The organism is Ramlibacter sp. WS9, assembly GCF_003797765.1.
In the GTDB taxonomy this organism is placed as follows: Bacteria; Pseudomonadota; Gammaproteobacteria; order Burkholderiales; family Burkholderiaceae_C; genus Ramlibacter.
The window spans coordinates 1-44,505 of sequence record NZ_RKMB01000037.1 but is presented as its reverse complement, the minus strand read 5'-3'; the positions used below and the strand labels follow the sequence as shown (position 1 = coordinate 44,505).

48 protein-coding genes are annotated in these 44,505 nt (G+C 65.1%); 8 read left to right on the top strand and 40 right to left on the bottom strand.

What is annotated here, in order from left to right; all coding sequences use genetic code 11:
- Positions 1-6 precede the first annotated feature (6 nt).
- Both EEB15_RS30130 and corA read left to right on the top strand, forming a co-directional pair.
- A complete protein-coding gene (locus tag EEB15_RS30130; protein WP_233259683.1) occupies positions 7-1,185 on the top strand; it encodes a patatin-like phospholipase family protein in 1,179 nt (392 codons plus the stop codon).
- Positions 1,186-1,342: 157 nt separating this feature from the next.
- Positions 1,343-2,332, top strand: a complete 990-nt coding sequence (gene corA, locus EEB15_RS30125) for a magnesium/cobalt transporter CorA (RefSeq protein ID WP_141513670.1) — start codon at positions 1,343-1,345, stop codon at positions 2,330-2,332.
- A gap of 43 nt (positions 2,333-2,375) precedes the next feature.
- Here the strand turns inward: corA and EEB15_RS30120 are convergent, their stop codons facing one another.
- Positions 2,376-3,416, bottom strand: a complete 1,041-nt coding sequence (locus tag EEB15_RS30120) for a DMT family transporter (RefSeq protein WP_141513669.1) — start codon at positions 3,414-3,416, stop codon at positions 2,376-2,378.
- Between the two features lie 129 nt (positions 3,417-3,545).
- On the opposite strand from EEB15_RS30120, the gene EEB15_RS30115 reads away from it, so the two are divergent.
- The gene (locus EEB15_RS30115; RefSeq protein WP_141513668.1) at positions 3,546-4,226 is read left to right on the top strand and encodes a hypothetical protein; all 681 of its coding nucleotides are present in this window, start codon (positions 3,546-3,548) and stop codon (positions 4,224-4,226) included.
- Positions 4,227-4,238: 12 nt separating this feature from the next.
- Here the strand turns inward: EEB15_RS30115 and EEB15_RS30110 are convergent, their stop codons facing one another.
- The 9 genes from EEB15_RS30110 to EEB15_RS30070 form a co-directional block, all read right to left on the bottom strand.
- Positions 4,239-4,937, bottom strand: a complete 699-nt coding sequence (locus EEB15_RS30110) for a 5'-methylthioadenosine/adenosylhomocysteine nucleosidase (RefSeq protein ID WP_141513667.1) — start codon at positions 4,935-4,937, stop codon at positions 4,239-4,241.
- On the bottom strand, positions 4,934-6,535 hold the full coding sequence (locus tag EEB15_RS30105) for an ABC transporter substrate-binding protein (RefSeq protein WP_141513666.1): 1,602 nt from the start codon (positions 6,533-6,535) through the stop codon (positions 4,934-4,936). The genes EEB15_RS30110 and EEB15_RS30105 overlap by 4 nt, the downstream gene beginning before the upstream one ends.
- A gap of 85 nt (positions 6,536-6,620) precedes the next feature.
- The gene (locus EEB15_RS30100) at positions 6,621-7,616 is read right to left on the bottom strand and encodes a dipeptide ABC transporter ATP-binding protein (RefSeq protein WP_141513665.1); all 996 of its coding nucleotides are present in this window, start codon (positions 7,614-7,616) and stop codon (positions 6,621-6,623) included.
- A gap of 106 nt (positions 7,617-7,722) precedes the next feature.
- Entirely contained in the window at positions 7,723-8,748 is a 1,026-nt protein-coding gene (locus EEB15_RS30095) for an ABC transporter ATP-binding protein (RefSeq protein ID WP_141513664.1), read from the bottom strand.
- 3 nt (positions 8,749-8,751) lie between these two features.
- Positions 8,752-9,708 carry an ABC transporter permease subunit gene (locus EEB15_RS30090; protein ID WP_141513663.1) on the bottom strand — a complete coding sequence of 319 codons (957 nt, stop codon included), beginning with the start codon at positions 9,706-9,708 and terminating at the stop codon, positions 8,752-8,754.
- Positions 9,705-10,709 carry an ABC transporter permease subunit gene (locus EEB15_RS30085; RefSeq protein ID WP_141513662.1) on the bottom strand — a complete coding sequence of 335 codons (1,005 nt, stop codon included), beginning with the start codon at positions 10,707-10,709 and terminating at the stop codon, positions 9,705-9,707. The genes EEB15_RS30090 and EEB15_RS30085 overlap by 4 nt, the downstream gene beginning before the upstream one ends.
- 50 nt (positions 10,710-10,759) lie before the next feature.
- Complete coding sequence (locus EEB15_RS30080; protein WP_141513679.1) at positions 10,760-12,436, bottom strand: long-chain-fatty-acid--CoA ligase; 1,677 nt, start codon at positions 12,434-12,436, stop codon at positions 10,760-10,762.
- Between the two features lie 174 nt (positions 12,437-12,610).
- The gene (gene pntB / locus EEB15_RS30075) at positions 12,611-14,023 is read right to left on the bottom strand and encodes a Re/Si-specific NAD(P)(+) transhydrogenase subunit beta (RefSeq protein ID WP_141513678.1); all 1,413 of its coding nucleotides are present in this window, start codon (positions 14,021-14,023) and stop codon (positions 12,611-12,613) included.
- 15 nt (positions 14,024-14,038) lie between these two features.
- Complete coding sequence (locus EEB15_RS30070) at positions 14,039-15,718, bottom strand: Re/Si-specific NAD(P)(+) transhydrogenase subunit alpha (protein ID WP_141513661.1); 1,680 nt, start codon at positions 15,716-15,718, stop codon at positions 14,039-14,041.
- 275 nt (positions 15,719-15,993) lie between these two features.
- Here EEB15_RS30070 and EEB15_RS30065 point away from each other — a divergent pair, with 275 nt between their 5' ends.
- Positions 15,994-16,419, top strand: a complete 426-nt coding sequence (locus tag EEB15_RS30065; protein WP_141513660.1) for a hypothetical protein — start codon at positions 15,994-15,996, stop codon at positions 16,417-16,419.
- A 47-nt stretch (positions 16,420-16,466) separates the two neighbouring features.
- A complete protein-coding gene (locus EEB15_RS30060; protein ID WP_141513659.1) occupies positions 16,467-16,856 on the top strand; it encodes a hypothetical protein in 390 nt (129 codons plus the stop codon).
- 6 nt (positions 16,857-16,862) lie between these two features.
- On the opposite strand, the gene EEB15_RS30055 is transcribed toward EEB15_RS30060, so the two are convergent.
- From EEB15_RS30055 to EEB15_RS29920, 28 genes are all read right to left on the bottom strand, one after another.
- Positions 16,863-17,666: a sigma-70 family RNA polymerase sigma factor gene (locus EEB15_RS30055; RefSeq protein ID WP_233259680.1), complete on the bottom strand. Its 804-nt coding sequence runs from the start codon at positions 17,664-17,666 to the stop codon at positions 16,863-16,865.
- Between the two features lie 3 nt (positions 17,667-17,669).
- Positions 17,670-18,584 (bottom strand): flagellar type III secretion system pore protein FliP, encoded by a 915-nt coding sequence (fliP, locus tag EEB15_RS30050; protein ID WP_233259679.1) that lies wholly within the window; start codon positions 18,582-18,584, stop codon positions 17,670-17,672.
- Positions 18,581-19,024, bottom strand: coding sequence for a flagellar biosynthetic protein FliO (locus tag EEB15_RS30045; RefSeq protein ID WP_141513658.1), 444 nt, complete (start codon positions 19,022-19,024; stop codon positions 18,581-18,583). The genes fliP and EEB15_RS30045 overlap by 4 nt, the downstream gene beginning before the upstream one ends.
- 8 nt (positions 19,025-19,032) lie before the next feature.
- A complete protein-coding gene (locus EEB15_RS30040) occupies positions 19,033-19,404 on the bottom strand; it encodes a FliM/FliN family flagellar motor switch protein (RefSeq protein WP_141513657.1) in 372 nt (123 codons plus the stop codon).
- An 8-nt stretch (positions 19,405-19,412) separates the two neighbouring features.
- Positions 19,413-20,288, bottom strand: a complete 876-nt coding sequence (locus tag EEB15_RS30035; RefSeq protein WP_141513656.1) for a FliM/FliN family flagellar motor C-terminal domain-containing protein — start codon at positions 20,286-20,288, stop codon at positions 19,413-19,415.
- An 8-nt stretch (positions 20,289-20,296) separates the two neighbouring features.
- Positions 20,297-21,487 (bottom strand): flagellar hook protein FlgE, encoded by a 1,191-nt coding sequence (locus EEB15_RS30030; RefSeq protein ID WP_141513655.1) that lies wholly within the window; start codon positions 21,485-21,487, stop codon positions 20,297-20,299.
- A 46-nt stretch (positions 21,488-21,533) separates the two neighbouring features.
- Complete coding sequence (locus tag EEB15_RS30025; RefSeq protein WP_141513654.1) at positions 21,534-21,935, bottom strand: flagellar hook capping FlgD N-terminal domain-containing protein; 402 nt, start codon at positions 21,933-21,935, stop codon at positions 21,534-21,536.
- Complete coding sequence (locus EEB15_RS30020) at positions 21,932-22,336, bottom strand: hypothetical protein (RefSeq protein ID WP_141513653.1); 405 nt, start codon at positions 22,334-22,336, stop codon at positions 21,932-21,934. Before EEB15_RS30020 ends, EEB15_RS30025 begins: the two co-directional genes overlap by 4 nt.
- A gap of 872 nt (positions 22,337-23,208) precedes the next feature.
- Positions 23,209-23,685 (bottom strand): hypothetical protein, encoded by a 477-nt coding sequence (locus EEB15_RS30015; protein ID WP_141513652.1) that lies wholly within the window; start codon positions 23,683-23,685, stop codon positions 23,209-23,211.
- Positions 23,685-25,058 carry a FliI/YscN family ATPase gene (locus EEB15_RS30010; protein WP_233259678.1) on the bottom strand — a complete coding sequence of 458 codons (1,374 nt, stop codon included), beginning with the start codon at positions 25,056-25,058 and terminating at the stop codon, positions 23,685-23,687. Before EEB15_RS30010 ends, EEB15_RS30015 begins: the two co-directional genes overlap by 1 nt.
- Positions 25,055-25,897: a FliH/SctL family protein gene (locus EEB15_RS30005; RefSeq protein WP_141513651.1), complete on the bottom strand. Its 843-nt coding sequence runs from the start codon at positions 25,895-25,897 to the stop codon at positions 25,055-25,057. Before EEB15_RS30005 ends, EEB15_RS30010 begins: the two co-directional genes overlap by 4 nt.
- On the bottom strand, positions 25,894-26,472 hold the full coding sequence (locus EEB15_RS30000) for a hypothetical protein (RefSeq protein WP_141513650.1): 579 nt from the start codon (positions 26,470-26,472) through the stop codon (positions 25,894-25,896). The genes EEB15_RS30005 and EEB15_RS30000 overlap by 4 nt, the downstream gene beginning before the upstream one ends.
- The gene (fliF, locus tag EEB15_RS29995; RefSeq protein WP_141513649.1) at positions 26,469-27,929 is read right to left on the bottom strand and encodes a flagellar basal-body MS-ring/collar protein FliF; all 1,461 of its coding nucleotides are present in this window, start codon (positions 27,927-27,929) and stop codon (positions 26,469-26,471) included. The genes EEB15_RS30000 and fliF overlap by 4 nt, the downstream gene beginning before the upstream one ends.
- Before the next feature lie 10 nt (positions 27,930-27,939).
- Complete coding sequence (gene fliE, locus EEB15_RS29990; RefSeq protein WP_141513648.1) at positions 27,940-28,263, bottom strand: flagellar hook-basal body complex protein FliE; 324 nt, start codon at positions 28,261-28,263, stop codon at positions 27,940-27,942.
- Positions 28,260-28,700 carry a flagellar basal body rod protein FlgC gene (gene flgC, locus EEB15_RS29985; RefSeq protein WP_141513647.1) on the bottom strand — a complete coding sequence of 147 codons (441 nt, stop codon included), beginning with the start codon at positions 28,698-28,700 and terminating at the stop codon, positions 28,260-28,262. The genes fliE and flgC overlap by 4 nt, the downstream gene beginning before the upstream one ends.
- Before the next feature lie 32 nt (positions 28,701-28,732).
- Positions 28,733-29,116, bottom strand: coding sequence for a flagellar basal body protein (locus EEB15_RS29980; protein WP_141513646.1), 384 nt, complete (start codon positions 29,114-29,116; stop codon positions 28,733-28,735).
- A gap of 39 nt (positions 29,117-29,155) precedes the next feature.
- Positions 29,156-30,304 carry a flagellar basal body P-ring protein FlgI gene (locus tag EEB15_RS29975; RefSeq protein WP_141513645.1) on the bottom strand — a complete coding sequence of 383 codons (1,149 nt, stop codon included), beginning with the start codon at positions 30,302-30,304 and terminating at the stop codon, positions 29,156-29,158.
- A complete protein-coding gene (locus EEB15_RS29970; protein ID WP_233259677.1) occupies positions 30,304-30,906 on the bottom strand; it encodes a flagellar basal body L-ring protein FlgH in 603 nt (200 codons plus the stop codon). The genes EEB15_RS29975 and EEB15_RS29970 overlap by 1 nt, the downstream gene beginning before the upstream one ends.
- Entirely contained in the window at positions 30,903-31,904 is a 1,002-nt protein-coding gene (gene flgA, locus EEB15_RS29965) for a flagellar basal body P-ring formation chaperone FlgA (RefSeq protein WP_158290276.1), read from the bottom strand. The genes EEB15_RS29970 and flgA overlap by 4 nt, the downstream gene beginning before the upstream one ends.
- Before the next feature lie 8 nt (positions 31,905-31,912).
- On the bottom strand, positions 31,913-32,710 hold the full coding sequence (gene flgG / locus EEB15_RS29960; RefSeq protein ID WP_141513643.1) for a flagellar basal-body rod protein FlgG: 798 nt from the start codon (positions 32,708-32,710) through the stop codon (positions 31,913-31,915).
- 30 nt (positions 32,711-32,740) lie between these two features.
- Positions 32,741-33,493, bottom strand: a complete 753-nt coding sequence (locus tag EEB15_RS29955; protein WP_141513642.1) for a flagellar hook-basal body protein — start codon at positions 33,491-33,493, stop codon at positions 32,741-32,743.
- A gap of 33 nt (positions 33,494-33,526) precedes the next feature.
- Positions 33,527-35,590: a flagellar biosynthesis protein FlhA gene (gene flhA, locus EEB15_RS29950; protein ID WP_141513641.1), complete on the bottom strand. Its 2,064-nt coding sequence runs from the start codon at positions 35,588-35,590 to the stop codon at positions 33,527-33,529.
- Positions 35,587-36,678 carry a flagellar biosynthesis protein FlhB gene (locus tag EEB15_RS29945; protein WP_141513640.1) on the bottom strand — a complete coding sequence of 364 codons (1,092 nt, stop codon included), beginning with the start codon at positions 36,676-36,678 and terminating at the stop codon, positions 35,587-35,589. The genes flhA and EEB15_RS29945 overlap by 4 nt, the downstream gene beginning before the upstream one ends.
- Positions 36,678-37,508: a flagellar biosynthetic protein FliR gene (gene fliR, locus EEB15_RS29940; protein WP_141513639.1), complete on the bottom strand. Its 831-nt coding sequence runs from the start codon at positions 37,506-37,508 to the stop codon at positions 36,678-36,680. Before fliR ends, EEB15_RS29945 begins: the two co-directional genes overlap by 1 nt.
- Positions 37,509-37,520: 12 nt before the next feature.
- On the bottom strand, positions 37,521-37,787 hold the full coding sequence (locus EEB15_RS29935) for a flagellar biosynthetic protein FliQ (protein WP_141513638.1): 267 nt from the start codon (positions 37,785-37,787) through the stop codon (positions 37,521-37,523).
- A gap of 376 nt (positions 37,788-38,163) precedes the next feature.
- Positions 38,164-39,303 (bottom strand): tetratricopeptide repeat protein, encoded by a 1,140-nt coding sequence (locus EEB15_RS29930; RefSeq protein ID WP_141513637.1) that lies wholly within the window; start codon positions 39,301-39,303, stop codon positions 38,164-38,166.
- A 72-nt stretch (positions 39,304-39,375) separates the two neighbouring features.
- Positions 39,376-39,834, bottom strand: a complete 459-nt coding sequence (locus EEB15_RS29925) for a DUF2846 domain-containing protein (protein WP_141513636.1) — start codon at positions 39,832-39,834, stop codon at positions 39,376-39,378.
- A complete protein-coding gene (locus EEB15_RS29920; RefSeq protein ID WP_141513635.1) occupies positions 39,834-40,244 on the bottom strand; it encodes a hypothetical protein in 411 nt (136 codons plus the stop codon). Before EEB15_RS29920 ends, EEB15_RS29925 begins: the two co-directional genes overlap by 1 nt.
- A gap of 119 nt (positions 40,245-40,363) precedes the next feature.
- On the opposite strand from EEB15_RS29920, the gene EEB15_RS29915 reads away from it, so the two are divergent.
- The 3 genes from EEB15_RS29915 (at position 40,364) to EEB15_RS29905 (ending at position 42,676) form a co-directional block, all read left to right on the top strand.
- A complete protein-coding gene (locus EEB15_RS29915; RefSeq protein ID WP_199236667.1) occupies positions 40,364-40,579 on the top strand; it encodes a hypothetical protein in 216 nt (71 codons plus the stop codon).
- 761 nt (positions 40,580-41,340) lie between these two features.
- Positions 41,341-41,553, top strand: a complete 213-nt coding sequence (locus tag EEB15_RS29910; protein ID WP_141513634.1) for a DDE-type integrase/transposase/recombinase — start codon at positions 41,341-41,343, stop codon at positions 41,551-41,553.
- Between the two features lie 532 nt (positions 41,554-42,085).
- Positions 42,086-42,676: a DUF4291 domain-containing protein gene (locus EEB15_RS29905; RefSeq protein ID WP_233259676.1), complete on the top strand. Its 591-nt coding sequence runs from the start codon at positions 42,086-42,088 to the stop codon at positions 42,674-42,676.
- Here EEB15_RS29905 and EEB15_RS29900 read toward each other — a convergent pair.
- Both EEB15_RS29900 and EEB15_RS34340 read right to left on the bottom strand, forming a co-directional pair.
- Positions 42,669-43,157, bottom strand: a complete 489-nt coding sequence (locus tag EEB15_RS29900; protein WP_141513633.1) for a hypothetical protein — start codon at positions 43,155-43,157, stop codon at positions 42,669-42,671. The genes EEB15_RS29905 and EEB15_RS29900 overlap by 8 nt on opposite strands.
- The coding region (locus EEB15_RS34340; protein ID WP_233259675.1) for a hypothetical protein at positions 43,157-44,505 on the bottom strand (1,349 nt) is incomplete at its 5' end. The genes EEB15_RS29900 and EEB15_RS34340, both read right to left, overlap by 1 nt.

Here is a 44,505-nt window from a genome sequence, read left to right as displayed (position 1 = left end):
CGCCCCATCCACGCACTGGTGCTGATGGGCGGCGGCGCGCGCACGGCCTACCAGGTGGGCGTCCTGCAGGCTTTGGGAGCCATGCTCGAACTGCGCGCCGAACGCGGCACCGCCTTCCCGTTCCAGGTGCTGGTGGGCACTTCGGCCGGCGCCCTGAACGTGGCCTACCTGGCGAGCACCGCCACGTCCGGGCTGCAGGCCTTCACCCAGCTCGGCAAGTTCTGGGGCAGGCTGCGCTCGGCGGATGTCTACGAACTCGACGTCTCGCCCTGGGTGCGCTTCAATCGCCTGGTGGCGGCAATGAGCCTGTGGCGCAATGCGCGCAGCTCGGGCGCGATCCTCAACAACATGCGGCTGGTCGACACGCTGCATCACGCGGTCTCGCTGCAAGGCATCGAGGACGCATTGCAAGGCAAGGCGCTGGACGTGGTGGCGGTCACGGCCTCCAGCTACACCAGCGGCGTGCACTGGACTTTCTGCCATACGGCGCGCGATTCGCGCCATGAGCCCTGGGTGCGGCCCGGGCGGCGCTCGGAATTCCAGCCGCTGACCATCGAGCACCTGATGGCCTCCAGCGCCATCCCCTTCCTGTTTCCCTCGACACCGTTGTGGGTGGACGGGCGGCGCGAATATTTCGGCGACGGTTCGATGCGCCAGGTGTCCCCACTCTCGCCTGCGATGCACCTGGGTGCGCACCACATCCTGGTGGTCGGCGTGGGGCAGCCGCAGCGCTCGGGCCTCATCGGCTCGGGCGAGAGCGCGGCGCGCGGGCCCACCCTCGGCGGCATCGCCGGCCACGCGATGGCCAGCGTCTTTCACGACACGCTGCAGGCCGACGTGGAACAGGCGCAACGCGTGACCAAGACCCTGCAGCAACTGCCGCGCGAAGTCGCCGCGGTGCTGCCCTATCGAAGCGTGGAGGTGCTGTCGATCCAGCCCACACAGTCGCTCGATGCCCTGGCCCAGGCCCATGCCCACGAGCTGCCCGGCTCGGTGCGCCGCGCGCTCGGGGGACTGGGCGCGCTCAAGGGCGGCGGTGGCGCCCTCGCGAGCTACCTGCTGTTCGAGCCTGGGTTCGTGCAGGCGCTCATCGCACTCGGCGAGCAGGACGCGTACGCGCGCAAGGAAGAATTGCTGGCATTCTTCGAGCATGCCCCTGTGAGGAAGCCCCTGGTCGCGGCATAATCGCGCGGTCACCACTGCCGGAGAGCACTCCTTGGAAACCTACCCCAGCCGGTAGCTTTCGAAACGAATGGGCGCCTGATTCCAATCGTTCGAAAGCTGCTTGCATCACCGCAATCTCCATTTCCGACAATTGGAATCGAAACCAGTTCGCAAGGCCATGCTCAACATCTTCACGCTCGCCAACGGCCGCCTCTTCCAGGAAGAGATCGAGTCGCTGGAGGAGCTCTCCAAATTCCAGCCGATCTGGGTCGATCTCGAATCGCCCACCGTCGAAGAAAAGCGCTGGGTCAAGCAGTACTTCGGCCTCTCCATCCCGGAAGACGCGATGGACGAGGACATCGAGGAATCCGCGCGCTTCTACGAAGAAGACAACGGCGAGCTGCACATCCGCAGCGACTTCTTGATTGCCGACGACGAGGAGCCGCGCACGGTTCGCGTGGCCTTCATCCTGAACCTGGTCAACGACGCGCTCAAGAGCAAGGGCGTGCTGTTCTCCATCCACGACGAGGACGTGCCGGTTTTTCGCCTGCTGCGCCTGCGCGCGCGGCGCGCGCCGGGGCTGATCGAGGACGCGAAAGAAGTTCTGCTCAAGCTCTTCGATGCGGACGCCGAATACTCCGCCGACACGCTGGAAGGCATCTACGACGAGCTCGAGAAGGTCAGCAAGCAGGTCCTGTCCGGCGAAGTGACCGACACGTTGGCCGGCGAGGTGCTGGGCCAGATCGCGCGGCAGGAAGACTTGAACGGCCGCATCCGCCGCAACGTGATGGACACGCGGCGCGCGGTGAGCTTCATGATGCGCAGCCGCATGCTCAACGCGGGCCAGTTCGAAGAGGCGCGGCAGATCCTGCGCGACATCGAATCGCTGGACAACCACACGGCGTTCCTGTTCGACAAGATCAACTTCCTGATGGACGCCACGGTCGGCTTCATCAACATCAACCAGAACAAGATCATCAAGATCTTCTCGGTGGCCAGCGTCGCGCTGCTGCCGCCGACGCTGATCGCCAGTATCTACGGCATGAACTTCAAAAGCTGGTTCCCGGAGCTGGAGTGGGCTTATGGCTACCCCTATGCGCTGGCACTGATGGTGGCCAGCGCGCTGGTGCCCATGTGGTACTTCCGCAAGCGCGGCTGGCTCAGGTAACGACTCACCCGAAGCGGCCCCATCGCATGGGCTGCGCGTTCGCCTAGTGGATGTGCGTGTGATGGGCGTCGGGCACATGCGCGTGGCTGTGGCGCGTGGGTTGATGCCGGTGCAAATGGCTGTGAGACCCGTTCGGCGCGACCTCATGCTCGTGCTCGTGGTGCCCGTCTTCGTGGGTGTGGGCATGCTCATGCTCCAGGGCCTCGTGGACGTGCTCGTGCTGATGGCGCTCCAGGACATGAACCAGCACGCCGGCCAGCATCAGCGCTCCGCCCAACGCCATCAAGCCGCTCGCGGAACGATCTCCCAGTCCGAACGCGACCAGGGCGCCCACAAAGGGAGCGAAGGCGAAGACGGACCCGGTGCGGGCGGCACCAAATGCCCGTTGGGCGAGAAGGTAGAAGCGCAGGCTCAGCCCGTATCCGGTAGCGCCTACGGCGAGCAGGCCCAGGCCGACGGTGACGCGAGGCATCGGCTCTCCAAGCAGCCATGCCGCGATGGCCGTGGCCGTTGCCCCCAGCGCCGCCTTGGCCATGACCACCTGGCCGGGATCGCGCTCGGCCAACGCCCGCGACAGTGTGTTGTCCGCGCCCCAGGCGGCCGTCGCGACGAGTACCGCGGCGAGGCCCGCCAATTGGATCCCGCCGAAACGGCCCTGGTCGAACACCAGCGTGGCCCCGCCCGCCATCAGCAACGCCATTGCGAACATCACTCTCCGGTCCATCGATTCCCGGTAGAGAAGCCTGGCCAACAGTGCGGTGAACACGGCTTCCAACGTGAGCATCAATGATGCGCTGGCGCCGCTCGTGCGCTGCAGGCCCCACGCCAGGGCGACGGGACCGGCCACGGCGCCCAGGGCCGCGACGGCAAGGAGGCGTGGCGTGTCCGCGGCCGCGAGCCGTGCCTCGCGTTCCGGCGACTTGCGGGACAGCGCGCCCACGAGTGCGGCGCCGGCGTAGAGCAGTGCCGCGGTCGTGAAAGGCCCCAGCCCCTTTCCGACCAGCTGGACGATGGGCGTGCTGATGCCGAACAGCGCGGCGGCCAGCAGCGCCAGTGCGCCTCCTTGCAAAGCAGGCGCGTTCATGAGTCCGCGCGCCGGCCTGGCGCTGACGTGATCGCGATGGGGATGCGTATCATGCGATTTCTGCTGTTGAGCATGGATATGTTGCCCGTCCTGGGTGAAATTAGAGTCGATTTGAGCCGAGGAGGGGTGATGAGGAATTGGGAAGTTTTGCGCCACGCGGCCCTGCTGCTGGGCTGGGGTTGCGCAGCGGGCGTGGCGCTTGCCGCGGGCGGCCACCATGGCGTCGACGACGCGGCGATCCTGGAGCCCGGAACGTGCGAACTGGAAACCTGGTTCACCCGTGCGGGAGCGGGCGAGCGCCTGCTGCACGCGGGAGCGGGCTGCCGTGTGGGACCGGTCGAACTCGGCGTGGCTGCTGAGCGCGCGCGCGATCCTTCGGGCCACGCCACCGGCTACGGTTTGCAGGTGAAATGGGCGACCGAGGTCGCGCCCGGCCTGAGCGCGGGCGTTTCTGTGTCATCCGGCTGGCAGGCACATGTGCGGCCCCGCTACCAGGGCACGACCGTGTCCGGCCTGCTGACATGGGCCGTGCGCGACGACGTGGCGCTTCATGCGAATGTGGGGCGCGACCTTGTGCACGGCGCACCGGACTTGAATCGCTCGGGCGTGGCCGTGGAATGGACGCCGAAGACGGGCTGGTCGCTGATGGCGGAGCGCTACGTCGAATCGGCTACGCAATTTGTCCGCGCCGGTGCGCGCTGGACCGCAACCGAGAACTTCACCGTGGACTTGAGCCGGGCGCACAGCCTGCGCGGGCCGGGGCCATCGAACTGGACGCTGGGCGCGACCTGGCTGATCGACCGGCGCTGATCGGCTGCGTGACTAGGCCCCACGCAGCAGCGCATCGACGATGGCGGCCGAGTGGCGGCTCGCCACTTCCTGGATGAAGGTTATGAAGTCGCCATGTGCCTCGTCGTCGGCGCGATCGGAGATCGTGCGCACCGCGGCGAACGGCACGCCGTAATCGTGGCAAACCTGCGCGAAAGCAGCACCTTCCATTTCCACCGCGAGCGCGTCGGGCAATGCGGCTTGCAGCGCGCGGCTCTCGTATGTGGTGGAGACGAAGCGGTCGCCGCTCACCATGAGTCCGCGGTGCAACGTCGAGCCGGGCAGCGCCGCGCGAGCCGCTTGCGCCAACTCGTCGGTCAATGCCGGATCGGCGGCGAAACGTTCAACGCCATACAAGGGAATCTCGTACTTCGGAAAGATCGGGGAAGCATCCATGTCGTGCTGCATAAAGCTGTCGGCCACCACCACATCGCCGGCTTTCACGTGCGGGGCAAGCCCGCCGGCAACGCCGGTGAACACGATGCGGTCGACCTTGAACCTTTCGATCAATACCGTCGCCGTCGTCGCGGCCGCCACCTTGCCGATGCGCGACAGCACCGCGACAACGTCGTGCCCATGCAAATGGCCGGCCCAGAAATCCCGGCCGGCCACTCGTTGCTTTCGTTCATCGGGCATCAGCGCCAGCACGGAGGACAACTCCTCCTGCATGGCGCTGACGATGGCAGTTTTCACTCTTTAATATCCACGCCGTAGAAGTTGTGGCGGCCGAACGGCGAGAGCTTGAAGTCGATCACTTCCTTGCGCACCGGCTTCAGCTGCACGGCGTGGGCGATGGTGAACCAGGGCTCCTGCTGCTTGAAGATCACCTGCGCCTGCTTGTACAGCTTGTCGCGCTCGGTCGACTTGACTTCGGTCTTGGCCTTCTGGATCAACTCCTCGAAGGGCTGGTGGCAGAACTTCGCGACGTTCGAGCCATTGGTGCGCGCGGCTTCGCAGCCGAGCAACACGGCCAGGAAGTTGTCCGGGTCGCCGTTGTCGCCGGTCCAGCCCAGCATGCCCATCTGGTGCTCACCGGCCTGCATGCGCTTGCGGTACTCGCCCCATTCGAAACTCTTGATCTCGGCCTTGACGCCGACTTTGGCCAGGTCGGCCTGCATCAGTTCGGCAATGCGCTTGGCGTTCGGGTTATAGGGGCGCTGCACCGGCATGGCCCACAGGTCGGTCTCGAAGCCGTTCGGGTGACCGGCAGCGGCTAGCAACTTCTTGGCGGCTTCGGGATCGTAGACGTCGTCCTTGGTCGACGTGTCATAGGCCGACATCGAAGGCGGCAGCGGGTTCTTCGCGGCAATGCCGGTGCCCAGGAAAACGCCATCAAGAATGGCCTTCTTGTTGATCGCCATGCTGATGGCCTTGCGCACGCGCACATCGTCGAACGGCTTCTTGGTCACGTTGTATGCGAGATAGCCGACGTTCAGGCCGGGCTGCTCGAGGATCTGCACCTTGGCGTCCTTGCGGATCGCGTCCAGGTCAGCCGGGTTCGGGTACGGCATGACGTGGCACTCGCCCTTTTGCAACTTGGCCCAGCGCACCGAGGCGTCCGGCGTGATCGCGTAGACCAGGTCGTCGATCTTCGCCTTGCCACCCCAGTAGGTCGGGGAGGCCTTGTAGCGGATGACGGCGTCCTTCTGATACTGGACCAGGAAGAACGGGCCGGTGCCGACGGGCTCCTGGTCGATCTTCTCGGGCGTGCCGGCCTTGAGCAGGGCGTCGGCATATTCCTTGGACTGCACGGCCGCAAACGGCATCGCCAGGTTCGACAGAAACGGTGCGTCGGGCTTTTCCAGGGTAACGCGCACCGTGTAGTCATCCACCTTCTCGACCGACTTGAGCTGCTTCGCCAGTCCCGTGTCGTTGAAGTAGGAGTGGTTGGAGCTGGTCACCTTGAAGAAGGGATTGGCTTCCTTCCACTGACGCTCGAACATGAAAACCATGTCGTCGGCGTTGAAGTCGCGCGTGGGCTTCCAGGCGCGGTGGTTGTGCCACTTGACGCCCTTGCGCAACGTGAAGGTATAGACCTTGCCGTCGGCGGAGATGTCCCACTTTTCGGCCAAGCCCGGAACGACCTTGGTGCCGCCGCGCTCGAACTCGACGACGCGGTTATAGATCGGCTCGGCGGCGTCGAACGACGTGCCCGTGGTGTTGACGCCAGGGTAGAAGTTTTCCGGGCTGCCTTCAGAGCAATACACCAGGGTCTTGGCGTTCGCGCCCGCGGCGGCGGCCAGGGCCAGCGCGGCGATCGCGAAATGTTGGCGAGAGGGGACCAGTTTCATACGCACTCCTTGTGGGATGAGAGATTCGGCTTTTAGCCAGGGAGAGATGCATTATTCGGAAATCGCGGTTGAGGCGAAACCCGGTTTACCCGGGTTTTTCGGCAGGAAAACCCGACGATAAAAAGTCTTCAGAGAAGTGGCAGGCGACGATGCGGCTTTCGATCTGACGGGGCAGCGGCCGCTCGGCACGGCAGCGCTCCACCGCATACGGACAGCGGCTGGAGAACACACAGCCGCTCGGTGGACTGAGCGGCGAAGGCAGTTCACCCTTGAGCACGATCTTCTGCACGTTGCGCGCACCCACGCCCGGTGTCGACGCCAGCAAGGCCTGCGTGTACGGATGAGAAGGCCGCTCGAAGATGTCGGCCTTGGGCCCCTGCTCCATCACGTGGCCGAGGTACATCACCAGCACTTCATGCGCGATGTGCCGCACCACCGCAAGGTCGTGCGAGATGAAAAGGTAGGCGAGCTTGAATTCCTGCTGCAGGTCGGCCAGTAGGTTGAGCACCTGCGCCTGGATGGAAACGTCCAGCGCGGACACCGGCTCGTCGGCCACGAGCAATTTCGGGTTGAGCATCAGCGCGCGCGCGATGGCGATGCGCTGGCGCTGGCCGCCCGAGAACATGTGCGGATAGCGGCTCGCATACTCGGGCCGCAGGCCGACTTGCGCGAGCATGGCGCGCGCTCGCTCGCCGCGTTCGGCCGCGTTCATCGTGGTGTTGATGGCCAGCGGGTCTTCCAGCACCGCGCTGATCTTCTTGCGCGGATTGAGCGAGCCGTACGGGTTCTGGAACACCAGCTGGACCGCTTGCCGCAGGCGGCGCTTGTCGGCCGACGGCGTGTTCACCGCGTCGGCGCCGTCCAGCATCAGCGTGCCCTCGGTCGGCTTCTCGATCAGCGAGACCATCCGCGCCAACGTCGATTTGCCGCAGCCCGATTCGCCGACCACGGCGAGCGTCTTGCCCGCCTCGATGGCGAACGACACGCCGCCGACGGCTTGCAGGTGCGCCGGCTCCTTGAAAAGGCCGCGGCGGATCTTGTAGACCTGGCGGAGGTTCTTGGCTTCGACGACGACGGTCATGGTTGCATTCCTCCCTCTCCCTTTGGGAGAGGGTCGGGGTGAGGGCACGCGCACAATGCCCTCACCCTAGCCCTCTCCCAGAGGGAGAGGGGACAAGTCACGCGGCTCATGAGGTCACCTCGATCTGGACCGGGCCGTCACCTTCGATCGCCGCCTGCCGCTGCGCATCGCCCAGCGGATAGTGGCAGCGCACTTGGCCGTCCTGCCAAGGCCGCAGTTCAGGCCGCACGGCCATGGAGTGCTGCGTCGCATAGGCGCAGCGCGGCGCGAACAGGCAGCCGGTGGGCCGATCGAACACGCCGGGCACCACGCCGGGAATCGTTGCCAGACGATGCCCCGCCGGCCCGCGCTCCGGCAGCGCCGAGAGCAAAGCCTCCGTGTACGGGTGCTGCGGATCCGAGAACAGCTGCGACACGGCCCGCTGCTCCATCACCTGGCCGGCATACATGACGGCCACACGCTTGGCCATCTCGCTCACCACGCCCATGTTGTGCGTGATCAGCACCAGCGCCATGCCGCGCTCCTTCTGCAGATTGCGCAGCAGGTCGAGGATCTGCGCCTGGATCGTCACGTCCAGCGCGGTGGTCGGCTCGTCCGCGATGAGCAGGCGCGGATTGCAGGAGATCGCCATCGCGATCATCACGCGCTGGTTCATGCCGCCCGACATCTGGTGCGGGTAGTCGTTCAGGCGCGTGTGCGCGGCCGGGATGCCGACCTGCTCGAGCAGCTCGATGGCGCGGCGCTCCGCGCTCTTCTTGTCCAGCGGCGAATGCAGGCGCAGCGCCTCGATCAACTGCCAGCCGATGGTGAAGCAGGGGTTCAGGCTGGTGGTGGGCTCCTGGAAGATCATCGCCATGTCCTTGCCGACCAGCCGCCGGCGTTCCTTGTCGGAGATGCCCAGCAGGTCGTTGCCGGCAAAGCGCAGCGTCTTCGCGCGCACGCGGCCGGGGTAGGCGATGAGGCCCATCAGCGCCATCATGGTGACGCTCTTGCCGGAGCCGGATTCACCGACGATGCCCAGCACTTCGCCTTCTTCCACGGTGAGACTCACGCCTTCGACGGCGTGCATGCTGCTCCCTTGCGTCGGAAACTCGACGTGCAGGTCTTCGATTTCGAGAAGTGGTGCGGCCATGGTCTAGCGTTTCAATTTCGGGTCGAGCGCATCGCGCAACCCATCGCCCATCAGGTTGAAGGCCAGCACCGCGACCAGGATCATCAGGCCCGGAAAGGTGACGACCCACCACGCACGCAGCACAAACTCACGCGCATCGGCCAGCATGGTGCCCCACTCGGGCGAAGGCGGCTGCGCGCCCAGGCCCAGGAAGCCGAGCGCCGCCGCATCCAGGATGGCGGTGGAGATGCCCAGCGAGGCCTGCACGATCAGCGGAGCCGCGCAATTGGGCAGCACTTCGGTGAACATCAGGCGGAACGTGCCGGCGCCGCTGATGCGCGCCGCGGTGACGTAGTCCTTCGACACTTCCGAGACCACCGCCGCGCGCGTCAGCCGCACGTAATGGGGCAGCAGCACCACGGCCACCGCCAGCATGGCGTTGACGAGGCCCGGCCCGAGGATGGCGACCACCACGATGGCCAGCAGCAGGCTGGGCAGCGTGAGGACGATGTCCATCAGCCGCATGATCGCGATCTCGACGATGCCGCGCACGAAGCCCGCGATGAGGCCGAGCGCGATGCCCGCAGCCACCGAGAGGGCCACGACGCCCAGGCCGATCGACAGCGACAGGCGCGCGCCATAGATCAGGCGCGAGAGGATGTCGCGGCCGATCGCGTCGGTGCCCAACAGGAATTCGGCGGATCCGCCGGTCTGCCAGGCGGGCGGCCGCAGGAACGCCGCGCTGTTGGTCTGGTCGGGCAGGTGCGGAGCCACCCAGGGAGCGAAGAGCGCGAGCAGCAGAAGGAACACCACGATCACCATGCCGCCGACGGCGCCGTGGTTGCGCGAGAACGAGACCCAGAATTCGCGCCATGGGCCGGGAGGCGTTGCGGGAACCACCGCAGAACCGGCTTTGCCGGGCTGCTGGTGGTGCCCCCTTGAGGGGGAGGCAGCCGCAGGCTGCATCGGGGGGGAGCTCATTTTCGGATACGGGGATTGATGATGCCGTAGGTCACGTCGACCAGCAGGTTGACGATCATCACGATGGTGCCCAGCAGCAGCAGGCCGCCTTGCAACACCGGATAGTCGCGGCGGGCGATCGCTTCGATCAGCCACTTGCCCACGCCGGGCCAGGAGAAGATGGTTTCGGTGAGGATGGCGCCGGTGAATAGCACACCGACCTGCAGGCCGATGACAGTCACCACCGGGATCAGCGCGTTGCGCAGGGCGTGCACGCCCACCACGCGAAACGGCGGCAGACCCTTGGCGCGCGCGGTGCGGATGTAATCCTCGCCCAGCACTTCCAGCATGGCAGAGCGCGTCATGCGCGCCACCACCGCCAGCGGATTGGTGCCCAGCACGATGGTCGGCAAGATCAGGTGCTTGAAGGTGGACCAGAAGGAGCCCTTGTCACCCGTGAGCAGCGAGTCGATGAGCAGGAAGCCGGTGGTCGGCTCGATGTAGTGCTGCACCGAAATGCGGCCCGACACCGGCGTCCACCCGAGCTGCACCGAGAACAGCAGGATCAGCAGCAGCCCCCACCAGAAGATCGGCATCGAGTAGCCGGTGAGCGACGTCGCCATCACGCCGTGGTCGAAGATGGAGTTGCGCCGCACCGCGGCGATGATGCCGGCGGGAATGCCCAGCACCAGGGCGAAGATGATGGCGCAGACCGCCAGTTCGATCGTGGCGGGGAACAGCGCGAGAAATTCTTCGAGAACGGGCGCGCGCGTGATGATGGACTTGCCCAGGTCGCCCTGCAGCACGCGCCCGATGTAGATGCCGTACTGCACCATCATCGGCCGATCCAGCCCGTATTCCTTGAGCAGCTGGGCGTGGCGAGTCGCGTCGATGCCGCGCTCGCCGGCCATGGTCTCGATCGGGTCGCCGGGGACCAGGCGGATCAGGAAGAACGCCAGCAGCGTCATCCCGACGAAAGTGGGAATGACGAGCGACAGCCGCGTCAATATGAAACGAAACATCAGAAAGCCGTCATGCAAAAACAAGGCCCGTTGTGCGGGCCTTGTTTGCGTTACTTTTTGTCGCGGAGTTCGCGACGCAGGATCTTGCCCACGGGGGTCTTGGGCAATTCGGTGCGGAATTCTACAACCTTGGGCTGCTTGTACCCGGTGAGGTTGGCGCGGCAGTAATCGCGCACTTGCGCTTCGGTGAGCTCGGGGTTCTTCTTGACGATCACCAGCTTCACGGCTTCGCCGGTCTTCTCGTCGACGACGCCGACCACGGCGCATTCCATCACGCCGTCGAGCTTGGCGACCACGTCTTCCACCTCGTTCGGGTAGACGTTGAAGCCGGAGACCAGCACCATGTCCTTCTTGCGGTCGACGATCTTGTAGTAGCCGCGCTCGTCCGCGGTGCCGATGTCGCCGGTCTTGAAGAAGCCGTCGGGCGTCATGACCTTGGCGGTCTCGTCCGGCCGCTGCCAGTAGCCCGCCATCACCTGCGGGCCCTTGATCGCGATCTCGCCGGGCTGGCCCAGGGCCACTTCATTGCCGTCGTCGTCCAGCAGCTTGAAGTACGTGCTGGGCAGCGGCACGCCGATGGTGCCGCTGTATTCCTTGTTGGTGGTCGGGTTGCAGCTGGCCGACGGCGAGGTTTCCGAAAGGCCATAGCCCTCGCAGATCGGGCAGCCCGTCTTGTCCAGCCACAGCTTGGCCACGGCGCCCTGCACCGCCATGCCGCCGCCAACCGAGACCTTGAGGTTCTTCCAGTTGACGGTGTTGAACTCGGGATGGTTGGCCAGGCCGTTGAACAGCGTATTGACCGCGGGGAAGCTGTGGAAGGTTTCCGTCGACAGCGTCTTCAGCACGGCCGGCAGGTCGCGCGGATTGGGAATCAGGATCAGCTTGCCGCCGGTGCGCATCGACAGGAACATGCCCACCGTGAAGGCGAAGATGTGGTACAGCGGCAGTGCGCAGACGCTGGTGGACTGCTCGTTGGCCGGCACCTTGTCCATCACCGGCTGGTTGAAGGCCTCGGACTGCAGCACGTTGGCGATGATGTTGCGATGCAGGAGCACCGCGCCCTTGGACACGCCGGTGGTGCCGCCGGTGTACTGCAGCACGGCGACGTCCTCGGACTTGATCTCGGGCTTCTTGAACGCACCCTTGGTGCCCTGCGCGATGGCGTCGTTGAAACGCACGTGGCCCGGCAGGTTGAAGGCGGGCACCATCTTCTTGACGTTGCGCACCACGTAGTTGACCAAAGAGCCCTTGAGCAGGCCCAGCATGTCGCCCATGGCGCACAGCACGACGTGCTTGACCGGTGTGTTGCCGATGCACTGTTCCAGCGTGTTGGCGAAGTTCTCGACGATGACGATGGCCTTCGACCCGGAGTCCTTGAGCTGGTGCTCCAGCTCACGCGGCGTGTACAGCGGGTTGACGTTCACCACCACGAAGCCGGCGCGCAGGATGGCGGCCACGGCCACCGGGTACTGCGGCACGTTGGGCATCATGATGGCGACGCGGTCGCCCTTGGCCAGGCCCAGGCCCTGCAGGTAGGCGGCGAAGGCGCGGCTCAGCGAATCGGTCTGGGCGTAGCTGACTTCCTTGCCCATGAAGCTGTAGGCCGGGCGGCTCGCGTACTTCGTGAAGCTCTCCTCCATCAACTGCACCAGCGAGGCGTATTGGGAGGCATCGATGTCGGCGGGAACGCCGGGGGAATAGGAACTCAGCCAGGGGCGGTTGCCCAGATCGCTCATGTCGCTCATTTTTTCTTCTCCACAGGCCAGGATGGCGCTCGCGGATTGTGTCGCGAGGGCACTTTCGAGGCGACTGTGTTTTCCCTATGAAAAGCCAGAGTGGTACCCCTAAAAACAAACGCGGCCCGAGGGCCGCGTTTCGCATGGTGGCAAGTAAATGTTACTTCAGGTCTTGAGGACGACCAGCACTTCGTCCAGCATCTTCTTGGCGTCGCCGAACAGCATGCGGTTGTTCTCTTTGTAGAACAGCGGGTTGTCGACCCCGGCGTAGCCCGAGGCCATGCTCCGCTTCATCACGATGGAGGTCTTGGCCTTCCACACTTCCAGCACCGGCATGCCGGCGATCGGGCTGCCGGGGTCGTCCTGCGCAGACGGGTTCACGATGTCGTTGGCGCCGATGACCATGGCAACGTCGGTGGCCGGGAAGTCGTCGTTCAGTTCGTCCATTTCCATGACGATGTCGTAAGGCACCTTGGCCTCGGCCAGCAGCACGTTCATGTGCCCGGGCATGCGGCCCGCGACGGGGTGGATGCCGAAGCGGATGTTGACGCCCTTCTCGCGCAGGTGCTTGGTGATCTCGAACACCGTGTGCTGCGCCTGCGCCACCGCCATGCCGTAGCCGGGGACGATGATCACGCTCTTGGCTTCCTTCAGCAGTTCCGCGGTTTCCAGGGCGCTGATGGGCGCCACTTCGCCGGCCGGTTGCGCCGCATCGCCCTTGGCTGCCGGCTTGCCGGCACCGCTGCCGAAGCCGCCGGCGATGACGCTGAAGAAGTTGCGGTTCATCGCCCGGCACATGATGTACGACAGGATGGCGCCCGAGGAGCCGACCAGCGCGCCGACCACGATCAAGAGATCGTTGGAAAGCATGAAGCCGGTAGCGGCAGCCGCCCAGCCGGAATAGCTGTTGAGCATCGAGATCACCACCGGCATGTCGGCCCCGCCGATCGCCATCACCATGTGGACGCCGAACAGCAGCGCGATCACCGTCATCACGACGAGGGGGATCATGCCCGCCTGGATGCTGGGCGCGTTGACGAACTCCCGGCCGAACCAGATCACCGTTAACAGGCCGGCCAGGTTGAGCCAGTGGCGCGCCGGCAGCAGCAGCGGCTTGCCGCCGATCTTGCCGTTGAGCTTGCCGAAGGCGATGAGCGAGCCGGTAAAGGTCACCGCGCCGATCAGGATGCCAATGTAGATCTCCAGCTCGTGGATCGTCTTCTCGGCGCCGGTCAGCGGATGCGACGTGTCGATGTAGCTGGCGAAGCCGACCAGGCACGCGGCCAGGCCGACCAGGCTGTGCATCAGCGCCACCAGTTCCGGCATCTGGGTCATCTTGACGACCTTGGACGCGTACAGGCCGACGCCGCCGCCAATCACCATGGCCGCGACGATCCACGGGATGCCCGCGGCCGTGACACGCGGGCCGAACACCGTGGCCAGCACGGCCAGGCCCATGCCCAGCATGCCGAACAGGTTGCCGCGCCGGGCCGTCTCCGGATTGGACAGGCCGCCCAGGCTGAGGATGAACAGGATGATGGCCCCGATGTACGAGGCGGTTGCGAGGTTTGCGGACATCATTTCTTGTTCTTCCTACTTGCGGAACATGGCCAGCATGCGCTGCGTCACGGCGAATCCGCCGAACATGTTCACGGCCGTGAGCACGATGCCGCCGACGGCCAGCCAGCGGATCCATTGGCCGGGCCCCGCGCCCGCTGCAGCGATAGCGGAAGCTCCTTCCCCGAGCGGAGGCGCGATCTGCACCAATGCGCCGATGGCGATGATGCTGGAGATGGCATTGGTCACGCTCATCAGCGGCGTGTGCAGCGCCGGCGTCACGTTCCACACCACCATGTAGCCGACGAAGCAGGCCAGCACGAAAACGGTGAAGTGGCCCAGGAAGGCCGTGGGCGCGTTGGCGCCGACGAACCAGAACAGTGCAGCGGCGATGCCGAACATGATGGCCAGCTTGTTGCCCGCCATCGGCTCGCTCGGCGCGCCATGGCCGTGGCCCTTCTTGGCCGCGGGCACGGCGGCGGCCGGCTTGGCTGCGGGCACGGCTGCTGCCTTGAGCGGCGGCGCCGGCCAGGTGATGCTGCCGTCCTTCACCACCGTGAGGCCCCGGATCGCGTCGTCTTCCATGTTGACGTCGATCACGCCGTCCTTGGTCTTGCACAGCTCCTCGGTCAGGCGGAAGAGATTGGTCGAGTACAGCGTCGAAGACTGGCGCGCCAGGCGGCTCACCAGGTCGGTGTAGCCGACGATCGTCACGCCGTGCTTGACGACGGACTGGCCCGGTTCGGTCAGCTCGCAATTGCCGCCCTGCTCGGCCGCCATGTCGACGATCACGCTGCCGGGCTTCATGCTGCGCACCATGTCGGCCGTGATGAGCCGCGGTGCGGGCTTGCCCGGAATCAGCGCGGTGGTGATGATGATGTCCACCTCGCGCGCCTGCTTGGCATACATCTCGCGCTGGGCCTGCTGGAAGCCTTCGCTCATGACCTTGGCGTACCCGCCGCCGCCCGAGCCTTCTTCCTCGTAGTCGACCTTGACGAATTCACCGCCCAGCGACACGACCTGGTCGGCCACTTCGGCGCGCGTGTCGTTGGCGCGAACGATAGCGCCCAGGCCTGCCGCCGTACCGATGGCTGCCAACCCGGCGACGCCGGCACCGGCGATGAACACCTTGGCCGGAGGCACCTTGCCCGCGGCCGTGATCTGGCCGTTGAAGAAGCGGCCGAAGGCGTTGGCTGCCTCGATGACCGCGCGGTAGCCGGAAACACCGGCCTGCGAGGTCAGCGCGTCCATCTTCTGGGCGCGCGACAGCGTGCGCGGCAGCGCGTCGATGGCCAGCACCGTCGCCTTCTTGGCGGCCAGCTGCTGCATGAGATCGGGGTTCTGCGCCGGCCAGACGAAGCCGATCAGCGTGCCGCCCTCGCGCATCAGGCCGACTTCCTGCGGGCTCGGCGGGCGCACCTTGAAGACGATGTCGGACCCGGCCCAGAGCGCGGCGGCGGTGGGCACGATCTGCGCGCCGACAGCGCGGTACGTCTCGTCGTCGAAGTTGGCGCCTTCGCCGGCGCCGCTTTCCACGGCCACCGAGAAGCCCAGCTTGACGAGTTTTTCCACCACGTCCGGGACGGTGGCAACGCGCTTCTCGCCGGCCGCGGTTTCTTTCGGAACCCCGATCAGCAAGGGTTGCTTGGCCGGCTGGGAAGCTGCGGCAACGCGGGTCTCGCCCGCCGCGGTTTCGGCGGGAACGCCAATAGACATGGACGTCTCTCCTCGGTCGATTTAAGTTGTACGTGGGTTGCTGACCGCGAGCTTACATGAAGACGGGCCGGGTTTTCCCGGGCAGGCCCTGGGGGCGGGTCGGGCAGGGGACAGTAATTGAAAGCGGGCGGAGAGGCATTGACTGCGGGCAAGAATGTGTGGATACCACACACGAAAGTGCGGCCGGATGGCACTGCGCGAAGGCGTTTCCGTCTCCAGAATCCATTCCAGCAGTTGCAGTCCTCGACAACCCCTTCTTCTACCTGGAGCAACCCATGAACCGCAGCCGCTACATCCCCAGCGCCACCCTTCTTCTCCACATCGGCGTCGTCGTGATCGCCGCTTTCGTGGCCACGACTTCGGCCATGCCGGTGCAGCTGGCGCCCACGGCCGCGCCCGTTTCCGGCGCCCGCAGCGTCGAGGAGATCCTGCTGGAACAGCCCGCCCGCTTCCGCCTGGGCCTGGGGCACGCCCACGAACTTCCCGCAGGCAGCCGCTGGCGCGCCATTGGGTCGCTGGCCCAGGGCACCGTCTACCGGCCGCTCAACCTGGTGTTCATGCTCGATGGCGTGCGCGCCGACGAGGCGGCGTATGCGGTGGTGAAGGGCGGCAAGCTGCAAGGGGTATACCTGCCGGTTGGCGCGCAGTTTTCCCGGGCCCTGTCGGCGACGCCCCTGGTTGTGCAAAAACCTGCCGCCTGACCAAGCCTGGCGATGATCGCCGGTAGAATTCCGGCGAAGGAGCGCCCGTGACCGGTCTCGACCCTGCCAGCCAGCTTGCCGCACTGATCCGTGTCCAGGTTTCATCCCTGCGCCGGCGCCAAGCGACCGGACCCGGCATTGGGCGGCGACAGGAGCCTGCACCCGCTGCGCCGGCGGGCTCGCCAGATCTCGCTACAGTTGTTGCTCAGCGTATCCGGTCCGTCGCGCGCGACGATCCGCAGCGCGAGCGCAAGGCTTTCAGGATATTTCTCGAAACCGTCCTGCTGTCGGAACTAGGTCAAGAGCTCGTCGGCGACCCCGCGTTCGTCCTCATGGTGGATCACGTGCAAGGCCAGATGGAAAGCGACCCCGATCTGGCGAAGGCGGCGGGGGATGCCTCGCGGTTGTTGCTGAAATCCGCGGACGGCGCGGACTGAACATTGCTACCAGGACACGTCGAAATCGCGCTGTGCGCGCAGTGTGTCTTTGAGCCGCGTCAGCGCTTTGCGGTGGATCTGGGACACTCGCCCGCGAGTGAGCTGAAGGGCCTGAGCGATCTCTTCGAATTGCAGCTGCTGGAAGTAGTGGCCCTGGATGACTTTGCGCTCCTGCGCCGGCAAGGCGTTGACGATGTCTACGATGCGTTGGCGCAACTGCCGCAGCTCGACATTGCGATAGAACGGTAGCGTCTCGGATCTTTCGCCCGCGTCTATCATGCCCGTGCCGTCGAGAATCCAGGCGAGTGCGAAGGCCAGCCCGGTTTCGGCGACGAACTTGAGCACCTGATCCGCGTTGCCGGCCTTGCCGGTGGCCTCAGTAGCCGCGGCCTCCTTGATCGCCGACCGCCGCTGGGTTTCCAGCCGCTGGCGTGCCGCGATTTGCTGCTGCTTTTCAGTCAGCTGCTCGAGGCCGTCCAGAATCGCGCCGTGCATCCTCCTGGCGGCGAACGTGCGGAATTGAACGCCATGAGCAGGGTCGAACCGCTGAAGCGCCTCGATCAGCCCAAGCGAGGCGAGCTGAAGGTAGTCCCCGAACTCGATCTCGTCATGAAACCGCTTGCTGTAGTAGGACGCGGCGACGATGCGGGCGTACGGCAGGTGCAAGTCGAGCAGGCGCCGGCGCGCGGCTTCGTCGGATTGGCCTCGCCACAGCGCCCACAGTGCAGCTTCGGTGCCGTCCTCGCCTCCACTGCCAGATGGCAGGGGCGGCGGATGGGCGCCGTCGCGAAGAGCCATGTCGAGGCTCATGTCTCAGTGGAACGAACCCATGAGGGCCTTCAGCACCACACTCCACCCATCGACCAGGATGAACATCAGGATCTTCAGCGGCAACGCAACCGTGGTCGGGGGCATCATCATCATGCCCAGCGCCATCAGGACACTCGAGACAATGAGGTCGATCAGCAGAAACGGCAGGAAGATCACAAAGCCGATCTGGAAAGCGGCCCTCAATTCGGAGAGCATGAACGCCGGAATCAACTGGACGTTGCTGATGTCGGCCATGCTTTCAGGGCGCTTGGCCTTGGACAATTCGACCATCAGCGCCAAATCCTGCTCCCGCGTTTGCCGCACCATGAACTCCCGCAACGGCCCGCTGCCCTTTTCATACGTTCCTTCCACGCCGAGCTTGCCGGCCATGAACGGCTGCAGCGCGTCCTGGTTGAGCTGGTGAAGCACCGGCGACATGGTGAAGAGCGTCAAAAAGAGGGCCAACCCCAGGAGCACCGTATTGGGCGGCGTTTCCGGCATTCCGATCGCGTGGCGCAGCATCGACAGGACGATGATGATCCGCAGAAAGGCCGTGAGGCAGACCAGCAGCGCCGGCAGGATGGCAAGCGCGGTCAGCCCGACGACGATCCGCACGGCCTGGGCGGTTTCGCCGGACGGGCTTTGGGGCCGGGCGGCTTTGTTGCCCAGGTCCGGTGCGCCGGCCGTGGTCGGCGCGGAAGTGACAGGAGCCGGCTTCGCCGCGGCTTGGCGTGCGGGCTCCTGAGACGAATCGGCGCCACGCTCTGCGGCTTGTGAATCTTGCTGCGCCGTCGTTGCCGCAGCCTCCGTACGTGCCGGCTCGTCGGCTGACTGGGCTCCTACGGAACCGCAAGCGGAGAACCACAGTACCGAAGCGAGCAACATCCGCATCGCGGACGTGTTCCAGCTTGCTCTCATGGCTCCACCTTCACGTCGTCGCAGGGGCGGCGCGCTACCACCGTGACAGACTGCGCCGTGCACCCCAGGAGCAATTCCTCGCCTTGCCACTCGACCACGTGCAGGCTTGCCTGGGGCGTGAGCGGCACACGGCCCAGGGCCTTGGGCAACTGCTTTCCGCTAGCGGGACGCAACCAACCGCCAGGGACACCGGCGCCAGCCTTGCGGCGGATAAGCAATAGGCCCACGCCTGCCACAACAGCGACAAAAAGCACCGCCCAGCCCGCCGACGCTGCGGCGGAGCCGTCGGCCGCGCTGTCGCGGCGAAGCGGAATCTGCGAGAACGGGCTTGCCGCCGATGCGGAGCTGGCCGGAGGGGCGATTTGCGCCCCGACATCCGGCGCCGACCCGACCCAAACGGTCAGCGCTGCGAGCGAAATGCGCAAGTGCTTGCTGAGCATGGCGCCGTTCAGGCCTTGAGCGGAACCGGCAGTTCGGTGATCCGGACCGCGAAACTACCCTCGACGGCCACCAGTTGCCCGCGCGCGACGACCTTGCCTTCGAGCAGCAGATCCACTGGCTGATCGAGCGACCGGTCCAGCACGAGCACCTGGTGCTCCTTGGCGGCCAGCAGCTCGCCCACGCTCAACTCCACCTCACCCACGCGGACCTGAAGCCGCGCGCGAACTGAGTGCAAGGGGTTGACGTCGTCAAGGACGGGAGCTGCCGGTGCTGGCCCACGGTGTGCCGGGTCGCCGTGGAGATCGCTCAGGCTGATGACCTGCGCAGTGGGAACGACGGGGCCGGCCCGGTTCATTGAAGATGATTGTTCGGGACTCATGCTTTTCTTTAAGAAGGGTGATCGATCGGGGTTTCCCGGTCGACGGGCGCTTGACGCGTCAGCTCGATCGCCTTGAATTCGTTCTGGCGGCCGAGAAAGCCCGCGCATACCTGCACACCTTGCGCGGTAGACACCATGAGCGGTGCATCCAGGGAATGGGGGAGCGGCACGATGTCGCCGACGCAAATGCTCTGCAGGCTGCCCAAATCCAGCTCGCACGGGGACAGCTCCACATGCAGCGACAGTCTGCGCCCGGACAGCGCTTGCGCCAGAGGAACCAGAGGCGCGGACCTCTTTCTGCGTCGAACGTCCGCTGTCATCGCGTTGCCGTTCGGGCCTAGAACGGCGCGCGCGCAGGCGGCGTTGGCCAGCACCAGGCGAGGCCGCCGTCCGATGTCCTCGAGAGAAACAACGACATAACCTGACCAGGGTTTGAACGAGCCGGCCTCAGGGGCGGCTTGGTTGGTACCTGGATCGAGCGCCAGGGCGGCACGCAAGGCATCGGCCAACGCAGCCCAGGAGCGTGCCGCCACCGCCTGCCCGACCCCTTCCGGATTTGCAATGGCTGATGGACCGGGATCGGCTGCGAACAGCGCCTCGAAGACGTCCGCAACCGGATCGGCCCGCATCTGGATCCAGGCCGCAGCCTCGCCCCGCATGCCCAACGGAACCCAGGCGGCCTTCTCGTGACCGGGATGCTCGTGCGCCAGCACCGCGCCAGCGCCGGGTGCCGCCGACTCGCAAACCCAATCACGCGCCCAGGCCGACCAGCCTTGCGCGACAACGCCGGCCAGCGCATCGAGTTGCGCGGGCGTCCACCAGACAAGGGGGCGCGCGTCTGGCCGAGTGGGCAAGAAGCTGGGCATGGAAACAGAACCGGCCATGGGGCGCCCTAGTTCTTCTTCATCTGGAACAGTTCCTGCAGCATGTCGTTCGCGGTCGAGATCACCTGCGACGAGGCTTGGTAACCCCGCTGCATGATCACCAGATCACTGAACTCCTGCGACAGGTCCACGTTGGACAACTCGACCATGCCCGAACGCACGTTACCGAATCCGCCTTCGCCGGCCAGGCCGGTGTGCCAAGACAAGCTGTTGGTTGCGTCGAAGTGGTTGTTCCCGCTGGCAACTACAGCATCGAGGCTGTCGAAGCGCCCGAGAGAAAGCCGCGCACCCTTTACTGTCTGGCCATTGGCATAAGACATGATCAGCGTGCCCATCGAGTCGAAGCTGACCCCGGTCAGCGCCCCTGGCCCGTATCCGTCCTGCGACTTGAAGGCGATGTTCGACAAGTTGCCGGAGGGGTAGGACGTGACGTCTTTGCTGAAGTCCAGTGCCACGGAGAACGCGTCCAGGCCCAAAGGCTGGTAGGTGAATGTGGCAGTGGAATTCGCGGGATCGGGACTGCCCGACTGAAAGATGATGTGTTCCGCAGTGCCAATCTCCGCTATGCCCTCGAACAACTGCACCTTCCAGCCTCCCGGCGTTGTTGCGGCTTCATCCGTGAGCTTGACGGTAAGCATGTGCTCGACCCCCAGTGCGTCGATCACCTTGACCGAATTGACGACCACTGGCTCGTTGGGGTTGGTCAAACTGCTCGAAATGTTGCCGGCAAATTTCACCGTCGAAGTGGCCTTGCCTTCCACAGTCGACAAGCCGGCGATGCTGATTTCGCCGATGGCGCCGCTGGCATCCTGCCCCATCACCTTGCTTTGATCCACCCGGCTGACCAGCACGCCGTCGGTGTTGAACGTGAACTGCCCGGCCCGCGTGTAGTGAAGGTTGCCGTTGCTGTCCTGCACGGTAAAGAGTCCCTGCCCGTCGAGCGCCAGGTCCAGGTCGTTGCCCGTTTGGCGCAGCTCGCCTTGCTCGAAGTTCAGAACGGTCCCGGCCGTATTCAGCCCGTAGCCCACCTGCATGGTGCCGCCGCCCGAGTTGCTGTTCGAATAGAACATGTCGGCGAACTGCAGGCTCGACCCCTTGTAGCCGGGCGTGTTGATGTTGGCGGTGTTGTTGGCGATCACGCGCAGGCCCTGCGAATAGCCCTGCAGCCCGGTCATGCCGATGTAGATGGAACCGATCATGAAGTTCTCCTGATGAAAATTTTGAAGTTGGTGGGAGCAGGCGGTATCACCGAACGGCGGTGATCTGGCTCAAGCTGACATTGGTCAACGTCGCCCCGCCGGTGGTGGTAATCGTCAACGCTGGCGCTTCACCGGTCAGCGATAGCGCCGTCACCTGACCGGTAACCGCGACACCGCTGCTCGAGGTGATGTCGACTGTGCGCCCGATCAGGCCGACAGATTGCAGCGCCGCCTGGTTCGAAATCAAGGTCGACATCTTTTCGTTCAGCTGCTGGGTCTGCTCGAGCGAAGTAAATTGCGCCATCTGTGCCATGAACTCCTGGTTGTCCATGGGCTTGAGCGGATCCTGGTACGTCAGCTGCGTCAGTAGGATCTTGAGGAAATCCTCCATCCCCATCGGGTTGGCCTGGGTGGTGGAGGCGCTGGAACTTACGGAACTGATCGTCATGGAATCTCCCTCAGATTGAAACGGTTCGATTGGGTCGGAGTCGACTCGTGCGGATAAGGCTCGGTTTCGATCATGTCAACGGCAGTGGCCGCGCGGCCATCGGAAATTCGTTGCCCATTGCATGAAATGGATAGCAGCCGCACACCTTGGGCAGAGAGCCAACGCTGAAGCTGGGCCGCAATGCCCTGCAGCGTTTCCGGCAGAGCCGAATCCATGGCGAGCCATAACCGCACGCCTTCTTCAGACCACTCCGCGTGAAGCCGGATTGGCTCCTGGGGCACAGCTCGCATGGCGACGCCAAGGCCGGGGCCACTCTCGCGGATGGCGGCAGAAGCGCTGGACTTCAATGCCTGGACTTGGGCTGCGGCGGGTGCGGTGGGTGCGGCAGGCGCCAGGGTCATCGCCAGCTCATGCCTGGTGGAAGGCGCTTGCGGCGCTGTCGGCACCGTGGCCGTCGCCACTGCAGGCAACGTTGACGCGTGCACCTGGCTCGTGGGGCTCGCTGTCCCCAATGTGCTGAATACGATCAACGGAACCGGACTTGGGGTTGATGTACCTGGCGCGCGAACCGGCTCGTCGAATATCTGTGTGTGGCCCGGGCCGGCCTCCGGGAAGGCCAGAGGGGAACTTTGCACAGGCTCAGGCTGTGCTTGGCCCGAGATCGAGCTGGTAACCTCGAACCTCCCCATGCCTTGCATCAATGACGCGAGTTCTGCCGTCCGGACTTGCACCACCGCGACATGCGACCCGGCTGGCGTTGGGTCACCGGCCATCGGGGCGGGCCCTGGGCAGATATTCGCGGGCGGCCTCGGAACATTCTCCAACCCCCTCAACGGATCAACGCTCGGAGTCCGGATTCGACCCGGGTGGTCGAGGTCCCGCAGCGCAGAAGCGGGTCCAATGACAGGAACGGCATTCTGCAGGACCTGTGCGACGGCGACTCTCTCGCCAGGTTCGATTGCAGCGGCGCCGCCGTCGATGGCCGCGATCTCGGCCCTGGGTTGCAGCCCACCCGGAACGGCACAAATTTCGCTCGGCAGGCCGGTTGCACCCGATGCGGCCAAGCCCCCACCAGCCGCAATCAGCGGCGGTACCAAGGCCGTTGGCTGAGCCGCGGACGCAGACGCGATGACCGCGTGCGAGAGCCACGCCTCCATCTGCGCGCGTTCCATCTCACGCTGCCAGGCCCGCGCCGAGTCATCCCGGCCGTCGCCGGCTGGCGGTTGGCCGCGCGACGGTATTGGCATGAGGTTCGGTGCCACGCTCGCTCCCTTCATGCAGCCTCCGTCCCGAACGCCCGGTGGCTGGCTTGGGCCACCCACTCCTGGTCGGCCTCCGCGCCCGCCTTGCGATGCTGTTCCACCGCGTAGTCCTTGAGCGTGTCGGCGCGGTGCTGGTCGAGCACTTCCAGCCTCTGCTGCTGCGCCGCGCATTCCCGGCGCGCCAAGTCCACCCGCGTGGCAAGCGCCGCGATCTCGCGCTCCGCGTCGGCATGGCGCTGCTGCAACGCGGCAAGATAGCCGAGCAGCCGGGCCTGTGCCGTTGGGTCGGCGCGGTCTGTCCAGACTTGTGCGGCGCGCGCAGCCTGAGCCACGCATTCGCCGTGCAATCTGTCGCGCTCCGCGTCCCATCGCGCGGCCTCACGCTGCAACTTGCCCAAGCCCGCGAGGGCGGCGTCGAACTGCCATTGCCGCTGGCGACGAATGGGCTCAAGGCCGTACTCGAAACCCCGCAGATCGGCACCGGCCATCAGCTTCTCCGTCCCGTGGGTTGCTGGGCAGCCGGAGCAGCCTTGGTGTTGAATACCTCGCTCAGCTCGGCCAGGCCCTTGGCGGCGGGGACGCCACCATCGCGCTGGCGCAGCCAGTCGAGCAGCCGCGGCTGGTGCGCCAGCGCGATGTCCAGTTGAGCATTGCTGCCGCGCTCGTACGCGCCGATGTCCACCATTTGGCGGTTGCGCTCCAGCAGAGCGATCTGCTTGATGGTTTCCACCGCCAGATCGCGATGCGGCTGCGACGTGATATCCGGCATCACCCGGCTGGAGCTTTGAAGGATGTCGATCGCCGGATACTGGCCGGCATGCGCCAACTGGCGAGACAGCACGATGTGGCCATCCAGGATGGCGCGCATGTTGTCGGACACGGGTTCGTTCATGTCGTCGCCTTCGACCAGCACCGTCATCAGCGCGGTGATCGACCCGCCCGACGGCGCCGTTCCGCAACGCTCGCACAGCTCGGGCAACTCGGCGAACACGGATGGCGTGTAGCCGCGCGCTGTCGGTGGCTCGCCTGCTGCCAGGCCGACCTCGCGGCGCGCCATCGCGAAGCGCGTCACCGAGTCCATGGTGAGCAACACCTGCTGGCCGCGGTCGCGGAAATACTCGGCGATGGCCAGGGCCGCATAGGTGGCGCGCAGGCGGCTGAGCGCCGGCTGGTCTGATGCGGCCACCACCACCACCGAGCGCTTGAGCCCTTCCGGGCCGAGCTGCTTGTCGATGAATTCCTTGACTTCGCGGCCGCGCTCGCCGATCAGGGCGATGACGTTGATGTCGGCCTTGACGTGCCGCGCGATCATGCCGAGCAAAGTGCTCTTGCCCACGCCACTGCCGGCGAAGATGCCCACCCGCTGGCCCTGGCCGATGGTCAACAGCGAGTCGATGGCGCGTACGCCGGTCTCCAGCACCCTTCCGATGCGCGGGCGCAGCATGGGATTGACGGGCGTCGCGCGCAGCGGCCGGCGCTCGGTGATGGCGGGCGCCGGCAATCCATCGAGCGGTGCGCCGAATCCGTCGATCACGCGGCCAAGCAGCGCCGGCCCTACGCCCATCTGCGACTGGCTGCCCTGGGCCACAACTTCGCAGCCCGCCGCCAAGCCCTGGACCGAACCGTAGGGCATCAAGGCCAGATGGTCGGCCTTGACGCCGACCACTTCCGCCAGCACAGGCCGCCGCACTGAGATGTCATGGCCCGACTCGCGTGGCCAGATCGCGCACAGTTCCCCCACGGTCGCATCGAGGCCGTGAACCTCGACCGACAAGCCACCCAAACGGCGGACCTGACCGATGCGGCGCGTCATCGGGGCCTGCGCAATGGCTCTCTGGTAGGGCGCGAGAGACAGCGTCACGGAGCGGCCACCTTCCGCTCGCGTCGCACCGCCAGCAAAGTTTCGCCGAGCACCGCCAGCTGCGTCTCCAGCCTGGCGTCGATGCTGCCCTCGGGCGAACGAAGGATCACACCGCCCAGCTGCACGCTGTTGTCTGCCACCCAGCGCCAAGCCGGATCGCTCGGCGCGCCTTCTTCGTTCAGCGCGGCCAGATCGTCGGGATGCACGTGGATTGCGAGCTGCGCGCGCTGGCCATGCTGCGCGAGCAGATGATTCACCATGGAACGCAGCACGGCCGGCGTCGCCGCCTCTTCGCCCAGTACACGGCAGACCGCCTCATGGCCGAGCGCCACGAGATCGTCCTCTGCGTCGACCAAACGCAGTGCCAGATCGGCCGCGAGGCCCTTCAGCAGATCGTCGAGCCGTACCAATCGGTGCTCCACTGCGGCCTTAGCCAGGTCGGCCGCTTCCGAGCGCGCACGCTCCAGCTCGACGAGCGCTTCCTTTCGGCCTGACGCCAAGCCTTCGAGATGTCCTTCTTCGGCCGCTCGGACACGCGCCTGCGTGATGGCGTCCTGCAAACTCTGCCGCCCCTCCGCGATCGCGGTGGCCCGGCCGGCGGCGTACCCCTCTTCGCGCCCTTCCGCAAAAGCCTGTTCATATCCAGGACTCTTGCGGCCAAGCGTTGCGTCCGATGCCTGTTCGGCGCGCAGTGGCGGCGACAGCGGATGCACTTTGATTGGCGTCGCCCCACCCGCAGCGCGCCCCGGCCGCAACAACGCATGCGGCTGGGACTGCATGACGATGCCCCGCAAAACGGATGCGGAAGTTGGCATCTCGGCCGTTGGCTTCGACTTCATGCAACCACCCTCGCAAGGCCCGGCCAGCGCGAACGCCAGCCCGTGACTGCGGGACGAGCCGGACCGGTTTCCACGAGCCGGAGTGATATCTGCTCGAGCAGCGCCTGCGACAGGGCCGGGGCCACAGCTGCAGGATGTCTGCGGTGCGCAGCCGGCAGCAGTTCCTGCACCTGCCGGCGCTTCGACACCCCAAGGTGCCCAAGGACTTCATCCGGCGGCTCGGCGCGCAGCCCGATGACATGCGCGATCAATGCCGCCGGTTCGTACTGGAGGACTCGCGCCAGTTCCGCCGCATCGGCCGACCTGGCTTGCGCCGTCCAGTCGGGCGTCGCGGCCGGCGCAACACGAGCGGAGCGGTTGCGCTTCAACGCATCATCCGTCGCGCGTGGATCCGCTGGGATGCCCAACGCCTGCAACTCGCCCACCAGGCGCTCCAGCTCGGCGCGCCGGTCCTGCGGCAGATTCGCCAGCAACCATTGGCGGTCTTTCGGGCCCATCGCATGCAGCGTCAACGCGCAGCGGCGCAGCGCTGCATCGGTGTCCAGCAGCATGGTCAGGTCCATCGCCTCGTTCATGAGCGCGCTCCCAAGGCAGGATCGCGCGCCGCCAGAACGGGGGCGGATGACGGTGGTGTCCCCTCCAGCCACTGCTGCATCTGCTCCAGCAAGTCTTGTCGCTGGGTTTCGGTCAGGTCCGTTCGCGCCGGGCGCGTCCGGCGCCACACCAGCCACGCCACGCCGGCCAGAAAGGCAATCGCCAGAACGGCCATTCCGGCCCAGCCTGTCGGGTTGTCCACGGCCGGCACTGCCTGCGGCACCGGGACGGTGGCGGCGTTGCCGCTGGACTTCACTGCCGGAGCCCCGTCATCGACCGCTTGAGGTTCGAACGCCCGCAGGCTTTGCACGACGACCGTATCACCGCGGTCTGAAACCGCGCCGACCGCCGCAGCAACCAGCACCCGCATCTGGTCGATCTGCTTTTCGTCCATCGGCTGGCGAATCACGGCGACCACTTGCAGCCGGCGGATCGCGCCGGGCTGGCTGGCCACCTGCTCGACGCGGCGGCCCACCTGGTATTCGATTTCTCGCTGACTGTTGCTGGCACGGCCGGTGTCGGCGTGGCCATTCAGCGGCGCACCGACGTCACGCGCCACTTCGCGTTCCTTGACCATCACTCCCGCCATGCCTTGGCCCGAACGGCCGGGCGCGCCCAGGACATCCTCGGTGGTGACGCGCACCTGGTCCATGTTCAGCGTGACGTCGACGCTGGCCAGCGCCTGGCCCTGCCCGAACGCGCGTTCGAGCACTTCGGTGGCTTTGCGCGCGAGCAGGCGTTCCGTGTCGCGCTTCAAATCCAGGCGGCCGGAGCCGGCGTCCTGCTCACCTTCGGCAGGCACGACGCGGGTGAGTGCGACGCCTTGCTGGTCGATGATGGTGACGTCCTGCGCGACGACGCCGGGCACCGAGGCCGCCACCAGACGCTGAATGCCGGTGATCTGCTCGGGCCGCAACGATTGGCCGGTCTTCAGGCTCAGCGTGATCGCCGCCTTGGCTTTGCTGGTGGCGCGCTTGAACAGGCCCTCTTCCGGCAGCGCCAGGTGCACGCGCACATCGCGCACTTCCGAGAGCGACATGATCGTGCGGGTGATCTCCCCTTGCAGCGCGCGCTGGTAGTTGATCTTCTGGGCGAACTCGGTCATGCCGAAGTCGGCGTTGTTGAACAGCTCGAAGCCGGCCGCGCCGTGCAGCGGCATGTCCTTGCCCATCAGCTTCAGGCGCGTCGTGTGCACGACGCTGCCATCGACCAGGATGGTGTTGCCGTCGGGTGCGATCTTGTACGGCACCTTCAGCCGGTCGAGCTCGGCAACCATCATGGCCGTGTCCTGCGGCTTGAGGTCGGCGAACAGCACCTGGTAGTCCGTGCGCGCGATCCACACCACGGCGCCGATCATGGCGGCCGCAATCACGGCCACGCCGCCGACGAGCCCCGCGCGCGCCGGGCCGCCCAACGTATTCCAGAAATCCTTCAGCACCGCCGTCTCCCTAGATCTGCATCTTCATGATGTCCTGGTACGCCTCCAGCAGGCGCCCACGGACTTGGACCATCAACTGGAAGGACACGCGCGCCTCCTCCAGCCGGATCATGGTTTGGTGCACGTTCTGCACGTCACCGGTCGCCAGAGCCTGCAGGTCGGTCTGGCTGGTCAGCAATTTTTCGTTCACCTGTGACAGCCCCTGGGTGACCATGGCGCCGAAGCCGCCGGTCGCGTCCTGTCCCGCGGCGCGCGCCGGCGCGACCAGGTCGTCCGGGAAAATGGCGCCGAGCTGCTGCGGCGCGATGGCACCGATGGGTGGCAAGCCGCTCATGACTGGCCCCCGATGTCCAGCGCCTTCAATGCCATCGTGCGCGCAGCGTTCATGGCGGCGACGTTGGCCTCGTAGGCCCGTGTCGCGCTCATCAACGCCATCATTTCTGCGGCGGCGTCAACGCCGGGGTAGCTCACGAAGCCACGTGCGTCAGCCATCGGGTGTCCGGGCTCGTGCACCATGCGCGGCGCGGCGCCGCTTGCTTCCACGTGGAAGTCCGGCTTCATCGTCGAGGTGACGGAGTCGCTCGAAAGCATCATGGCCGCAAACGCATCGGGCGACGCAGCCTGCGCTACGACCCGCATCGGGTTATAGGCAGCCTGGCCGGCCGCCTGCGTCGTGTGCGCATTGGCCAGGTTGAGGGCGGCAACTTCGACACGGGTGCGCTCCAGCGCCATGCCTGCGGCGCTGATCGCGAAAGTCGGGCTGTGGTCCATGACTGTCTCTTTCAAATGCGTTGTGATCCGGCTCAGCGCTTGCCGTCGCTGGCAGCGGTGGACAGAATGGAAAGGTGGCGACTCAGCCCGCGCGCCAGAAGCTGGTAGTGAACGGAGTTCTGTGCCATGTCGGCAACCTGCTCGTCCAGTTGCACCTTGGCCGGCTGGCCCTGCGCGTCCAGCACCGGTTCGAGCTGTAAGCGCACGCCCGAGAGCGCGAAGGCGTCGATGCTGCCCTTGCTTTGGAGCACACGCTGCGCTTCCCGCATCTGCGATTCGAAGTCGAGCTTCTGCGGAACGTAGCCCACCGTCGCGTGGTTCGCGATGTTGGCGGCGATCGCCTGATGGCGAAGGCTCGCGGCATCCAGCGCCAAGCCGAGCGCCGCGGTGGTGATGGCTTCCAGGCCTTCGGTCATGGATGGCTCCTGATGGGGATCAATGGGTGGGTTTTCATTTCATTGCACGACGAGTTCGGCGTGCAAGGCACCTGCGGCCTTGATTGCGCGCAGGATCGAGATCACGTCGCGCGTACTGGTTTTCAAACGTGACAGCGACTGCACCAGGTCCGAGACCGTCGTGCCGGATGCCAGATAACCCGGGCCATTCGTTTCATCGACGTCGACGCGCGAATTGGTGACACCCGCGGTCCGCACGCCCGGCCCGGCACTGCCGATCACCGTCGGCTGCGATACGGAATTCTGGGCAACGATGGAGATCTTCAGATCGCCGTGCGAAATGGCCACCCGCGAAATGCGCACGTCCCCGCCGGCCACCACGGTGCCGGTGCGCTCGTTGATCACGACCTTGGCGCGGCGATCCGGCTGCACGGAAACGTTCTCCAGCCGCGCGATGAAGCCCACGAGCTGCGCGCGCTGGTTCTCCGGAACTTCGATCTCGATGCCCGATGCGTCACGGGCCCGCGCCAGGCCCGGCCCGACCTGGGTGTTGATAGCAGCGGCCACACGATTGGCGGTGGTGTAGTCCGGCTCCGCCAGCACAAACGTCAGGTTCTGGCCCGCCGCCGCCACCTGGGTTCCCGTCGCCACTTCCACCACAGCGCCGCCCGGAACCGAGCCCACCGTCGGATGGTTTTTCTGGATGACGTTGCCGTTGGAGTCGTAGCGGTAGCCGCCGACGGACAACGGGCCCTGCGCAAGCGCATAGACGCGCCCATTGGGAGCCTTGAGGGGCGTCAACAACAGGCTGCCGCCGACCAGGCTTCTGGCGTCGCCGGTCGAGTTGACGGTGACGTCCAGGGCGTCGCCTTCGCGCGCGAAAGTCGGCAACGCGGCGTTGACCATGACCACCGCCACGTTGCGGCTTTGGATCTGCTCCGGCGGAACCGTCATGTTGAATTGCGAGAGCACGTTCGCCATCGCCTGGCGCGTCGCCCGGTTGGTGGGCGAGTCGCCGGTGCCTGCCAGGCCGGTCACGATGCCGTAGCCCACCAGCGCGTTGTCGCGCCAGCCTTGAAGCTTGCCGAGGTCCTTGACGCGGATGAGGCTGCTGCCGGCCCCGCCCGCCGCGGTCTGCGCCCATGCGAGCGTGTGCGACAGCACGGCGCACAGCGCCAGGGCGGTCCAGGCAAGTTTGCGAATTGCCATCACATGCCCGCCCAGTCCAGGAGCTTGCGCCACCACGCGCGCTGCGAGCGCTGAGACACTTCGCCTTCGCCCAAGTACGTGATGCGCCCATCCGCCAGCCGGGTGGAAAGGACGACGTTGCCGTCCGAAACGTCTTGCGGCCGCACCCGCCCTTCGAGAGTGACCTTCTGCTGCTCTTCGTTGACCAGCAGGAACTGCTCGCCGGCGATGCGCAAATCCCCGTTCGGCAGCACTTCTTTTACCGACACGCTCAGCGTGATGAGCACGCGGTTGGCACGCTGTGTGCGGCCACCGCCGTCGAAGTCGCCGCCCACCGCGATACCGGTTTCGGCAACGCGGCGCGTTCCGTGCGTGAGCTCGGCATTGAGGCTGTTCTTGCGGCGGGAGCCCGTGTCCGCGCTGGTGGTGGCGCTGGAGTTCTCGAACACCTGGACGGTGAGCACGTCACCGACGCGAAACGCCTTGTTGTCCGCCGTCAGCGGGCGAAAAGTCGCCTCGTTATACAGGCTCGTGGCTCCGGCCGCGAGGGGCAGCAGGCTCGCGATTGCAAGGGCCGCAAAGCACACCCCAGCCTTCATCATGCTCATGGGTTGGTACTTCACAGGATGGCCTCCACACGGCCTGGCGAGACCACGCGCGCCTCGACCGGGCTTGCAGCACTGGAGGAGCGGACCTTGACGATCTGTCCGACCTCTCCATCCTGCAGGGCCTGGGCGCGGCTTTCAAGCGCCACGACACCCGACGTCAGGTGCAGCGCAACCCAGGCGCCGCGCGCGATGGCGGGCAACGGCGCGCTGTTGGCCATGGTCACAGGTTCACCCTCTTTGATGGCGCGTGTGGTCCGCAAGCCCGCGGCGGTGCCGGGTTGCGGACCTTGCTCGGGAAACCGCGAGCTCGCGTACCCCGTCACTTTGACTTCGCGCTTTTCGACCATGCCCGGCGTCAACGAGACGCCACCAGCGACCGCGGCGGGCGCAACCCACGCATCCCTGAAGGCATCGACCGCAAAGTTCACAGGCACTGTGCGAATGAACCGGCCGTCGACCTGAATGTCCATCCAGACGGCCATGCGCGGCGTCGGCTCCGCGTTGGCGGGAAGCGGCCGCGCTTTCAACTCCACGTTGCCTGCTGGAAGCTTGATATCCGCCGGAAGTGGCTGTGCGTCAATGACGTAGCGCGTGGCGCGTGTGGCCATCCATTCGCGCAGTGCCGCTCTCGCGGCTTGCTCCACGCGATCGGAAGCGAGCGTCTGAGCCACGGTGCTCACGTGCGTCTCTTCAGCACCGGCCCAGAGCACGTTGCCAGACGGGATGCCCAGCTGGGTGCGCACCCAGCGCGACACAACATCGCGCCGCACGACCGCCTCGTTGCCCACGGCCGGCGAGCGACCAAGGGACAATGTAGCCAACCGCTGGATCGTTTGCAGGTCTGTCGTGTGAAGGATGGCGATGTCGCCCAACGTCACTTCCGATTGGCGGGCGACGAATTGGGGTCGCAGCTCGATGCTCACCTGGCCCGCGCCCAATTCAAAGGCATGGCCCGAAACAGGACTCGCGGCCGCAACCACGGCCAGCCCGAGCAGAAGAATTTTGGCGCGCACTTCAGGCCTCATTTGCGCAGGTTGTTCACCATGCCGAGCATCTCGTCGGCTGCCTGCACCACCTTGACGCTGGCTTCATACGCGCGCTGCGCCAGCATGAGGTTGACCATCTCGTCGACCATCTTGACGTTGGAGCCTTCGAGGAACCCTTGTGCGAGCGTGCCCACGCCCTCGTCGCCGGCGCGCATGGCGATGGCCTCGCCGGATGCTTCGTTCGCTCGATAGAGGTTGTCGCCTTGCGCCGCCAGCTGCCCGACCCCGGCGAACCGCACCAGCTCGAACTGCCCCGCCTCGATCGGCGTGGCCTGGTTGGTGACCTTGATCAGCACACGCCCGTCGGCGCCGATCACGACGGACTGTGCGTTGTCCGGAATCGCGATCGCGGGCTTGAGGGGGTATCCGGCCTGCGTGGCCAGGAGGCCGTCCTTGTTGACCTTGAGCGAGCCGCCGCGCGTGTATGCGCTGGAGCCGTCCGGCATGGTCACTTCGAGGAAGCCTTCGCCGCGGATGGCGATGTCGAATGGCGACTCGGTCTTGCGCAGCTCGCCCGAGTCGAAGATCTTGCCAATGCCGGAAATGCCCACCCCGGCACCGACGCGCTGACTTTGGGCGAGCGCACCGCTGCGCAGATCTTCCGCGGAGGGTTGCGCCAGGCGGTTGCTTTCGCGCACCATCAAGTCGGAGAACCCGACGCGGCCCTTCTTGAAGCCCACGGTGTTGGCGTTGGAGAGATTGTTGGCAATGGTCTCGACGTTGAGCTGCTGGGCTTGCATGCCCGTCGCGCCGATGTAGAGTGCATCAAACATTTCTATTTCCCTTGACTTGGTTCGGGGCCGTCACGACGTTTCGCCCAACTTGCGGATGGCCGTTCCCAGCATGTCGTCATAGCCCTGCGCAACTTTTTGCATGCTTTCGAAGTGCCGCATCGCGTGCACCAGGGTTGTCATCTCGTACGTCGAGCTGACGTTGGAGTTCTCGAGGAAGCCCTGGCGCACCTGCACCTCGTCATCGGCGACGAGCTTCATTCCAGGACCCGCGGCCACGAGGCCGTCGCCCTTCGGCTGCAGCCTGGCATTGCCATCGAACTCGACGACTTTCAGTTGCGCGACCAAGGCGCCGTCGCCATTGGCCGACGTGACGCCGCCATTCGCAGCGATGGAAGGATTGGAGACGTTCAACACGATCTCACCGCCGGCACCCATCACCGGGTAGCCTTGGGCCGTGACGAGGCGTCCACGCGCGTCGAGCCGGAAACTGCCTCCACGGGTGTAGGCCGGTCCCGCGTCGGTAAGCACCTCGAAGTGGCCCTTGCCGGCCAGCGCCAGGTCCAGGCTTTGGCCGGTGGACTTGAGCGTTCCCGAACGGGCATCGGTTGCGAATTCGACCAGCGGCGCAGTCGTGCCCGCGCCCTCCGTGACAGCGGCGGCCTGTGTGAGATGCGCGGCGAAGCTCGCGCCTTGCGGCGCCTGCATCGCGATGCCGCGCTTGTAGCCCGGCGTCAACGCATTGGCCATGTTCATGCCGATCTGCTCGACTCGGGCCATGTCGCCCTGCATGCTGTGCAATGCAATGGCAAGAACTTCACTCATGGAGGGCGCTCGCCTTCTTCTTCATATGTTTCGTCATATCGTCACCACGCCGTAGGACTTCAGCTCGATGTTCTGGGGAATCTCGGTCAGCGACAGCACCCGCAGGTGAGGCACCGCGCGCTCGCACAACGAGCGGATGTGCCGGCGCAAGTCCGGCGTGCACAGCAGCACCGGCAGCAGATTGCTCTTCATCATCTGTTCCGCTTGCTGCGTCATCCGGCCCATGAACTGCTCGGCCAGCTTCGGCTCCAGTGCATAAGGCTGCTGGTTGGCATGCGCGGATTGCAAGCCCTGCATCAGCCGGCTTTCGATCATCGGGTCGAGCGTCATCACCTGCAGCGACGACGCTTCTCCCACCAGGCCCTGGCAGATTGCCGGACCCAGGCGCTGGCGCACCTGTTCGGTGAGCAGGCTGGCGTCCTTGGTGGAGCGGCCCGCGTCCGACAACGTTTCGAGAATGGCCTCGATGTGGCGAATGGAGACCTTTTCGCGAAGCAGGTTCTGCAGCACCTTCTGCACGTCACCCACACCCAGCACCGTGGGAATCAACTCCTCGACGAGGCCGGGCTGGTTCTGGCGTACTCGCGCCAGCAGACGATCGGTTTCGGCGCGCGTCAGCAGCGTCGCGGATTCGCGGCGCAGGACTTCGGTGAGGTGCGTCATCAGCACCGTGGGGCCGTCGACCAGGGTGAATTTTCCTGCCACGGCCGTGCTTCGCTGGTCATCGTCGATCCAGAGTGCCGGCAGGCCGTACGTCGGGTCTCGTGTGACTTCACCGGGAATCGATCGCACGTCACCGCTGGGGTGGATCGCGAGCCATTGGTTGGTGCGCGCTTCACCCTTGGCCACGGGCACGCCGTCAACGCTGATCTCGTAGCGGTCAGCGCCCAGCTTGCCCGAATCCTTGAACCGCACCCGCGGAAGCACAAGCCCCAGCTCCTGTGCGTGCTGCTTTCGAAACGCCTTGATGCGCTCCATGAAAAGCCCATTGGCGTCGTTGACGAGCGGCAGCCAGTTGCGTCCGATGTGGACTTCCACCGGTTCGACTGACAGCGTGGCATACGGGTCATCGGTTCCGCCCGCGCCGCCTTCGGCTCCGTCACCCGCGGCTTCATCGTCCGCCTTCGCTTCGCGCCCGTCGCGTGCGATCCGGTGGGCGATGAAGGCGACCCCGAGCACGGCGGCCAGGAGAATGAGCGTCGGCACCAGCGGAATGCCGGGCAGCAGCAACAGGCCACACAGCGCCGCGGCCACGAGCAGCAGGGTCTTGGGGAAGGACGTGATCTGCCGCAGGACTTCCTGGCTCAGATTGGTGTCCGATGACGAGCGCGTCACGATGATGCCCGTGCCCACCGCAATCACCAGCGCGGGAACCTGCGTCACGATGCCGTCGCCGATGGTCAGCAGCGTGTAGGTCTGCAGCGCCTGCCCCCATGGAATGTGGTGCTGCATCACGCCGATCAGCAAGCCGCCGACGATGTTGATCAGCAGGATGATGATGCCGGCGATGGCGTCGCCCTTGACGAACTTGCTGGCTCCGTCCATCGCGCCGTAGAACCCGGCTTCCTTTTCGATTTGCTTGCGGCGGCGCTGGGCTTCGGCCTGATCGATGAAGCCCATGTTGAGATCGGCGTCGATGCTCATCTGCGCGCCGGGCATGCTGTCCAGCGTGAAACGCGCGGCAACCTCGGAGACGCGCTGGGCGCCGTTCGTCACCACGACGTACTGCACCACGATCAGGATCAGGAAGACGATCAACCCGATGACGTAGTTGCCGCCGACCACGTAGGAGCCCACGGCCGAAATCACCTTGCCTGCGTCGCCATCCGAGAGAATCAGCCGCGTGGCCGCGACGTTGAGCGACAGCCGGAACAGCGTGGCGATCAGCAGCAGCGACGGGAAGGTCGAAAACTCGACCGGCCGCGCCATGTAGAACGTGAGCAGCAGGATCAGGAACGCGAAGCAGAAGTTCGTGAGGATCAGAAAATCCAGCAGCGGACTGGGAATGGGCGCGAACAGCACGATGAGCACGCCCAGCACCAGCGCCACCAGCGCGATGTCGCTGTTGCGGCCGAAGAAGGCTTGCAGCGCCTTCACGTCGCGGCTCCCGGGGCGGCGCCCGTGCGCGCCTGTTTCATCGCGAACACCCACACCATGATGCGCGCCACCTGCGCATACAGCGACGGCGGAACGTGCTGATCCACTTCCAGCGAGTGGTAAAGCTCGCGCGCCAAGGGCGGGTTCTGGACCACGGGAATACTGTGCCGTGCGGCGATTTCACGCATCTTGGCGGCCAGCGTGCCCGTGCCTTTCGCGATCATCTGCGGCGACTGCATCTCGCCGTGGACGTAACGCAGCGCCACCGCGAAGTGCGTGGGATTGGTCAGCAGCACGTCGGCGTTCTTGGTATACGCAGCTGCCATGCTCCGCTTGAGGGCTTCGCGCCGCAGCTCGCGCAGGCGCGCGCGGATGCGCGGATCGCCTTCGCGGTTCTTGCCTTCGTCCTTCAGGTCGCGCCGGCTCATGCGCATCTTCTTGTTGAACTCGCGCCGCGTGTAGCCGTAGTCCACCAGCGCGATGAGGCACAGCATCAAGGCGATCTTCAGGCCGGTGCTTGCGGCGTCGTCGATGATGGTTCGCGCCAGCCCTGCGGGCGGCAGTGCGGCCAAATGGAAGAACTGGGGCACCAGGCTTTTCAGCGAGTAGTACACGACGAGCGTGAGCAGCAACAGCTTCACGATGGCCCGCGCCCCGTCGAACAGCGTCCGCATCGAGAAGACCTTCTTGAGGCCGTTGACCGGGTTGAGGCGGTCGAAGTCCGGCTGCACGGGCTCCATCGACAGGATGGGCCCGGTCTGCATCATGTTGCCGACGATGGCCGCCAGCATCAGCGCACCGAGGAACGGCGCGAGCATGAATCCCGCGTCACGGATCATTCCGCCCACCAGGTGCCACAGGTTCGCCGCGCTGGGCTCGATGCGCCCGGCCTGCGTCAACAATGCGTGGTCATAGCCGAACTGCGCGACCAGGCCGTCCCAGCCCTTCCAGTTGAGATACACGATGGCGACCGTGAACACCAGTGCCGACACCACTTCCGCGCTCTTGCTGACTTGCCCCTTCTCCCTGGCCTTTTGCAGCTTGTAGGGAGTGGCTTCCTCGTTGCGATCGAGATCCTGCTCGGCCATCAGCGGGCTCCCGGCGCAGGTGCCGGGGCAGCGGCAAACACCGCGTCCCAGGTCTTGTAGATCGAACCGTAGATGCGATTCATCGCGGGGCCGACACCGCCGAACCAGAGCGACAGCGCCGCCAGCCCGACGACGATCTTGATGGGCGCCCCGATGACGAACATGTTCATCTGCGGCAGATTGCGGGCGACCACACCCAGCGCCAGCTCCACCAGCAGCAGGCACACCACCACCGGCGCGGCCAGCGCGAAGCCCAGCGCGAACAGGCCCGCCATCTGCTTGATAACCCAGGGGGCGGCCGATTCGATGGGCCAGCCTCGCCCCAGCGGGAAGCGCTCCAGGCTGTAGGCAATGCCGCGCAGCAGCGCGTGGTGGCCGTCGAGCAGGAAGAACACGATGACGCCGAGCTTGTCGAACGCCGAAGTGAGCACGGGGACTTGGCGCTGCGTGACGGGATCGTAGACCTGCGCCATGCCGAAGCCGATCTGCACGTCGACCAGCCGGCCGGCCATGGAGATGGACGCGAACGCGATGAGGATGCCCAGGGCCAGCGTCGCGCCCAGCGCCAGTTCCGTGATGCCGGCGGCCACCAGTTCGCCGTTACCCATGGCGAGCAGCGCGCGCGTTTCGGCCGATGGGACGCCGAGCGCGAGCCCGAGCGCCAGGCCGATCACGATCAGCACGCGGGCGGTGGCCGGGACGCTGAAGGCGTAGAGGATGGGCGTGAACAGGAACACCGCGGACAAGCGCAGCGACAGCAGGAAGATGGCCAGCACGAAACCCTGATCGGGAATCGCGGCCGAAACCGTGCGAGCCAATTCGAAGTCCATCGCCGTGTTGACTCAGAACATCGAGGGAATCTGCGTCCAGAGCCGCGTGGTGAACTGCGACAGGGTGCGCAGCATCCAGGGACCGAACACGATGAGTGCCACGCCGGCGGTGACCAGCTTGGGAACGAAGGTGAGGGACATCTCCTGAACCTGCGTGACCACCTGCAGCACGCTGATGGCCAGGCCGACCAGCATCACCAAACCCAGCACGGGCAAGCACACCAACAGGCCGGTCCAGAACAGATCTGCCATCATGGCGACGGCCAAATCGGAATGCATACTTCCTCCCTACTACTCACACATACCCACTCACGTGGGCTCAACTCATCAACATCGTTGCTGATAGCAAGCAAATGTTTCCAAGTGTGCGATTCTAGGAAGAAGCTAGGACTAGAGTTGTAACAGTGTCTAGGTGTTTACCCTAGTCAATAGATATTTTGACTAAATAGTAGGCAGCAACGGCCGATGTATTAGCCCGGCTGCCCAGGCGCCGTTTGCCATCATTTTTGTAGCAGACAAGCACCCCTCGGTGCGGTCCAAACGGCCCACGCTGTCGCCCGCGCCGACCATTATTGGGGCGCGTCGAGTGACCTCGATCGGCGATCTTTGTGACTTCTGCACGCAGCGCCGTCGCAACGCCGACGCGGCAAAAAAATCAGCGCTTGCGCTTGTTCAATGCGGCCACGAGCGTGGCGCCCGCGGGGCCGGGCCGCGCCGACAATATCTTCAGCGCCAGCGTCTTGAACTTTTCAGGGTCGCTGGCAACGCCCGACAGCACCATCTGTGCATAGCGGGCAGACAAGCCTTCCTTGTCGAGTCGCAGTGCGCGCTCGATGCCCTCTTCGGCTTCGCTCTTGCGCCCCTGGAGCGCGTGCACGACCGCCAAGCCGCCGTGACTTTCACCAAAGTTGCGGTCCAGCGCCAATGCCTGCGTAAACGTCTGCTCCGCGTCCGACAGCTCACCGCGCATGATGTGGCACCAGCCCAAGGTGTGCCAGCTGCCGATGTGCGTGGGCATGTGGGTGACCGCGCGCTGCAATTGCTCTTTGGCCTCGGCCGAATTGCCTTCCAGCAAGCTGGCCATGCCCAGGCCAGACCAGCTGCGGCCGTCGGAGGGGCTGGCGGCGATGGCCTCGCCGAACATCGCCTTCGCCTTGCTCGCGTCGTCGCGCCCGAGCGCCACGGAACCGCTCACCACCAGTGCCTCCAGTGGCCTGGCGCCGGCTGCAAGGGCCGCGTCGCTCAGGCGCTGCGCTTCGTCCAGCTGGTCGTTGTCGAGATACAGCAGGCTGGCGGCTGCGAGAAAGTCTGTGTCGCCACTGCAGCGCGGCATGTGACGCTCGACGAATGCCACGGCTTGCGACACTTCGCCCAGGTGATGCAGCGTTCGCGCAAACAGCGTCACCGCCGCGGGGGCCACATCGTCTGCGGCGATGTACGGCTCCAGTGTGGCAAGCGCCTGCGTGTAGTCGCCCTGGCGAAAGTACACCAGCGCGAGATTGAAAGCGATGTTGGCGTCAGGCGTTTGCTGCAGCAGCTTTGCAAAAACCTGCGCGGCCTGCGCCAACTCGCCCTGCGCGATCAGCACATTGCCGCGCCGGTGCGCCATGAACAGGTCGTCCGGCAGCAACGCGACCGCCGCGTCCGCGTGCTTGCGCGCCGCGTCGAGCTTGCCCGCCGCGAGCGACAGATCAATGGCCGAAGCCAACAAATGCGGATTGGCCGGATCGGCGGCGAGATAACGCTCGACGCGGTCCAGGTCGAGGGTGGGTGGTTGCACAGTGGGGTTGCTCATGGTTGCGGCCACAGAGGGCGACGCTGGCAATTATGCGACCCGGCCGCAGGGGCGGCCGGGCCGATGGCGCTGTTACTTGGCCGAAACCTTGTCGCCGCCGGTGTAGCTGAGAGAAGGCAGTTCTGCACGCGCCTTTTCGGGGCTTTCGATTTCAACCACGATGCGGCCGACCAGCACGCCAATGGAGGGCGTGGTGCGCAGGTACTTCGTTTCACCCGCGGCGAGCGCGAAGCTGGCGGACTTTTCGACTTCGGTGGATGTGGCCGCCGCATACGTGCCCGCGGACCTGTCCACGTAGAAGAAGCCCCCCGGCTTCGACACGCCGACCACCTGGCCGTTGAGCCTGATGTCCGGCTGGATGGCCGCGCCCACGATCGAAGAAGAGCGCAGGAAATAGATGCGGCCTTCGCCCGGCTTGAGGCTGGGCATGGAAGACGCTACTTCCTGGTATTTGGCGCCGCTGGCGGCGCATCCGCCCAGTACGGCGGCGATGGCGGCGAGGCCGGCGAGTTTCAGAATGGTTCTTCTCATCAAGGTGCTCCTAGGGGTAGTGAAACGGAAGGGGAAAGTGGTGTGAAGGCGGCTTCGCCAGGCAGGTAGAAGCCGCGCAATGCGGACTCTTTGACCACCAGGTACGCCTCATGCACGTGACGGCCTTCAATGCTGAAGACGCCATCGACGCGCTGGTAGACGGTGCCCTGCGGCAGCGTGCCCACCGCCCGCCACCGGCTGTTGGCGGGCAGGGTGCGACTGTAGCCGGTGGACAGGCGCAACTCGGCGTCCTGGGCCAGAAAGATCGACGGCGCCAGAGCGCCCGCGGCCAGCGGGGCAAAGCGGGCGGGCTCGGTCGGCACGGCAAATGCGCAAGCAGCCAGCAGGAGCGCGGCTAGCGTGGAAGGCGTCACGGCGAAGGCACGCCGCAACAGGAATGGGAGGTTCATGCGCATATATCCCCGTGGATGGGCGAATGTTTAGCTGCGCACTGTGGAGGCCACGGTTGGCGCTATCGGCCGGGAATATGATGTGTCAATTGACTCTGAAGCCCGGATCTCGGATCGCAATGGACCCACAGGCTACGCACGACGCTGACGAGATGCCCGCGGAAATCGATTTCTCGGGCGGCAGGCGCGGGCAGTTCTACAAGGCGGATGCACTGCTGAACTTGCCGGTCTATCTGGACCAGCGGGTGCTGGCGACCCTCGCCGGGCTGGCCAGCGCCAAGGGAGTGGAGTTGTCAGCCCTGATCAACGATCTGCTCAAGAAAGTCTCGAACTGATCGTGCTGCACACGCACGGCGCCTTCCGGCGATTTCATGTTCCAGCTGGACGCCGCCGAGTAGGCGGCTTTGAGGTCACAGTTTGTGACCTCAAACGGCTGCGGCGGCCGGCGCCTTAGAGGGCCCAGGTGGTCGCAACCTGCGACCACCCACGTGTACTTTGTGCTGCGCTTCGCCGCGTCCATAGGGATCTGCTGGGCGGCGGTGAGCGCTATCGCCGCGCCGCCGACGCCCACGCTCACTCCGTCACAGGACTGAACGGATGGGCGCTCGTGCCGATGTACAGGGCATGAACGCTCATCTCTTAAATCTCGAATTCGCCCTTGCGGCTTCGCAGGCCCTATGGGTCTGCGCCCTTCTGTTCTTCTGGCTGCTGCGCCATCGCCGCGTCAAGGTGGGCCCGTACCGCGGGCCGCGAACGTGCGGTCCGCTGCACGCCCCGCGCGAGCGCAGACACCCGCGCGCCAAGCCCGATTGGGTGCTGCGGGAGGTGCTCTACCTGGCCAGCCATTTGCGAAGCTGCCGCAGAGTGGCGGATGTCTTCAACCGCCGCCACGGCCTGTGGGCATCGGTGGGGCATACCTACGTGTGGGAGGTGATGCGCGAGCACGCCGCGGAAATTCGGCAACTGCGGCGCGAGCGCAAGCAGCGTAAGCCCTGCCTCATCCCGGCGGGGCACAGCTTGCGCGAACCGGCGTCGATGATCCCGATCAACATGAAGGTGAAACCTTCGGGCGAGCGCAAGAAGCGTCTTCGCGATCATGGGGCATGTGCTGCTGGCGTTCAGCGAGCATGGTTTGCCCGAAGCGATTCGCACCGACAACGAGGCGATGTTCACCAGCCGGCCGTGGCTGGCCATGCTGGGGGCGTTGGGCATCGTTGCCAGGCGTGGGCCACCCTTCCAACCCTGGCACAACGGGCGCATCGAGCGGCTCTGGGGGACTCTGAAGCAGGCCATAGGAAGGAAGGGCTAGTCAAGCGCCGAGGCGCTTCAGTCGGCGCTGCAAGCGTTCACCCGTTTCTACAACCGCCTTCGTCCTCATCAGGGGCTGACCGGCCTGACGCCCGAAGAGGCCTGGCAAGGCAAGACAATGTCTGATGTTCAGCTCGCGCATGCCCTGGGGCAGTGCAACATGCAAGTCAACGAGTTGTTGGCCGGGTTCCACGGTCGAGGTTAGCCGCCTGCCGTCGTCCGGTTGGCCAGAATCGTCGGAATGGAAGCTGTCCGCCTGCGGGCGGGACGCGCTCGTCCGGATGGTCGAAAGTGCCTGAGAAATAGGCAGTTCGCAGGCACGCCGCCCCGCCGAATCCGGGGGCGGCGGGCCCGCAATGATGGCTTGGCTGCGGATTCTTCAAGAAAAAGCTCCCTCGTGGGCAACGGGCGGGTGACGGCTTCATGCGGACAGGACACAATGAGAGGACGCAACCAGAAGAACCACCACCCAAGCGGCCTATCGGTGCATCCGCAAGACAAGCCCAAGGCCATTGCGACTAGGAGGAAGAAGAATGCCTGATGATGCGATGCCAGGCGTGCCCATGCGTCAAATTCGCGCGGTCTATGACGAGACCACGATCAGGGTTTACCAAGCGTATTCGGATGCCGTCGCCGATGCGGCGTTGCACCATGGCCGGTTTGTGTCACCGCCGTTCAAGATGGAACGCATGACCTGGATCAAGCCTTCATTCTTGTGGATGATGTACCGGGCAGGATGGGGGTTGAAGGACGAAGGGCAAAAGCGGATTCTGGCCATTGACATCACGCGTGAAGGGTTTGAGTGGGCACTGGCACATAGCTGCGGCAGCCACTCGCCAGCAGGCATGTCGGAGGATGAATACGCCGCGCTCAAACAACGCTGCCCGGTGCGCGTGCAGTGGGACCCGGAGCGCGATGTCCACTTGCAGCCGCTGGCCCATCGGGCGATTCAGCTCGGACTGAGCAAGGAGGCGGTGCGGTTGTACGTGAACCAGTGGACGTGCAAGATCACGGAGGTAACAGCGCTGGCGCAGGAGGTGCGGGCACTGGTGCAGCAAGGGCAGCTTGACGAGGCTGCCAGCAAGCTGCCGGTGGAGCGGATGTATCCGCGCAAGGCTACTTGACGGGCTCCAGGGAGATGGCCATTTCGAGTGCATTTTTTGAGTAGTCGATGCTGCCATCTGGTGCGGGCTTTTTCATCTCATCGAGCGCATACACCAACTCCACCCGGCAGCCGACGCGGAACAGCGCAATGTCGGCCTTGTCGTTGACATAGATGCCCACGTCATTGCGCACGGAACCATCGTCCAGCAGCAATTCAATACTATTGATCTCATCGTCGCCTTCTTCGCCCATGCCAGCGACATAAGTACGACGGATGGTGCCCGACACAAACAGCAAGGGCATCTGGCGCTGCTCGATGCTGGCCCACCATTGCGGTGATCCATACAGCCCATGCCTACCTCTAAGGCCCATCGATGGTTTGGTCGGGTTCAGCGTGAGCGCCTGCACTATGGCAACGTACTCAGGACTATTTTTCAACTCTTCCGACAGCAGGTACACCCGCTTCATCGGTACTGGCGCTTGATCCAACTGTAAAAACATCAACGGCCTGCCTTGGGAACGAGTTCAAATTGGATGAGATTATTATTGAAGATATTGAGAGCTTGGCCTTGCCCCAACTGCGTGGTCATCTGGCCGCCTTCCACCTTAAAGCGCGCATTGGTTTGCATCCAACTTCCTGTTTGCGTCGACATGCTCGGGAACTGCGTCGTTGCCTGACCAGGGGCGGCAATGCCAATCTGCTGCAGCTGCGCCGATGTGCCGGGCGCCACCGTGAGCCTGACCGTCACGCCACCGCGTTCCGTGTATTTACCCGACGCATAGTCCAGAGAAGCCGCCGTCGACGTTTCGGTGGTGGGTGGCAACTGGCCGCTGTTCTTGAGCTGTTGAAACTGCGCAGGCGACATCGTGCGATACATGATCTCATTCCCGTGCGCATCGAAGTCCAGCACAGGACTCAAAGGATTGGTTGATCGCGTGGCAGGAATACCAACCGAATAAGTCGCCGCCGTGCCTGCCTTCATCTCACTATAAAGCCCGCTGACCACTGGTTTTGCACCGAATGCAGCCAGCGTCACTTCCAGCAAAGAGGTAGGCGCCCCGCTATCGACCAGGGCATAGTTCTGCACCATTTGCCCTAAGGTCAGGTTGGCGCTCATCCGCTCCAGGAATGACGCATTCGGGTTCTTTGAGAGCGCCTCCATGTCTTGCATTTGCGCCCCAAGCACACTCATAGTTCTGCTCTTTGCGTCAGCAAGGAATCCAATCGGTGACGTCAGATCGCGCGCGACAGACCCGATAAAACCACCCGGCGTAGAAGGATCTTGGTTGAATACGCTCATCGGGTTGTTGCGTCCACGGGCTTTCAGAATTTCCCAGACTGAAGCGTTGCTGCTGTCGGCCACCAGCACCGGTTCACCCAAAGGCGGGTGCTTTTCGTCATAAATCGCCCGTAAGGCATCGCCCGCATCGCCAGGCGTCGAGGAAAAACTGGTATCGCCCGTTGCCCGCATGCTGCCAGCGCTCAACCCATAACCGCCGCCGGCGGTCAATCCCAGACCGCTGTTGCCGGTGCTTAAGCCATACAGTGCGTCGCGCTGGCGCTGTATCGTGGCGTTGTCACTCTGCAAATCCGAGCCATTCACATAGTCATGTGCCATGGCCGGAGTAAATCGGTCACTGGCCCGGTCCATCTCGTTGACGTAATCGCGGCTAGACGGGTTGTTCGCCCCGCTGGAACTGTCGGCCAAACTCTGCCCCAGCGCATTGCCAAATGCATTGGGTCTGACGCACTGTCGTAGTCGCATGCCCGCGCAGCGAGCACTGATGCGGCCTGCAGGCGCATCGTGCATGCACGTCCAGTGCTTTGCGAAGTGCAAATTTTCCGAAG

Bases quoted from the DNA above. Each gene is read 5' to 3' on its own strand.
- corA (WP_141513670.1), top strand. From the start codon at position 1,343: ATGCTCAACATCTTCACGCTCGCCAACGGCCGCCTCTTCCAGGAAGAG.
- EEB15_RS30120 (WP_141513669.1), bottom strand. From the start codon at position 3,416: ATGAACGCGCCTGCTTTGCAAGGAGGCGCACTGGCGCTGCTGGCCGCC.
- EEB15_RS30115 (WP_141513668.1), top strand. From the start codon at position 3,546: ATGAGGAATTGGGAAGTTTTGCGCCACGCGGCCCTGCTGCTGGGCTGG.
- EEB15_RS30105 (WP_141513666.1), bottom strand. From the start codon at position 6,535: ATGAAACTGGTCCCCTCTCGCCAACATTTCGCGATCGCCGCGCTGGCC.
- EEB15_RS30100 (WP_141513665.1), bottom strand. From the start codon at position 7,616: ATGACCGTCGTCGTCGAAGCCAAGAACCTCCGCCAGGTCTACAAGATC.
- EEB15_RS30095 (WP_141513664.1), bottom strand. From the start codon at position 8,748: ATGGCCGCACCACTTCTCGAAATCGAAGACCTGCACGTCGAGTTTCCG.
- EEB15_RS30090 (WP_141513663.1), bottom strand. From the start codon at position 9,708: ATGAGCTCCCCCCCGATGCAGCCTGCGGCTGCCTCCCCCTCAAGGGGG.
- EEB15_RS30085 (WP_141513662.1), bottom strand. From the start codon at position 10,709: ATGTTTCGTTTCATATTGACGCGGCTGTCGCTCGTCATTCCCACTTTC.
- pntB (WP_141513678.1), bottom strand. From the start codon at position 14,023: ATGTCCGCAAACCTCGCAACCGCCTCGTACATCGGGGCCATCATCCTG.
- EEB15_RS30070 (WP_141513661.1), bottom strand. From the start codon at position 15,718: ATGTCTATTGGCGTTCCCGCCGAAACCGCGGCGGGCGAGACCCGCGTT.
- EEB15_RS30065 (WP_141513660.1), top strand. From the start codon at position 15,994: ATGAACCGCAGCCGCTACATCCCCAGCGCCACCCTTCTTCTCCACATC.
- EEB15_RS30055 (WP_233259680.1), bottom strand. From the start codon at position 17,666: ATGAGCCTCGACATGGCTCTTCGCGACGGCGCCCATCCGCCGCCCCTG.
- fliP (WP_233259679.1), bottom strand. From the start codon at position 18,584: ATGAGAGCAAGCTGGAACACGTCCGCGATGCGGATGTTGCTCGCTTCG.
- EEB15_RS30045 (WP_141513658.1), bottom strand. From the start codon at position 19,024: ATGCTCAGCAAGCACTTGCGCATTTCGCTCGCAGCGCTGACCGTTTGG.
- EEB15_RS30040 (WP_141513657.1), bottom strand. From the start codon at position 19,404: ATGAGTCCCGAACAATCATCTTCAATGAACCGGGCCGGCCCCGTCGTT.
- EEB15_RS30035 (WP_141513656.1), bottom strand. From the start codon at position 20,288: ATGGCCGGTTCTGTTTCCATGCCCAGCTTCTTGCCCACTCGGCCAGAC.
- EEB15_RS30030 (WP_141513655.1), bottom strand. From the start codon at position 21,487: ATGATCGGTTCCATCTACATCGGCATGACCGGGCTGCAGGGCTATTCG.
- EEB15_RS30025 (WP_141513654.1), bottom strand. From the start codon at position 21,935: ATGACGATCAGTTCCGTAAGTTCCAGCGCCTCCACCACCCAGGCCAAC.
- EEB15_RS30020 (WP_141513653.1), bottom strand. From the start codon at position 22,336: ATGACCCTGGCGCCTGCCGCACCCACCGCACCCGCCGCAGCCCAAGTC.
- EEB15_RS30015 (WP_141513652.1), bottom strand. From the start codon at position 23,685: ATGGCCGGTGCCGATCTGCGGGGTTTCGAGTACGGCCTTGAGCCCATT.
- EEB15_RS30005 (WP_141513651.1), bottom strand. From the start codon at position 25,897: ATGAAGTCGAAGCCAACGGCCGAGATGCCAACTTCCGCATCCGTTTTG.
- EEB15_RS30000 (WP_141513650.1), bottom strand. From the start codon at position 26,472: ATGAACGAGGCGATGGACCTGACCATGCTGCTGGACACCGATGCAGCG.
- fliE (WP_141513648.1), bottom strand. From the start codon at position 28,263: ATGAGCGGCTTGCCACCCATCGGTGCCATCGCGCCGCAGCAGCTCGGC.
- flgC (WP_141513647.1), bottom strand. From the start codon at position 28,700: ATGGACCACAGCCCGACTTTCGCGATCAGCGCCGCAGGCATGGCGCTG.
- EEB15_RS29980 (WP_141513646.1), bottom strand. From the start codon at position 29,116: ATGACCGAAGGCCTGGAAGCCATCACCACCGCGGCGCTCGGCTTGGCG.
- EEB15_RS29975 (WP_141513645.1), bottom strand. From the start codon at position 30,304: ATGGCAATTCGCAAACTTGCCTGGACCGCCCTGGCGCTGTGCGCCGTG.
- flgG (WP_141513643.1), bottom strand. From the start codon at position 32,710: ATGTTTGATGCACTCTACATCGGCGCGACGGGCATGCAAGCCCAGCAG.
- EEB15_RS29955 (WP_141513642.1), bottom strand. From the start codon at position 33,493: ATGAGTGAAGTTCTTGCCATTGCATTGCACAGCATGCAGGGCGACATG.
- EEB15_RS29945 (WP_141513640.1), bottom strand. From the start codon at position 36,678: ATGGCCGAGCAGGATCTCGATCGCAACGAGGAAGCCACTCCCTACAAG.
- fliR (WP_141513639.1), bottom strand. From the start codon at position 37,508: ATGGACTTCGAATTGGCTCGCACGGTTTCGGCCGCGATTCCCGATCAG.
- EEB15_RS29935 (WP_141513638.1), bottom strand. From the start codon at position 37,787: ATGCATTCCGATTTGGCCGTCGCCATGATGGCAGATCTGTTCTGGACC.
- EEB15_RS29930 (WP_141513637.1), bottom strand. From the start codon at position 39,303: ATGAGCAACCCCACTGTGCAACCACCCACCCTCGACCTGGACCGCGTC.
- EEB15_RS29925 (WP_141513636.1), bottom strand. From the start codon at position 39,834: ATGAGAAGAACCATTCTGAAACTCGCCGGCCTCGCCGCCATCGCCGCC.
- EEB15_RS29920 (WP_141513635.1), bottom strand. From the start codon at position 40,244: ATGAACCTCCCATTCCTGTTGCGGCGTGCCTTCGCCGTGACGCCTTCC.
- EEB15_RS29915 (WP_199236667.1), top strand. From the start codon at position 40,364: ATGGACCCACAGGCTACGCACGACGCTGACGAGATGCCCGCGGAAATC.
- EEB15_RS29910 (WP_141513634.1), top strand. From the start codon at position 41,341: ATGGGGCATGTGCTGCTGGCGTTCAGCGAGCATGGTTTGCCCGAAGCG.
- EEB15_RS29905 (WP_233259676.1), top strand. From the start codon at position 42,086: ATGCCTGATGATGCGATGCCAGGCGTGCCCATGCGTCAAATTCGCGCG.
- EEB15_RS29900 (WP_141513633.1), bottom strand. From the start codon at position 43,157: ATGTTTTTACAGTTGGATCAAGCGCCAGTACCGATGAAGCGGGTGTAC.